At 41.5% G+C, this 56,111-nt stretch carries 60 protein-coding genes, 1 tRNA gene and 1 pseudogene (2 of these 62 running past the window's edge); 21 read left to right on the top strand and 41 right to left on the bottom strand.

All coding sequences use genetic code 11. From position 1 onward, the window contains the following. The 11 genes from ACQ93I_RS07110 to ACQ93I_RS07060 all read right to left on the bottom strand — a co-directional run. A protein-coding gene (locus ACQ93I_RS07110) for a formate/nitrite transporter family protein (RefSeq protein ID WP_265164177.1) crosses the window boundary here: on the bottom strand, nt 1-35 show its 5' portion. The gene continues 775 nt to the left of window position 1, outside the view; only the first 35 of its 810 coding nucleotides appear in the window; it begins with the start codon at nt 33-35; the stop codon falls past the left edge of the window. A gap of 19 nt (nt 36-54) precedes the next feature. After that, nucleotides 55-366 carry a hypothetical protein gene (locus tag ACQ93I_RS07105; RefSeq protein ID WP_265164176.1) on the bottom strand — a complete coding sequence of 104 codons (312 nt, stop codon included), beginning with the start codon at nt 364-366 and terminating at the stop codon, nt 55-57. 72 nt (nt 367-438) lie between these two features. Further along, nucleotides 439-690: a transmembrane 220 family protein gene (locus tag ACQ93I_RS07100; RefSeq protein ID WP_265165394.1), complete on the bottom strand. Its 252-nt coding sequence runs from the start codon at nt 688-690 to the stop codon at nt 439-441. Nucleotides 691-735: 45 nt separating this feature from the next. Continuing rightward, nucleotides 736-1,113 (bottom strand): c-type cytochrome, encoded by a 378-nt coding sequence (locus tag ACQ93I_RS07095; RefSeq protein ID WP_265164175.1) that lies wholly within the window; start codon nt 1,111-1,113, stop codon nt 736-738. Beyond that, on the bottom strand, nt 1,089-2,540 hold the full coding sequence (locus ACQ93I_RS07090) for a PQQ-dependent sugar dehydrogenase (protein WP_265164174.1): 1,452 nt from the start codon (nt 2,538-2,540) through the stop codon (nt 1,089-1,091). Before ACQ93I_RS07090 ends, ACQ93I_RS07095 begins: the two co-directional genes overlap by 25 nt. Before the next feature lie 493 nt (nt 2,541-3,033). Continuing rightward, nucleotides 3,034-3,387 carry a hypothetical protein gene (locus tag ACQ93I_RS07085; RefSeq protein WP_265164172.1) on the bottom strand — a complete coding sequence of 118 codons (354 nt, stop codon included), beginning with the start codon at nt 3,385-3,387 and terminating at the stop codon, nt 3,034-3,036. A gap of 1 nt (nt 3,388) precedes the next feature. Continuing rightward, nucleotides 3,389-4,630, bottom strand: coding sequence for a hypothetical protein (locus tag ACQ93I_RS07080; protein WP_431697855.1), 1,242 nt, complete (start codon nt 4,628-4,630; stop codon nt 3,389-3,391). Next, the gene (locus ACQ93I_RS07075) at nt 4,627-6,252 is read right to left on the bottom strand and encodes a DUF4396 domain-containing protein (RefSeq protein ID WP_265164170.1); all 1,626 of its coding nucleotides are present in this window, start codon (nt 6,250-6,252) and stop codon (nt 4,627-4,629) included. The genes ACQ93I_RS07080 and ACQ93I_RS07075 overlap by 4 nt, the downstream gene beginning before the upstream one ends. A 9-nt stretch (nt 6,253-6,261) precedes the next feature. Beyond that, on the bottom strand, nt 6,262-6,597 hold the full coding sequence (locus ACQ93I_RS07070; protein ID WP_265164169.1) for a hypothetical protein: 336 nt from the start codon (nt 6,595-6,597) through the stop codon (nt 6,262-6,264). Between the two features lie 11 nt (nt 6,598-6,608). After that, nucleotides 6,609-8,207, bottom strand: coding sequence for a hypothetical protein (locus ACQ93I_RS07065; protein ID WP_265164168.1), 1,599 nt, complete (start codon nt 8,205-8,207; stop codon nt 6,609-6,611). A gap of 2,316 nt (nt 8,208-10,523) precedes the next feature. Next, nucleotides 10,524-10,600 (bottom strand) — tRNA-Met (locus ACQ93I_RS07060). 166 nt (nt 10,601-10,766) lie between these two features. Here ACQ93I_RS07060 and ACQ93I_RS07055 point away from each other — a divergent pair. Together ACQ93I_RS07055 and ACQ93I_RS07050 are read left to right on the top strand one after the other, a co-directional pair. Continuing rightward, the gene (locus ACQ93I_RS07055; protein ID WP_266069588.1) at nt 10,767-11,153 is read left to right on the top strand and encodes an START-like domain-containing protein; all 387 of its coding nucleotides are present in this window, start codon (nt 10,767-10,769) and stop codon (nt 11,151-11,153) included. A gap of 50 nt (nt 11,154-11,203) precedes the next feature. Then, entirely contained in the window at nt 11,204-12,049 is an 846-nt protein-coding gene (locus ACQ93I_RS07050) for an aminotransferase class IV (protein WP_431697854.1), read from the top strand. Here the strand turns inward: ACQ93I_RS07050 and ACQ93I_RS07045 are convergent. From ACQ93I_RS07045 to ACQ93I_RS07025, 5 genes and pseudogenes are all read right to left on the bottom strand, one after another. Next, nucleotides 12,046-12,606, bottom strand: a complete 561-nt coding sequence (locus tag ACQ93I_RS07045) for a YqgE/AlgH family protein (RefSeq protein WP_345599028.1) — start codon at nt 12,604-12,606, stop codon at nt 12,046-12,048. The genes ACQ93I_RS07050 and ACQ93I_RS07045 overlap by 4 nt on opposite strands. Before the next feature lie 134 nt (nt 12,607-12,740). Next, nucleotides 12,741-13,022, bottom strand: a pseudogene (locus ACQ93I_RS07040) (HU family DNA-binding protein); the annotation flags it as partial. A gap of 174 nt (nt 13,023-13,196) precedes the next feature. Beyond that, on the bottom strand, nt 13,197-14,144 hold the full coding sequence (fmt, locus tag ACQ93I_RS07035; RefSeq protein ID WP_431697853.1) for a methionyl-tRNA formyltransferase: 948 nt from the start codon (nt 14,142-14,144) through the stop codon (nt 13,197-13,199). Further along, on the bottom strand, nt 14,141-16,024 hold the full coding sequence (locus ACQ93I_RS07030; protein WP_431697852.1) for a RecQ family ATP-dependent DNA helicase: 1,884 nt from the start codon (nt 16,022-16,024) through the stop codon (nt 14,141-14,143). Before ACQ93I_RS07030 ends, fmt begins: the two co-directional genes overlap by 4 nt. Nucleotides 16,025-16,037: 13 nt before the next feature. Then, nucleotides 16,038-16,574: an AAA family ATPase gene (locus ACQ93I_RS07025; protein WP_431697851.1), complete on the bottom strand. Its 537-nt coding sequence runs from the start codon at nt 16,572-16,574 to the stop codon at nt 16,038-16,040. A gap of 82 nt (nt 16,575-16,656) precedes the next feature. Between ACQ93I_RS07025 and ACQ93I_RS07020 the strand changes: the two genes are divergently transcribed. The 3 genes from ACQ93I_RS07020 to murA all read left to right on the top strand — a co-directional run bounded on the left by ACQ93I_RS07020 (nt 16,657) and on the right by murA (nt 19,025). Then, complete coding sequence (locus ACQ93I_RS07020) at nt 16,657-16,950, top strand: DUF493 family protein (RefSeq protein WP_266069581.1); 294 nt, start codon at nt 16,657-16,659, stop codon at nt 16,948-16,950. Nucleotides 16,951-17,053: 103 nt separating this feature from the next. Next, nucleotides 17,054-17,695, top strand: coding sequence for a DUF4290 domain-containing protein (locus ACQ93I_RS07015; protein ID WP_431697850.1), 642 nt, complete (start codon nt 17,054-17,056; stop codon nt 17,693-17,695). Between the two features lie 16 nt (nt 17,696-17,711). After that, a complete protein-coding gene (murA, locus tag ACQ93I_RS07010; RefSeq protein WP_431697849.1) occupies nt 17,712-19,025 on the top strand; it encodes a UDP-N-acetylglucosamine 1-carboxyvinyltransferase in 1,314 nt (437 codons plus the stop codon). A gap of 138 nt (nt 19,026-19,163) precedes the next feature. Here murA and ACQ93I_RS07005 read toward each other — a convergent pair whose 3' ends face one another. From ACQ93I_RS07005 to xerD, 4 genes are all read right to left on the bottom strand, one after another. After that, nucleotides 19,164-19,463: an HPF/RaiA family ribosome-associated protein gene (locus tag ACQ93I_RS07005; RefSeq protein ID WP_431697848.1), complete on the bottom strand. Its 300-nt coding sequence runs from the start codon at nt 19,461-19,463 to the stop codon at nt 19,164-19,166. Nucleotides 19,464-19,577: 114 nt separating this feature from the next. After that, nucleotides 19,578-20,045: a hypothetical protein gene (locus ACQ93I_RS07000; protein ID WP_431697846.1), complete on the bottom strand. Its 468-nt coding sequence runs from the start codon at nt 20,043-20,045 to the stop codon at nt 19,578-19,580. Continuing rightward, nucleotides 20,035-20,982 carry an aldo/keto reductase gene (locus ACQ93I_RS06995; RefSeq protein ID WP_431697845.1) on the bottom strand — a complete coding sequence of 316 codons (948 nt, stop codon included), beginning with the start codon at nt 20,980-20,982 and terminating at the stop codon, nt 20,035-20,037. Before ACQ93I_RS06995 ends, ACQ93I_RS07000 begins: the two co-directional genes overlap by 11 nt. 342 nt (nt 20,983-21,324) lie before the next feature. Beyond that, entirely contained in the window at nt 21,325-22,221 is an 897-nt protein-coding gene (gene xerD, locus ACQ93I_RS06990) for a site-specific tyrosine recombinase XerD (protein WP_431697844.1), read from the bottom strand. 115 nt (nt 22,222-22,336) lie between these two features. On the opposite strand from xerD, the gene ACQ93I_RS06985 reads away from it, so the two are divergent. From ACQ93I_RS06985 to ACQ93I_RS06960, 6 genes are all read left to right on the top strand, one after another. Beyond that, nucleotides 22,337-22,942: a porin family protein gene (locus tag ACQ93I_RS06985; protein ID WP_431697843.1), complete on the top strand. Its 606-nt coding sequence runs from the start codon at nt 22,337-22,339 to the stop codon at nt 22,940-22,942. 177 nt (nt 22,943-23,119) lie between these two features. Further along, entirely contained in the window at nt 23,120-23,581 is a 462-nt protein-coding gene (locus ACQ93I_RS06980) for a hypothetical protein (RefSeq protein ID WP_431697842.1), read from the top strand. 192 nt (nt 23,582-23,773) lie between these two features. Continuing rightward, entirely contained in the window at nt 23,774-24,193 is a 420-nt protein-coding gene (gene aroQ, locus ACQ93I_RS06975) for a type II 3-dehydroquinate dehydratase (protein ID WP_431697841.1), read from the top strand. Beyond that, nucleotides 24,190-24,915, top strand: a complete 726-nt coding sequence (locus ACQ93I_RS06970) for an ATP-binding protein (RefSeq protein ID WP_431697840.1) — start codon at nt 24,190-24,192, stop codon at nt 24,913-24,915. The genes aroQ and ACQ93I_RS06970 overlap by 4 nt, the downstream gene beginning before the upstream one ends. Before the next feature lie 252 nt (nt 24,916-25,167). Next, entirely contained in the window at nt 25,168-26,286 is a 1,119-nt protein-coding gene (locus ACQ93I_RS06965) for a vWA domain-containing protein (protein WP_431697839.1), read from the top strand. A 47-nt stretch (nt 26,287-26,333) separates the two neighbouring features. Beyond that, a complete protein-coding gene (locus ACQ93I_RS06960) occupies nt 26,334-27,806 on the top strand; it encodes a magnesium chelatase (protein ID WP_431697838.1) in 1,473 nt (490 codons plus the stop codon). A 285-nt stretch (nt 27,807-28,091) separates the two neighbouring features. Here the strand turns inward: ACQ93I_RS06960 and lpdA are convergent, their stop codons facing one another. The 5 genes from lpdA to ACQ93I_RS06935 form a co-directional block, all read right to left on the bottom strand. Beyond that, nucleotides 28,092-29,483, bottom strand: a complete 1,392-nt coding sequence (gene lpdA / locus ACQ93I_RS06955) for a dihydrolipoyl dehydrogenase (protein WP_423819500.1) — start codon at nt 29,481-29,483, stop codon at nt 28,092-28,094. Nucleotides 29,484-29,656: 173 nt separating this feature from the next. Beyond that, on the bottom strand, nt 29,657-30,169 hold the full coding sequence (locus tag ACQ93I_RS06950) for a hypothetical protein (protein WP_431697836.1): 513 nt from the start codon (nt 30,167-30,169) through the stop codon (nt 29,657-29,659). Between the two features lie 5 nt (nt 30,170-30,174). Next, nucleotides 30,175-30,582 (bottom strand): peptide-methionine (R)-S-oxide reductase MsrB, encoded by a 408-nt coding sequence (msrB, locus tag ACQ93I_RS06945; protein WP_431697835.1) that lies wholly within the window; start codon nt 30,580-30,582, stop codon nt 30,175-30,177. Nucleotides 30,583-30,655: 73 nt separating this feature from the next. After that, nucleotides 30,656-31,138 (bottom strand): peptide-methionine (R)-S-oxide reductase MsrB, encoded by a 483-nt coding sequence (msrB, locus tag ACQ93I_RS06940; RefSeq protein WP_431697833.1) that lies wholly within the window; start codon nt 31,136-31,138, stop codon nt 30,656-30,658. 28 nt (nt 31,139-31,166) lie between these two features. Continuing rightward, nucleotides 31,167-32,036, bottom strand: a complete 870-nt coding sequence (locus ACQ93I_RS06935; protein WP_431697832.1) for an alpha/beta hydrolase — start codon at nt 32,034-32,036, stop codon at nt 31,167-31,169. Nucleotides 32,037-32,189: 153 nt separating this feature from the next. On the opposite strand from ACQ93I_RS06935, the gene ACQ93I_RS06930 reads away from it, so the two are divergent. After that, nucleotides 32,190-33,011, top strand: a complete 822-nt coding sequence (locus tag ACQ93I_RS06930; RefSeq protein ID WP_431697831.1) for a M48 family metalloprotease — start codon at nt 32,190-32,192, stop codon at nt 33,009-33,011. A 64-nt stretch (nt 33,012-33,075) separates the two neighbouring features. Continuing rightward, nucleotides 33,076-34,416, top strand: a complete 1,341-nt coding sequence (locus tag ACQ93I_RS06925; RefSeq protein WP_431697829.1) for an MFS transporter — start codon at nt 33,076-33,078, stop codon at nt 34,414-34,416. 60 nt (nt 34,417-34,476) lie between these two features. On the opposite strand, the gene ACQ93I_RS06920 is transcribed toward ACQ93I_RS06925, so the two are convergent. From ACQ93I_RS06920 to ACQ93I_RS06905, 4 genes are read right to left on the bottom strand one after another with little or no spacing between them, the layout of a single operon-like run. Continuing rightward, the gene (locus tag ACQ93I_RS06920) at nt 34,477-35,211 is read right to left on the bottom strand and encodes a head GIN domain-containing protein (RefSeq protein WP_431697828.1); all 735 of its coding nucleotides are present in this window, start codon (nt 35,209-35,211) and stop codon (nt 34,477-34,479) included. 37 nt (nt 35,212-35,248) lie between these two features. Then, nucleotides 35,249-36,346, bottom strand: a complete 1,098-nt coding sequence (locus ACQ93I_RS06915) for a hypothetical protein (protein WP_431697827.1) — start codon at nt 36,344-36,346, stop codon at nt 35,249-35,251. Next, nucleotides 36,327-36,890, bottom strand: coding sequence for a DUF4179 domain-containing protein (locus ACQ93I_RS06910; RefSeq protein WP_431697826.1), 564 nt, complete (start codon nt 36,888-36,890; stop codon nt 36,327-36,329). The genes ACQ93I_RS06915 and ACQ93I_RS06910 overlap by 20 nt, the downstream gene beginning before the upstream one ends. After that, a complete protein-coding gene (locus tag ACQ93I_RS06905; RefSeq protein ID WP_431697825.1) occupies nt 36,880-37,440 on the bottom strand; it encodes an RNA polymerase sigma factor in 561 nt (186 codons plus the stop codon). Before ACQ93I_RS06905 ends, ACQ93I_RS06910 begins: the two co-directional genes overlap by 11 nt. A gap of 218 nt (nt 37,441-37,658) precedes the next feature. On the opposite strand from ACQ93I_RS06905, the gene lon reads away from it, so the two are divergent. The 6 genes from lon to ACQ93I_RS06875 all read left to right on the top strand — a co-directional run bounded on the left by lon (nt 37,659) and on the right by ACQ93I_RS06875 (nt 45,639). After that, the gene (lon, locus tag ACQ93I_RS06900; protein WP_431697824.1) at nt 37,659-40,109 is read left to right on the top strand and encodes an endopeptidase La; all 2,451 of its coding nucleotides are present in this window, start codon (nt 37,659-37,661) and stop codon (nt 40,107-40,109) included. A gap of 159 nt (nt 40,110-40,268) precedes the next feature. Continuing rightward, on the top strand, nt 40,269-40,961 hold the full coding sequence (cmk, locus tag ACQ93I_RS06895) for a (d)CMP kinase (RefSeq protein ID WP_431697823.1): 693 nt from the start codon (nt 40,269-40,271) through the stop codon (nt 40,959-40,961). A gap of 646 nt (nt 40,962-41,607) precedes the next feature. Further along, nucleotides 41,608-43,467, top strand: coding sequence for a 30S ribosomal protein S1 (gene rpsA, locus ACQ93I_RS06890; protein WP_266069555.1), 1,860 nt, complete (start codon nt 41,608-41,610; stop codon nt 43,465-43,467). A 178-nt stretch (nt 43,468-43,645) separates the two neighbouring features. Beyond that, complete coding sequence (locus ACQ93I_RS06885) at nt 43,646-44,386, top strand: fibronectin type III domain-containing protein (RefSeq protein WP_431697821.1); 741 nt, start codon at nt 43,646-43,648, stop codon at nt 44,384-44,386. A gap of 32 nt (nt 44,387-44,418) precedes the next feature. After that, a complete protein-coding gene (locus tag ACQ93I_RS06880; protein WP_431697820.1) occupies nt 44,419-44,556 on the top strand; it encodes a hypothetical protein in 138 nt (45 codons plus the stop codon). 87 nt (nt 44,557-44,643) lie between these two features. Continuing rightward, a complete protein-coding gene (locus tag ACQ93I_RS06875; protein WP_431697819.1) occupies nt 44,644-45,639 on the top strand; it encodes an NADP-dependent oxidoreductase in 996 nt (331 codons plus the stop codon). A gap of 130 nt (nt 45,640-45,769) precedes the next feature. Here the strand turns inward: ACQ93I_RS06875 and ACQ93I_RS06870 are convergent, their stop codons facing one another. After that, nucleotides 45,770-46,321 carry a macro domain-containing protein gene (locus ACQ93I_RS06870; protein ID WP_431697818.1) on the bottom strand — a complete coding sequence of 184 codons (552 nt, stop codon included), beginning with the start codon at nt 46,319-46,321 and terminating at the stop codon, nt 45,770-45,772. Between the two features lie 108 nt (nt 46,322-46,429). Between ACQ93I_RS06870 and ACQ93I_RS06865 the strand changes: the two genes are divergently transcribed. Continuing rightward, nucleotides 46,430-47,170, top strand: coding sequence for an SDR family NAD(P)-dependent oxidoreductase (locus ACQ93I_RS06865; RefSeq protein ID WP_431697817.1), 741 nt, complete (start codon nt 46,430-46,432; stop codon nt 47,168-47,170). A gap of 242 nt (nt 47,171-47,412) precedes the next feature. Here ACQ93I_RS06865 and ACQ93I_RS06860 read toward each other — a convergent pair whose 3' ends face one another. The 3 genes from ACQ93I_RS06860 to ACQ93I_RS06850 form a co-directional block, all read right to left on the bottom strand. Further along, entirely contained in the window at nt 47,413-48,618 is a 1,206-nt protein-coding gene (locus tag ACQ93I_RS06860; RefSeq protein WP_431697816.1) for a DEAD/DEAH box helicase, read from the bottom strand. Nucleotides 48,619-48,802: 184 nt separating this feature from the next. Next, complete coding sequence (locus ACQ93I_RS06855; protein ID WP_431697815.1) at nt 48,803-49,375, bottom strand: pentapeptide repeat-containing protein; 573 nt, start codon at nt 49,373-49,375, stop codon at nt 48,803-48,805. Nucleotides 49,376-49,380: 5 nt separating this feature from the next. Beyond that, nucleotides 49,381-49,764 (bottom strand): hypothetical protein, encoded by a 384-nt coding sequence (locus ACQ93I_RS06850; protein WP_266070613.1) that lies wholly within the window; start codon nt 49,762-49,764, stop codon nt 49,381-49,383. Nucleotides 49,765-50,029: 265 nt separating this feature from the next. Here ACQ93I_RS06850 and ACQ93I_RS06845 point away from each other — a divergent pair, with 265 nt between their 5' ends. Continuing rightward, nucleotides 50,030-50,995: a L,D-transpeptidase gene (locus ACQ93I_RS06845; protein ID WP_431697814.1), complete on the top strand. Its 966-nt coding sequence runs from the start codon at nt 50,030-50,032 to the stop codon at nt 50,993-50,995. A gap of 72 nt (nt 50,996-51,067) precedes the next feature. Here ACQ93I_RS06845 and ACQ93I_RS06840 read toward each other — a convergent pair whose 3' ends face one another. From ACQ93I_RS06840 to ACQ93I_RS06805, 8 genes are all read right to left on the bottom strand, one after another. Next, the gene (locus tag ACQ93I_RS06840; protein WP_431697812.1) at nt 51,068-51,973 is read right to left on the bottom strand and encodes an alpha/beta fold hydrolase; all 906 of its coding nucleotides are present in this window, start codon (nt 51,971-51,973) and stop codon (nt 51,068-51,070) included. Between the two features lie 245 nt (nt 51,974-52,218). Beyond that, complete coding sequence (locus tag ACQ93I_RS06835; protein WP_431697810.1) at nt 52,219-52,668, bottom strand: OsmC family protein; 450 nt, start codon at nt 52,666-52,668, stop codon at nt 52,219-52,221. Nucleotides 52,669-52,699: 31 nt separating this feature from the next. After that, nucleotides 52,700-52,924 carry a hypothetical protein gene (locus tag ACQ93I_RS06830; RefSeq protein WP_431697808.1) on the bottom strand — a complete coding sequence of 75 codons (225 nt, stop codon included), beginning with the start codon at nt 52,922-52,924 and terminating at the stop codon, nt 52,700-52,702. After that, the gene (locus ACQ93I_RS06825; protein ID WP_431697807.1) at nt 52,921-53,238 is read right to left on the bottom strand and encodes a rhodanese-like domain-containing protein; all 318 of its coding nucleotides are present in this window, start codon (nt 53,236-53,238) and stop codon (nt 52,921-52,923) included. The genes ACQ93I_RS06830 and ACQ93I_RS06825 overlap by 4 nt, the downstream gene beginning before the upstream one ends. 1 nt (nt 53,239) lies before the next feature. Beyond that, nucleotides 53,240-53,524 (bottom strand): rhodanese-like domain-containing protein, encoded by a 285-nt coding sequence (locus ACQ93I_RS06820; protein WP_431697806.1) that lies wholly within the window; start codon nt 53,522-53,524, stop codon nt 53,240-53,242. Nucleotides 53,525-53,661: 137 nt separating this feature from the next. Beyond that, the gene (locus tag ACQ93I_RS06815) at nt 53,662-54,051 is read right to left on the bottom strand and encodes a DUF302 domain-containing protein (RefSeq protein WP_266070620.1); all 390 of its coding nucleotides are present in this window, start codon (nt 54,049-54,051) and stop codon (nt 53,662-53,664) included. Nucleotides 54,052-54,268: 217 nt separating this feature from the next. Continuing rightward, nucleotides 54,269-55,873, bottom strand: a complete 1,605-nt coding sequence (locus tag ACQ93I_RS06810) for a GMC oxidoreductase (RefSeq protein ID WP_431697805.1) — start codon at nt 55,871-55,873, stop codon at nt 54,269-54,271. Nucleotides 55,874-55,900: 27 nt separating this feature from the next. After that, nucleotides 55,901-56,111, bottom strand: partial view of an MFS transporter gene (locus ACQ93I_RS06805; RefSeq protein WP_431697803.1) — the 3' portion only. Its footprint extends 998 nt past the window's final position; 211 of the gene's 1,209 nt are visible here — the last part of the coding sequence; the start codon falls outside the window, past its right edge; the stop codon is at nt 55,901-55,903.

Genomic DNA, 56,111 nt, shown 5'->3' with positions numbered 1-56,111 from the left:
CTGTACTCTGTCAGATTAGGCTTTTTTTCTTTCATATAGATTAACTGTTTCGGGTTAAGCAAACGAGACCTTTGTGGTCGTCATTTCTTGGTCATTTTGTTCCCGCTCCACTCGAAGGCGTACACCTTTGTCTTTGTCGGTTTGTTTTAAGAGGGCAACAATGCGAGGGGTAGCTTTGGGATCAAGCAGTTTTAGCTCGTTATTCTCCCCTATCAATCCATAACCGCTTTCTACGCAATGGTCCATCAAAGCGCAGGCGGTAGAATGCTCACTTGCTTGATTAGTATATTGCGAGGGTGAAATACGCCGAAGACAAATAATATCCACTACGTACCCGTCCAATACTTCTTTTTCATTCTTTCTCATATCTATCAATTAATTTTTATCGTTTTTCTTTAGTAGCGAGCATTTACTTTTACTTCAACTACTTTATTATTACTAGTACTGTTTTTCTGCCTTCATAGTTTGGGCAAGGTTCCCGGTACCATATTCACTGTACCAGGTAAGGACCCCATCTGAAATGAATAACAGGTAAACAGCATAACCTGTATAGAAAATCATGGCCACCCAATACAAGGCAGCAAAGCTTATTTTAAAAAACGGAAAAGCGCATAATATTGCACCAGATAAATGGATGAAAAACCATAACAGAGGGTCCGGATCATTTAACTGCAGGTTGGCAGAGAACAAAAACAAAAGAAAAAATGCAGTGTTGGTAATTTCACTTCTCAGAATTTAGTCTTTGTTCCTGTTTATACGCAAGTAGCGCAGGTATTCTGCGATATTTTCTACCTGTTCATCTGAGAGTTGTTTTTCATTAAATGCGGGCATAACACCAATTCCGTTTCTTATCTGAAATTTAATAAGAGCCTTTGGCAAAGGTTTATTTATAATAGCCAGCCCCACACCCGACATTGCTCCAGGATGACAGGAGGCACAGTAATTGTTGAATAGTATCCTCCCATTTTGAAGCTGCTCTGTTGGCAGCGTGACCACTTCAGCATAAGGTTTTGTCTTTGGGGCAGAGCAGCTAATAATGGCAATGCCTGATAGAAGCGCTATAGCTATAAACCTGTAATTTCTTCCTTTTAATCTTGTCTTGTAATTTTCCATACCACACCAGAATTGTTAACAGGGTTAGCACCTTCCTTGCTCGTTGCAAGGATTCCAAAATCTGTCACATACAATGCAGTACCATCGGGACTGAACTGCACTGACACCGGTCTTTCCAAACCTCCTTTTTCCAACCAGGAGGCAGGTCCATTCTTTTTCGCTTTATTAGTGGCGAAATCCTCAACTATTCCCGATGCTACATCTACACGTACAACCCGATATCCTACGGGCGACAACACCTTTCCTACTCCGGGTGCCATATCGCCAAACTGGGCTATAAAAGCCTGGCCTTCAAAGCCAAAGTCTTCATTTGTGGAAAAACTTATTCCGTTGGAGGAGGAGTGAACCCCCAAACTTGCCACGGGCTGTGGCGGCGTACCGGGATCATTCACCAGTATTTTTTTTGGGTCTTCTTCTCCAGGCACCTCCAGGTGGGTTATGGACATACTTCCATTGTAGTCTGGCCATCCATACCAGGCATCCTGCTCTAGTTTAAAAAGCAAATCTCCTGTTCCCCAAACGGGCCGGCTGCCCCGAACATCATAAGAGTTATTGGTAACGTAGATCTGTCCATCTGGGGCTAATGCGAGGCCGTAAGGATTTCTGAACCCCCAGGCTACCACCTCAAGATCGCCACCATTGATTGGCACCCGCATTACAGCACCCGTACAAGGAATTGCTCCCTTTATCACCTGATTTCGTTGGGCTTTTTGATTATAAGGAAGGAAGGGGCCTGTAATTGCTTTATCATCGGAATTTTCGCTCAGGACATTTTTTGTCTCACTGTTTATTACGTTTATAGTAATATCCTTACACGGAATGTCGTGAAAATCTGGAAAGCGGTGGAGCCAGCCAAAAGAGGCATTATCATTACCCACTATTCCGGAATTGGTTGCTGTGCCTTGTCCAAAATACAGATACCCATCTTTTATGACCGGGCCATTTGTATGGTGGTCCCCAAGACTTGGTAAGCCCTCTACCAATACCTGTGAAGTACCTTTTTTACTAACTTTGAGTATTTTTCCTCCCTCGACCTGCCCTCCTTCAGCTATATAAAAGTAACCCTTGCTATAGGTAATACCATTCCAGGGTCCATTTTTTTGACCCATGTATAGAGTAGTTGTGGAACCGTTAGGCTGTATTTTGAGCAATTTTGGAGCTAAAAAAACTTCTCCATAGGAGTAACCTGCTTCTATAACATAAGTATTTCCTTCCTCATCAAAGGTAACGGCGGTGGGAAAAGTTAATCCTTCTGTGACGACTTCTATTTTATACCCATCAGGTAAAAGCACATCAGTGGGCTCTATATTTCGCTTTTCGGGAACATCATTTAGCTGGCCGCCGCCTTTGGAAGGCATTATACGATAGCAACTTTGGAATCCCACCAGAATAGCGAAGAAAATTATAATTCTAAATTTTTCCTTCATCTTTTTAATTTTTACTGTAGTGGGGGCAGTTTCTTAAATTTGTTGTAGAGGGGATCATGTTAAACTATAAAATGACTGCCGGCCGGCTTATAACTATGATCATCATAATCTAAAAAAATATCTTTTTCCAGGCCTGCAGCCACTGAAGTATAAAATTGTATTGCTTTTTAGGCAGCTTCTGCCCACCACCACCATATCAGTACAATGACTATTATCGTTCCTATGATCCAGTACCACATATTCTTTCTTTTCCGTTCTCTCTCTGTTTCCATAGTTTAGAAAGTTTAATTGATTAAAATTTCAATGAATAAGAATTCCCGTACTTTTTAGGCGGCTTCTGCCCACCACCAGATCAGTGCAATGACTATTATTGTTCCTATGATCCAGTACCACATGTTCTTTCTTTTTTGTTCTCTTTCTGTTTCCATGACTCTGTGATTTTATTTTATTAATTTAAAATTTTCCTGCTTCAGTTATCTTTGTGTAGATAGGATTACTTTCTACTTTTTTCTTCTGATACTCTTCTATTTTCCCGAAGAGTAGAATGGATGCCCAAAAGACCACCAAACAGACCTCCAATCCCGCTTCCTACTACAAAGCCGAAAAAAGCTCCCGGTCCTCGATTTCCTGCCGACATTTGCCCTAAACCTACCACAGACCATGCACCATCGGCCACCATCCAGGCAATGAATCCAAGTAAAATACCACCTATAATAGCGCCTGTAATCGCCATGGAGAGCATCGATGGATGATAAAAGAGCTGTCCATGTGGATCTCTGTTTGTCCTCTCCACCATTAGATCAGGTTCTGGTTTTTTCATTTTCTGCTTCTCGTTTTGTTTTTCCATTTTAATCTTTTTTTTCCTGTAATGTTGGCGCCTCCGTTAAATAAGCCGAAGTATCGGCCGGAATGTCAAAAGGTGATAACAATCGATCCAAATTTTGCTGGGTCGCCAGGCTCACAGAGGTGGTATCCCCAATGATCCAGGCGAAGTTTAAGATGGTTTCCTGGGGGCCTGTTTTAAATGGTTTAACCATTTTTAGGTAATCTGCAGTGGCCTTAGGAACACTATCTGGTTTGACCAGTAAAATAGGGCCGTGTTTTCCCATATGGCCCAAAACTGCTGCCGGGATCATTGATAACATATCGTCCGGATTTCCAATTATATAGTTGTGGCCTGCCTGTGCAATTCCCCAGCCAAAAGATCTGGGTTCCCAGTCCCACCACCATCCCCAGTTTCTGCCAAAATCTTTATATCCAGCGTTAACTGTGTTAGTAGCGAAAACGTTTGGTCCATCAATTCTTCGGACCAGCCCATACTGTCCTAGTTCCTGTGCAACTTTATTTGAGATTACATCTGGCCCACCGGTGAGGTACATAAATGAGCCATGATCTCCATATCTCCTTTTGAGAATATCCCGGGTCGCCTGGGGAATGGAATCCTGATAAACCCAGGCGAATCCTTTGCCCATATGGGCATTCCACCCCATAGGACCTATACCGTGTTTTACGCCATCGGGATGATCTACTGCCGAGATGATGACTTCATCGGGATGATCTGCTTTCATAGCCGCTTGCCACATATCCAGCACTGAGGCTAACTTTACCGGATCTTCTTCGTAAAATGTTCGAACACGATATCCCAACACCTCTCGAATTTTGTTTACCTGGTCCTTCGGAACATTTACTGCATAAACATCAGTGCGTTTATCCTGTAGCACCCCATCTGGTCGAAGCCTTTTCATTTCCCGAAGGGTTTGTTCCGAAATCTTGTTGTCTCTTGTCAGGTAAAGTAAAGGTGCGTTTACCGGCATATGTGTGATGCGATTCATAGCAGTAAAAGCAATCTTCTCATCCTGTGGAACAAGAATGATAGCGCCAACTGCGTTGTCCTCCCTTGTGGCGGGATAAACTGTCTGGGTTAAGAGGATTGCCTGTTCTTCAGGGTTTCTTCCAGGCAGCCTCACAGTATAAGCTGTAGCCAAAGCCTCCTGTTGAAGGGGATGACTTCCTCCTCCTGGCCCTCCTTCAGTTTTGCCACAAGCGGTAAGAAGTAAACCTAATGCTATAGTATAAAAATATCTAATCATACGTTTCCGGGTTTTAAATGTTTACGGATGAAAATCCAGTTTAAAGGCCAGGCGACCAAAAAACCTATAAAAGAGGCCAGCCACATACTCGCAAACCATAAAATATCGTCTTCCTTTGGCATCATAGGTATTTTGTCCATAAGCATATACCAGGAAACCGACATCATTCCAAGGCTTACTGCCAGCATACTTAGTGCTGTGGTGATAAATGCCATTTTAGAAATCTTTTTATCAGACATTCCCGGCATCATTGATTTTTTCATAGGGTATTGGACCATTGCCCAGGCAATGAGCACTGCCAAAATATACATGGCAATCATCATAACAGGCATACCCGCCCCCAGCCAAAAGAAAGGCCCTTCCATTCCTTCCCCAAAGAAAATGGGAAATCCGAACCAGACTAAAATGAAACCAACCACTATCATTAAAGGAGCACCATATCCAAAGCCCATAATAGTAGCGGTAGCACTTTGCTGGTTATGGGAGCGTATCCATCTCCAGTCACCATCATCAACTTCTTTTGCAGGCCTTCTATAGGAATTTATATACAGCACAGGTCCCAGTACCGGCAGCAAAAGCGAAGCCAGCGTCCAGCCGATTTTTATGGGCATCTTTACCATAGGCAGGAAATAAAGGGAATGGATCCACACGAACAGGGCAGAAGCAATTCCCCAAATCAGGAAAATGGACATTAAGGCTTCCATATCACCCAAAGCAATTGGTCCCATACTGGCGTACTCTGCTTTTTCCAAAGCAAAATCGAGGCGCGCCTGGGCTGCATAGCTTATCCTGTTACTCACGACCCAGAAATGCCTGAAAGGACCTTCTGAAGGAGTTACAAACCAGTCTGCGCGTTGAGCAAATGCATATCGATCTAATTCCCCTGAAATTCCACCATCCTCTTCTGCATACAATAAGGTGGCGTTATTACTTTTGGCGTAGGGTAGGGCAGCTAAACCTAAAAGCACATCGTCTGGTGTAGTAAGCACATAATGAAAATATCCATTGTCTCGATCCACTTCACGACCCCATCCAAATTCGGTCTGTTCGTCCCTGTATTCAGCAAGTTTCAAGGCCAGTTGCTGGGGTGACTTTGCGGAAATTCTTTCTACATCCTTAAAGTCACTCAAAATTTCGTCAGGAATCATCTGTTCTGTTCCCAGTACATAGGCTTGCATTGCAGTGGTGACATTTTCCCTACCTGTAAGTTCCCCGTTGTTATAAAAAATCACCGGAGAACCATAAAAGTAGGCGTAGTAGAGTCCAGGTAAAGACCAGGCTAAAGCTTTTTTGTCACCTCCGGACAAAATGATAACGTGCCTGGCTTCAGGATTGACTTTCAGGGAATTCAGAAAAAATTCTTGCCAGTTTTCTTCTGAAGGAGCCATATTTGTAGTTTGTGCTTCTTCATACGGAATGGCAGTCTTTAAATAAGAATGTAGATCCGCAGGTCCTGCATTCACCAGTCGGGTAACGTTTTTTGTATGAGATATAAGGCGGCCTTCTTCAGCAGTTGATCCAGCCCAAGGGGCTACTTCAAGGTCTTCTTTTAAAAGGTTTACAAGACCAAAACCAAGAACAAAGAATACAATAAAAGCCACTATTGGATACGTCCACTTCATAATTTTTATTTAAGGTAATACATAAGTAATTAACCAGAAAAGACCAAAAAATCCAGTGAGACCATAAACAATGGCCAATGCTTTCCTGGTGTTGATGTCCTTTTTTGCAAACATCGTTAGTGCGGGAATAAGTGCAATTACGAAAATCACCATCAAATTATAATGTTTTTCCATACTGTCAGTTGTAAAAGCATTAATGATTAAAGCTAATAGACCTAATGCTACCAGAACAACGTGGCTTAACCAGATCATTTTAGGCACCGACATATTCATGCTTAAGTGGGTAAAGGCCATAAAACCTAAAACCGCTCCTGCAAAAAGTAAAACTGTAGCTGTAATTTCCATTCCCGGTATTTTTATTGTTTGCTAATTTTCCAGATTACACCTGTAAAAGGATGGGCGTTCATTCCCGTATCGTCAAATTCGACTACTCCAAAATCCACGATATACAAATTTCCCTGAGAGTCCCACTCTAACTGAATAGGACGCTCCAAACCACCCCCCTGGTCAGCCGAGGCTGGAAGTCCGGATTTGTTGTAAATGAAATCTGTAGCTTTTCCTGAATTCAAATTTACCTGCTGTACCTTAAAACCCGGCCAATTATACTTTACACCTTCGGGAGCTTCAGATTCTGGCGGCACACCAGGCGGGCGGTGGGGATGATACTTCTCTCCTTTAAAAACCGGTACAATAGCTCCAAATTCAGCGACCAAAATTTCATTTTCGGGTACATCCATTGTTCCATGACCGAATACCATACCCTGAGTTGCTGCATGAGACGACAATTTTGCAAGAGGTTGTATAGGTCTGTTTTTACCTTTTAAAAGTTTGCGGTGAGTTTCAGGAGTAAGGACAAAATTCCGTTCTTCTTTTTTGACCCCAAAACGTTCTTCTGTAATTGGGAGCCCACTATAGAAATCAGGCCAACCATACCATTCCCCTTCTATCACTTCGTAAATAGGTTCCCAGTCAAACATTAATCCGCGTGGGGGCATTGGATTTGCACTGTTCATTGTAGTTATAAGTCTTCCGTCGGGACTAAAGCGATAGCCAAAGCTACTTCGGAATCCCCAGGCAATCCTTTTAATATTGGAGCCGTCTAAATCGCTTACATAAAAGGCTCCGTTTGCAATCTTTTCCCCAGGAATTACCTGCCCCGCGGTAGTGGTCTCCCCTAAAGCGGCATAGGCCCCTGTTTTTACAGAGTCTGCTTCTGTCATAGTAATTTTTGAAGTTGGAACCCAAAAATTTTGTCCGGTAAGCGTAATATCTTCACCTGGGATTTCTCTGGCATCAGGTTTGTTAAATTGGTCTATGACCATTACAAAATGTTCTTCAATTACCCCGCTGTTCCCCTGAGTGGAAAGGAACCAGTACATTTTTTCATCCTTAAAAATTGGTTTTGCATTTAGAAATTCACCCCAGGAAGGAAGCCCATTGATGATGGTTTCAAACTCTTTCGTTTCAAGATTGTAAACAGAATACCGGCTGCGGTGGGAGATATAGAGGTTGCCTTTGTAATAAGTTACTCCTGTTACAGGAGGAATTAGCCCTTCTTCCATATCCTCGGAAGATGCTGATTCCATTATTTCAGTCATTGGAACCACTTTATCGTAAAGTACTTCTACCTGCCCATTGGGGAATACTTTTAGAATACGTGCCTCCGGTGCTCGCGGAGGTTTAGTGCCGTAGGTATGGCCTCCTGCTTCAGCAATATAATAATTTCCTTCCTCGTCAAAGGTGACATCTACAGGGTAAGAGAGGCCGATATTGACAGCTTCTATAGTGAAGCCATCAGGGACAACAATGTCTGCTACCTCAATTACTCGCTGCGAAGGTTGGTTTACAACCTCTTCAGGAATGGCATTGTCTTCGTCTCCCCGGGTTTTTTCAGCATCTTTACACGAGATAACCGTAAAAAAAATAAAGAAATAGTAGAAGTATAAATTTTTCATTTCAAAGGAAATTTCTGATTGATATTTGATTCTAGTGAAGCTCCTGCTTCTTAATGCACAGGTCTTTTGGTGAGTTATTTCTATTTAGTTATGTTTATTGTTTATAATTTGATCAGTTTCCAGACCAAAAAAAAGTCCTTATAGAGAGTTCCCATCTTATTTTTCGTTCGAGTTACCAGATAACACACAATTTTATGTAATACAGTTTTATATTACTCTTGTATTTACATTTCATTGGCAGCTGTTGGGGCGTGCTGAATACAACAAAGGGCAGAGTTATCGGATTAATTCCAAATTAAAATTACAATAACATACAGTTAGGGAGACTTAAAATTTATGTGTAAAACGTTAGTTTTTATGGGTTTAATAATTTTTTAGTAAAAATTATTATCATTTGTTAAATAATTCTCATGTCAAAGTGTAAATCTTGAAGAGGTAAATTAACCGATAAAGCGGAGGTGATTCAGATTTATTTTTGAAAGGAGAGTGAAATTAAAATACTTAAAAATGGTTAAATCAAAATTTTTGAACCCTTAATAAGTAAGATATTTAATTTAAAGGCAACGATGAGGAAATAGTAAAGGTTTAAATCATTTCTAGTATCACATGTGCATCTTAAGCCGGTTATGCTAAAGTTTTAATGTAGCTCCTGTTAAAATATAAGAAGTATTATGTTAATTTATGACGTAATTATCCATTCAATACTGTGGCCCCTGGTAGAAATCCCAAGATCCTATGGAATTAGCCGCTAGTTGAAAGGTGATGCGTTACTCAGGTTGAGGTTTAAAGCTACTTGACATGCTGTAGACTGCTTCTGTGGACAGTTTCAGGACAATCCTAACTGATACCGAATCCTGAAAATGGTAATAGAAGGGTTAAATTGCTGTTCGAAACGGACACGATGCCACCACCCAATCCAAACATTACTGTTTTCACTACAATACTGTTGTAAAATTCTGGCAAAATTTTCCTGGTCCGAGTCAAAAGATTCCCTGAATCGATAGCGTATTCCAATGCTGACATTCGAATCTTCTCCGGTAGAATATTTGACCCATCAGTTTACTTATAAATGTTCAGTTACGTCTTCAGAAAAATTATTGGCATCAATTTCATCGATAAGAATTCCCTATTTGCCAGGCCTAATGAATAAAACCATTTTGTTTCAGTGGAGAAATTCACCGTAAAAGTTGGCTCCAACATTAGTGCCTCTGTCTTCTGAGAAAAGGTTTTGGGAGTGGTTAATAAGGAAAGAGCAATGAAAATCACATTTGCAGAAAAGAATTTCCTCATTGCAGCGAATTCGGAACATCCTAAAATAAAATTGTTGCTGTTTTTAATATCAAACATAACTTTGAAATTTTTGAGGTTGTCGGGGGCGGGAAAAAATCTTTGATTAAAATTAATAGGTAGAAAAGGAAGGCTGCTTTTTTGCAGCCTTTCAATAGTCTCATTTTACAAGTATTAAGCTGTGAAATTCCGGAGATTATTAGCACATTCTCTACAAGCCTGTGCACAGTCCCTACAGTGCTTTAAATCAAATTTTTCACACTCTTCCGGACATTTTCACACATTTCAAGACAATAGTCCACCAATTTTTGGATATCCTTGTATTCTGTAACAAGAATGTCGTTCGATGCCCTGCATACTGCTGCAAAAGCTTTGTCCAGTCTTATGCATTCAATCATATCCTTTAGGTTTTCTTCATTTAAACAAGCGTCGGCACACCAGTTGCAGTGATTTACCTTTTACTAGCTCTTCATTTCTCATAGTTAAATTTTTAAGTTGATTTCGAAATTACAGCTTAACGACGTAATAAACCTTTTGACTTTAAAAGCAAAGCATTAGTTATTATGGTTTTATAGCATTTTTAGCATAGTTTAACTTTCTGTTTAATTCACAACCTGTTAAGCAATTTCGTATGAATGTTTAGGGGAAAAGATCTTTAGGTACTTGAGAGTAGCTTTAAAGAATTTCCGATTTATGACTTATTGGAAAATTGCCTTTAACTGATGTAGTTCTCACATTTCCAATGTTCATAGAATTCTGAGTAACCCAATTTCAGAACTGCTTGTCTATAAAGTGGTGGCAAACCACAGTTTTTCCCTGAATCTTATGAAAACTTTAAAACATACAATTTTTCAAAAAAATTGAATTCTATAGATGCCGTTTTTTCCTTGAAAAATTAAAATCTGCCTACAAAAGAGATCAATAAAGAACAATTTAAATGTGAATCTTGAAAATTTTAATATTCTGTACTTATTCTGTACTAGAGCAAAATAAAAAAGGCTCCCGATTTCTCGAAAGCCTTGTGTTTACTGGTAGCGAGAACGAGATTTGAACTCGTGACCTCCGGGTTATGAATCCGACGCTCTAACCAACTGAGCTACCTCGCCATGTTTCTAAAAGAGACTACCTGTAAGGGCTGTGCTATCTTTTAGCGGGTGCAAATATAAAAACATTTTATCTTGCCGCAAACTATCTTTTAGTAATTATTTAAATTGATTTCTTTTTATGTTTCTAATTAATATTTATATTGCCCGAAACTAACAAAACCGCAGCATGGACGATAAAATAAAGTTTGAAATGGAATTTCCAATCCAGGCTTCCCCTTCTTTACTCTACAACTATATCGCAACCCCGTCAGGCTTAAGTGAATGGTATGCAGATAATGTAAATTCGCGCGGAGAATTATTTACCTTTATTTGGAACGGAAGCGAAGAAAAAGCAAAATTACTGAGCAAGAAATCTGGAGAAAGAGTGAAGTTTCGCTGGTTAGCCGATGATGATACACAATATTTTTTTGAATTGCGTATCCAGGTAGACGAGATCACCAAAGATGTTTCCATTATGATTACCGACTTTGCTGAAGAAGATGAAATAGATGAAGGGAAAATGTTGTGGGAAAATATGATTTCAGATCTTAAACAAGTACTGGGTTCAGTTTAGAAATCCCTTATTTAATACTACCTTTGCCCGTTTTAAAAACGGGTTTTTTTATGGTTAATATCAACGGACAGTTGTTTGAAGAAAAGGAGGCCTCTCTTTCTATTGCTAACCGTGGCTTTGCTTATGGAGATGCGGTGTTTGAGACTATTCGCGTAATTAATGGCAGAATTATTTTCTGGGAAGATCACTACTTTAGGTTAATGGCATCTATGCGTATTATGAGAATGGAAATTCCCGCTACTTTCTCTCCCGAATTTCTTGAAGCTGAAATTTTACAAATAGTACGTGAAAATGACCTTTTTGACACTCAGGCACGGGTGAAGCTCAATGTGTCCCGCCAAGCAGGTGGTTTCTATACACCTCAAACTAACGAAATAGATTATCTCGTTACTGCTGAAGCTTTCCCTGATGCTTTCTACCTTTTAAATGAAGACTTCTACGAAGTCGAACTTTTTAAAGATCACTATGTAGCTAAGGGGTTACTCTCTACGTTAAAGACTAATAACAGGGCGGTGAATGTTTTGGCAGGTATTTATGCCATGGAAAATGATTACCACAACTGTTTGCTGCTCAACGAACAAAAAAATGTTGTTGAGGCACTCAATGGTAATATCTTTTTGGTAGTTGGGAATGTTATTAAAACGCCTCCAATAACCGATGGTTGTTTAAAGGGTATCACCCGCGGAAAGATCCTGGAAATCATAAAGAAACTGCCCGATTACACTCTTGAGGAGGCTTCTATCTCTCCCTTTGAATTGCAAAAGGCAGATGAGATGTTTATATCAAACGTAGTTGTGGGAATACAGCCGGTCAAAAAATACCGGAAGAAAGAGTATAGCAGTGAAGTGGCTAAAGTATTGCTTGGCCGTCTAAATACGCTGGCCAGGTTAAGCTAGTTGTACGAAGGATTTTCTGGAGCGTTAGACCAGATTATATAGTTGCCACCTAACTGGATCATTTTATCTTTCCAGAAAGTGCGTGGTTTACGGTTTAAAATGTCTTTATGATCGTTGTTTTCGGCAACTATCCAGGAATTTGCATTGAGCTCCTGGTTTAATTGGTCAAATTCCCACCCGGAGTAACCCAAAAAGAACTTAATTTCTTTATCACTAATGAGATCTTCATTGATAAGGCCTTTAACCGCTTCAAAATTTCCGCCCCAGTAAATTCCGCTGGCAATCTCAACGCTATCGGGAATAAGATCTGGAACTTTGTGGATAAAGTAAAGATTGTCCTGCTCCACAGGTCCGCCATTGTACACCTTAAAATTTCCGGTAATATCTGGCAGAAGGTCTTTGAGTGTAAAATCGAGTTCCTTGTTCAGGATAAAACCCACAGAGCCGCTCTCGGTATGATCGGCAATGAGCACCACAGATCTATTGAAGGAGAGGTCTCCTGTAATGGCAGGCTCGGCAATAAGAAGTAATCCTTTGGCAGGTTTTAGTGTAGTCATTTCTTCAATAGTTTCTGCAATCTTTTACCTAAATCTAAAAAAATATTGTACAGCGTCAAATGAGAATATACAATATTTAACAAAAAAACTCCCCCGTTTGGGAGAGTTTAATATTTTCTTAGCTTTTGTGAATATTAGTTCACAGCTTTTTGTAGATCTGCACCTGCTTTGAATTTTACTACATTCTTAGCACCAATCTTAATTGTTTTTCCTGTTTGAGGGTTTCTTCCTTCTCTTGCAGCTCTTTTAGAAACTGACCAGGAACCAAATCCTACTAATGAAACGCGATCTCCTTTTTTTAGAGATTTCTCAACATTCTCAAGAAAAGATTCTAGCGCTTTTTTTGCAGCTGCTTTAGAAATCCCGGCATTTTCAGCCATTGCATCAATTAAATCTGTTTTGTTCATAATCTGAGTTTTTAATAGTTGTTGGTTGAACTTTTAATAATTTGCTTTACAAATTTATATGGAAAACTTTCCCATGCAAGTAATATCAAGGGAAAAGCCGGATATTGTTAATAACTTCGGCAAATTGTTGATAACCTTAGTTGATTTTTTCGGAAATACGCTAATATCAGCATTTATAAGGCCTCACAGAACTTTGGCGTTCGTATAAAATTCATAGCCGTTCAAAAGATCCTTAATCGGCATCTTTTTCTTTCCCGGAAGCTGAACCTCTGTAAGTACCAGGAAGCCTTCTTTTACTGCCACTTTTACTGTTTTTCCTTCCTGTACAATTTTCCCGGTAACATGGTCGTGTTCGGTTTTTTCGATTTCGCTGGCGTAGATCTTCATGATCTCCTCTTTGTTGCCATTGCTCAACATGGTCCAGGCGGTAGGATAGGGGCTTAGTCCGCGAATAAGGTTGTACGTGTTTTCTAAAGGTGCTTCCCAGTTCACCCTGGTATTTTCCCTGTCGAGCTTATAGGCGGTCTTTAAATCGCCGCTTTCAGGTTGGGCAGTCGTTTTAACCTCTCCTTTCTTAATGGCCTCTAAAGTCTCTAAAATAAGGTGAGATCCTGTCTGCATAAGCTTGTCGTGCAATTCTCCGGCACTTTCAGTAGCGGTGATGGCTATTTTTTCCTGCATGATCATTTCCCCGGTGTCAATCTTTTCGTCTATAAAAAAGGTGGACACGCCGGTTTCTTTTTCCCCGTTAATTATAGCCCAGTTGATAGGGGCTGCCCCGCGATATTGCGGCAACAAAGACGCATGAAGATTAAAAGTTCCAAATTCCGGCATTTTCCACACTACTTCGGGCAGCATTCTAAAAGCCACTACTACCTGTAGATTTGCGTTGAGCTCCTTTAGTTCGGCTAAAAAATCATCCGACTTTAAATTTACCGGTTGCAGTACTTTCAGGTTTTGCTGAATTGCAAATTGCTTTACTGCCGATGCCTGGAGTTTTCTTCCTCTACCTGCAGGCCTGTCGGGTGCTGTGATAACTCCCACAACATTATATCCTGCTTCCACTATGGCTTTGAGTGAATAAACAGCAAATTCGGGCGTACCCATAAAGACAATTCTCAAATCTCTCATAAATGTTTTAATTTGTATTTATTAGATGCGGTGATAGCCAAGGCTCCTTTCTCAACCAGTAACTGTAAGACTTTGATGATATGATCTTCCGGAAAATTAAGTCTTTCAACCATCTCGCGTGAAGTGTATTCTTGAGCTTCCAGGAGGCCAATAATTGCAAAGTAAATTCTTTTCATCTCCTCACGGGCTAGTTTGGTCTTAAAAGGCCGGCAAACAGAGCAAATTCCGCAGGGCTCAGTTTCCTTTTCCCCAAAATACTGCAACAGTTGTTCACTTTTACACTGCCTGTCGTTCTCAACATATGCAAGCACCTGCTCAACTTTTTCCTGTTTTGTCTTCCCCTGAAGTTTGATGTAAGGTATTAAAGGATTAATAGTGATATCATCTTCCCGGGGCACCAAAAAGGTGATTTTCGTATCGTGTTGATCGTGTTCAAAATTAACTATATCTTCTTTTTGCAGCTGTTGGAGCAGCTTTGCCGCTTCCTGCACTGTAGTTCCTGCTTTCCCGGCTATTACCTGTATATTTAGTTCGATCATACTGTCAAAAGCCCCGCCATAAGTGCGCAAAATGGATTTTACAACAGGATCAAACTGCGGATTTGCTTCCAGGTACCAGTTGATCTGTTTTCCTGTAACCAAAAACTGAATACGTGTTTTCTTCTGAAATTGCTCGGCCATCGTCAGGATGCTCATCCTGTCCAGTAACTGCATCGTGTTATAGGCGAGTAAAGTGTTAAGCTCGTACTTCTGGCAAAACTGGTAAAAGTTGAAATAATGTTCTGTGCCTTCACCTTCGCCGTAGGCTATCCTAAAATAAGAATTCAGTTTTTTGTAAACCAGTTTTACCATCTCAACTCCCGGGAGCGTTGCCAAAAACTGATTTTTAAGCAGGGGAATATCACTTTTGTTGGTAAGAACAACTGCTTTGGCAGGTTTTCTATCCCTTCCGGCCCTTCCGGCTTCCTGAAAATAGCTTTCAAGGCTCTCGGGCAGGTTCAAATGTATCACTGTACGCACATTTGCCTTGTCTATACCCATCCCAAAGGCACTGGTGGCTACCATTACCCTTTTATCTTCCTTAAGCCATTGCTGCAGGCGTAAAGACTTTTCAGATTTTGGAAGTCCGCCGTGGAAAGAGGTGGCAGAAATGCCCTTTTTGAGCAGGTATTGCTCCAGTTCAATAGTGGCCTTGCGAGACCTTACATAGATAATTCCTGCTGCGTCGTGCTCCCGGAGCAATTGCTCCATATAGTAATTTTTGTCCTGGGCCTCTTTTACAATATATGCCAGGTTTTCTCTTCGGAAGGATTTCTGAAGCAGTTTTACATCCTTCAATTCCAGTTGCTGCGCGATATCCTTTACTACCGGAAGTGTTGCCGTGGCAGTCAAAGCCACTACATTAACATCAGGTTTTAGTTGGCGCAGCAAAGAAATATTTCGGTAAGCAGGTCTAAAGTCATGGCCCCATTGTGAAATACAGTGCGCTTCATCTACAGCAATGAGGTTTACCTGCATTTGTTTTATGCGTTCCTGCACCAACTCTTGCTGCAATCTTTCGGGGGAGAGGTAGAGGAACTTGTAATTTCCGTAGATGCAATTATCCAGCATAGTATCCACTTCCCTGAAATGTATGCCGCCGGTGAGTGCCATGGCTTTGATGTTTTTTGCCTGCAGGGCCTTTACCTGGTCTTCCATGAGGGCGACCAGGGGCGAGATCACGATGCAAATTCCGGGTTGTATGATGGCGGGGACCTGAAAACAAAGGGATTTTCCGCCGCCGGTGGGCAGCAGGGCAATGACGTCCTGCTTCCGAAGTAATTGTTCAATAATGTCTTTTTGCAGCGGTCTAAAGCTGTCAAAGCCCCAGTATTGCTTCAATATGTCTTCGGGGCTATTCAAGGTGGTTAAGAATAAACAGGGTCCGTTCGGCAATGGTGCCTTCGGGGACTTCTATAGCTTCATAACCGTGAAAGGCATAGCTGCGGGCCAGCTCATCATGAATCTCTACAGCCTGCTCATAACTTTCATAGCGTTCGTTGTCTTCAGTATATATCTGCTTCCACGGAGGCAAAATAAACACCCTGTCATACACATATTCTTTGCACACGCGATTAAATACGGGAGGATATTCATTTCCGAAGTAATTCATGTAAGCCACAACATCGGGCACCCCACGATCTAGAAAGACCATGTTGGTCTTCTTCTCATGAGCCTCCTTAAACTGCCTAATTCTTCCTTCGAGCAAGAGTTCACTAAAGAGCAGAGGTTCTTTAAGAAACAATTGATCAATTCCTTTTTTTTGAGACTCTCTTATGATATCCCGCGATACTTCATGAAAACAAAAATGTCCGTGTTTTTCAAGGGCTTCAATGACAGATGTCTTTCCTGTACCGGGACCGCCGGTTATTACAATCTTTCTGGTATTCACCCGGCAAATTTCGCGATTTGCATCCAATTTAAAAAATAGATTCTAAAATGTATCTTTGCAGGAATCATGAAGCAAGATCATTATGAGCGAAGCTAAAGACCCGGAAGAATTTTATCGCAAGCTAAAGTCGCAATTGCTGGACACTGCGAGCTGGCCGTCTATTTATTTATATAAATTTATAGTACCCACAAAACCTGAGAAAATACAGGGGGTTGAAGAGATTTTCAACAATATGGGCGCCGTTATTAATACAAAGCAATCCAAAAAGGGGAACTACACCAGTGTTTCTGTAAATGTAAAAATGCAGGACCCCGATGCGGTCATAGCCAAATACAAGGAAGTAGGACAAAAAATTGAAGGAGTGATCTCTCTCTAAATAATTGCAGGATAATTTAGTAGAGCTGCTTTTTTCCTGAATAATTTATTTAATTTGCAGTCGATGAACTTCTGCAGTATATTATCACCTAATATTATTCATTTTGACAAACGAATTAGAATATAACTCCGAAAGGAGTAAACTCATCATTCCTGAGTATGGAAGACATATTCAAAAGATGGTTGAACACGCCGTAGAGATCGCAGATGATGAAGAGCGCAATAAAGTGGCGAAGGCTATAATTTCAGTGATGGGGAATCTCAATCCTCACCTTCGGGATGTACCCGATTTTCAGCATAAACTTTGGGACCAGTTGTTCATTATAAGTGATTTTAAACTTGATGTAGAAAGTCCTTACCCAAAACCTTCCAGGGAAATACTGGAAGAGAGACCTGAGCGTATGCCTTACCCGCAAAACTTTCCGAAGTATCGTTTCTACGGAAATAACATCAAGCGGATGATCGATGAGGCAAATAAATTTGAAGACGGGCCCGAAAAAGAAGGTCTTGTTTTCACGATTGCCAATCACATGAAGAAGTCTTACCTAAGCTGGAATAAAGATTCTGTTGACGACAAAGTGATCTTTGAGCATTTAAGGGAACTAAGTGACGGTAAGATCAATCTAAAAAACACCGAAGAGGACCTGAGCGAAGCTTCAGAACTTTTGAGGAGCAACAAGAAATTCGCCTCTAAAAAGCCGGTTAAAAAGACAAATAACAGAACACGCAGCCGTAAACGATACTAAAAATCACGAATTTTCTATGGGATCTTTTCAAATTGAAGGAGGGCATGCTTTAAAAGGGGAAATTCAACCCCAGGGAGCAAAGAACGAAGCTCTGCAAATTCTTTGTGCCGTATTGCTCACTTCCGAAAAAGTTACAATAAATAATATTCCAGACATCCTGGATGTCAATAAGCTTATTCACCTGCTAAAGCAGCTTGGTGTGAAGGTAGAAAAAATTGGAAAGGGATCTTATACTTTCCAGTCCGATGAGCTTGACCTTGATTACCTTAAGAGTGAAAAATTCAAGGAAGAAGGAAGTGGACTTCGGGGTTCAATAATGATCGTGGGGCCAATGCTGGCAAGATTTGGTCAGGGTTATATCCCAAGGCCCGGTGGCGATAAGATTGGTCGCAGAAGACTTGATACGCATTTTGAAGGCTTTATAAAACTTGGAGCCGACTTTCGTTATAATAAAGAGGAACGTTTTTACGGAGTGGAAGCGCCAAATGGCTTGAAGGGTACTTACATGTTGCTCGAAGAAGCCTCGGTAACCGGAACTGCCAATATTGTGATGGCAGCTGTACTCGCAAAAGGCAAGACTACTATTTATAATGCCGCTTGTGAACCGTACCTGCAACAACTTTGCAATATGCTTAACAGAATGGGCGCAAAGATAAGCGGGGTAGGTTCAAATTTACTTGAAATTGAAGGAGTGGAATCTTTAGGAGGTTGTACTCATACCGTACTTCCCGACATGATCGAGATTGGCTCCTGGATTGGCCTTGCCGCCATGACCAAAAGTGAGATCACTATAAAGAATGTGGGCTGGGAACATTTAGGTTTGATCCCGGCGACTTTTAGAAAGTTAGGAATTCAAATGGAGCGAAAAGGGGATGATATTTACATTCCTGCCCATACCAACGGTTATGAAGTGCAAAGTTTTATTGATGGCTCAATTATGAGTATCAGCGATGCACCATGGCCCGGCTTCACACCCGATCTTTTGAGTATCATGCTGGTGGTGGCTACACAGGCAAAAGGAGATGTGCTAATTCATCAAAAGATGTTTGAGAGCCGACTCTTTTTCGTGGATAAATTAATAGACATGGGCGCCAAGATCATTCTTTGCGATCCACACAGGGCTACCGTAATAGGTCACGACTTTAAGTCTCAGCTCAAAGCAACTACAATGGTTTCTCCCGATATTAGAGCAGGGATCTCCCTTTTAATTGCAGCACTTTCTGCAAAAGGAACTTCGGTGATCCATAATATCGAACAAATTGACCGCGGTTACGAAAATATTGATGAACGCCTGCAGGCAATAGGTGCTAAGATCAAGCGAGTAGCTTAGTTAGATTAGAGTCGGGAGTTAATAGTCAAGAGACAATAGTCAAGACTAATTTCATATAAAAAAGGCTGCCGGAAAATGTCATTTTCCGGCAGCCTTTTTTACATCATTTACATTATTCACTATACAATATACATTTGCCTAGTGGCTTTGCATTTCGGCTTTTCTTTTCTGAAGCTGTTTTTCAAGGTCTTTTACCGTTTCGGCAGCAGCGGCTTCAAAGCTGTCAGAATTTGAGGAGGCATGGATCTTTGGGCCCGGAAGGCTCAATTCTATAGCACAGGTTTTCCCGTTGCCGTTGGTTGACTTTTCTTCCCTAAACATTACATCTGCAGAGATGATCCAGTCATATTTATTTTCAAGTTTATCAAGTTTTCTCTGAACAAGTTGTTCTGCCGAAAGTTTTGTGTCTGCGTGTACAAATTGAATGTTTGTCTTCATATTCTTCGTTTTTTGCTTAAAATAATCTTCTTCAAGATAGCAAAATTGCTTCGGAAAGTGGTTAGTTTATAAAAATTATAACGTTCCAAAAATGGCATTTTACTCAGTCTTTTCCTACTGCTGAAGCCTGGAAGCAACTTCTTTAAAAGTTATCTTATTATTTTCCTGAAGTTCATATTCAAAAATTGACTTTCCCTGTACATGGCCGTCGTCATAAACTGCCAGCACCCAGTTTTCAGTGATTACTTGTACCTGCCTGAATTCCATAGTGCCACCCAGCACAGGGTCTAACGGAATGAGTTCTTTTTGCTGTTTTAAAGCCTCAGTAATATGTTTTTTGGGATCCTGAATGTCTTCAAATTCCTTTCCGAAGTAAACCGGGATAATCTCCTGATCTTCAGTTATAACCGGACGGTTTTGTAGGGAATCTATGAGCTGCCTCTTCTGGGTAAGTTCCTGCGAAAGGGAATCAATTTCCTGATTTTTGGACTCTAGCTCCCTATTCTGATTGTTGCAGCTGCTTAAGGCTCCAAAAAAGAGGAGCCAAAGTGCCATTTTTGGAAGGTATGATCTATAAGTCATAGATGTTGTTGTATGAATTGCCTGGAGTGACAAAGAACTCGCCGGTCACGTATCTAAAATGGCGTTCTATACCCGCGATTTTCTTAAGGTCTTCTTCATCCAATTTTACATTGATGCTTTCCAGGTTGGAAATGATGTGTTTCCCGGTAGTAGATTTCGGGATAACTGCTGTGCCACGAGAGACCGCCCACTTGATGAGTACCTGCGCCGGGGAAACATTGTGTTTCTCAGCAATTTCAACAATTGCAGGTTCTTCTAAAAGAGAAGGTTCATCTTCAGCTTTCATTTGCGCACTGCGATCGCCACTTCCTAGCGGAGAGTATGCTGTATTGTGAATATTGTTTTCACGGCAAAATTGTATAAGTTCAGACTGTGGTAAAAATGGGTGGAGTTCTACCTGGTTCATTTCAGGGGTTTCTGTAGTTTGAGACATAAGGTCGTCCAGCTTTTTACTGCTGAAGTTTGATACCCCAATGTGCTTGACCAGACCTTGCTTTTTTGCTTCGATCATGGCATTCCAGGTTTCAATAATAGGGACTTCTTCAAGAGAAAGATAGTCGTCATCGTTAGACGGGAAACCAACCCCGTGTTTAAAAGCTACCGGCCAGTGCATAAGATAGAGGTCGAGATAATCTAATTGTAGATCGTCTAAAGTCTTTTTAAGGGCAGGAATTACGTGCTCTTTTTTGTGTGAATCGTTCCATAATTTAGAGGTTACCCAAACATCTTCCCTTTTTATCTTGCCCTGAGAAAATATGTCTTTAAAAGCACTTCCAATTTCGGCTTCGTTGCCATAAGTGGAGGCGCAATCTATATGGCGATAACCGTTATTAAGTGCAATTTTTACTGCTTCTTCAACTTTTCCCTTACCCGATTTCCAGGTGCCCAGGCCTATAGCCGGCATGGTATCTCCGTTTTTAAATTTTAGTGTTTCCATAATATTGTTTTATAAGCTTAAATTAATGAGGAAAAGGCTGCTGCCAAAGGAATTTCTATGGTTTAGCAGAAATTTAATACACAGTTTGCGGGTTGCTTGTTACCTGTTGCAGGTTGTGGGTTGCAGGTTGAATCTTGTACGTCCCTGATATAGATTGCCTTTTTTCAGTCTTGATCAAAATGAAACCTCACAGGTTTCTAAAACCTGTGAGGTTTGTGTAAACAAACCTTAAACCTTAAACCTTAAACCTTAAACCTTAAACCTTAAACCTTAAACCTTAAACCTTGAACCTTAAACCTTGAACCTTGAACCTTGAACCTTGAACCTTGAACCTTGAACCCATCATCGTCTTGGATGAAACTCTTCCATCACCTTGCGCAGGTGAGAACGGTCAAGGTGAACGTAGATTTCGGTAGTGGTGATGCTCTCGTGCCCCAGCATTTGCTGAATGGCCCGTAAATCGGCTCCGTTTTCCAGTAAATGTGTTGCAAAGGAATGTCTAAAGGTGTGCGGACTAATATTTTTGTGTAGTCCGGTTAGGGTGGCCAGTCTCTTTATTATAGTGAAGATCATGGCGCGGGTGAGCTGCTTACCACGACGATTCAAAAATAAAGTGTCTTCATGGCCTTTTTGGATATCCTGGTGGGCTCTTATATGGTGTATATAAATCTCAATGTATTTGCAGGTAGTTTCGGCTATGGGTACAAATCGCGATTTACTTCCTTTTCCTGTTACCTTAATAAAACCTTCCTCAAAAAATAGGTCGCTAAGGCGTAGATTGGTTAATTCAGAAACCCGTAGTCCGCAGCCGTAAAGGGTTTCCAAAATGGCACGGTTCCTTTCTCCTTCAGGTTTGCTAAGGTCAATGGCCGCAATAAGTGCATCGATTTCTTCAGTAGAAAGCGTATGGGGCAGCTTGCGTCCGGTTTTTGGAGATTCAATTAATTCGAGGGGGTTGGTCTGTCGGTAATCTTCAAAGACCAGATAGCTAAAGAATCCGCGGAGGCCCGAAATTATCCTGGCTTGTGAACGGGCGTTCATAGTCTTGGCAAGCGTGTAAATGAACTGTTGCACTTCTTCTTCAGAAATAGACAGGGGCGATACCTTGACGTTATTTAGTTGTAGCCAGTTTGAAAGTTTCTCCACATCCAGACTGTAATTCTCGATGGTATTCGCGGCCAGACCTCTTTCAATTTTGAGGTAATGGCGGTAATCATTCAAGGCGTTTTCCCAGTTCACAGGCTAAATATTGGGGCTAAAAGTACGGATTTACGAGTACTTTAATATAAAGTGAGTTTTTCTTAACACTATGCCTCCTACATTTGTCCCTGAACTTTTAAAAAACATGAAAATTATGAAAAAGTCAATTTTAGTTTTAGTATTAATTGTATTTAGTACTTCCATTACGACAGCACAAGAATTTGTACAATTTGGAGCGAAAGGTGGAGTTAACTTTGCTAATATCACCGGAGATGATTTTGATACCGAATCCAGGACAGGTTTTAATGTAGGACTTGTTGCTGAAATTCCGGTGGCAGACAGATTCTCTATTCAGCCAGAGGTTTTTTATTCCGCACAGGGATTTGATCTTGCTGAAATAGATCAGGAAAATGTATTTGATATCGATGATAACATCGAATATCAATTAGATTACATTAATGTGCCAATTCTGGCCAAAATTTACTTTACAGATGGTCTAAGTATTCAGGCGGGTCCTTCTTTTAACTTCAAGGTGAATGAAGAGGTTGATACTATGCCAACAGAAGATGGTGGAGATACCGACCTGGCAGATTATAGCGAAGTCAAAGATTTTGAGTTTGGAGGAGCTGTAGGTTTAGAATATAAGTTCGATGGTGGTTTCTTTGTTCAGGGACGCTACAGTCATGGATTTACTAAATTAATTGATGATGTAGATGCTCACAACTCTGTGATACAGGCCGGTATTGGATTTATGTTCTAAGAAAGACCTGAAAAATTTATAAAGGGAGGCTGTCTTAGTTAAGGCAGCCTCTTTTTTTATGCTCTTTTGTAACTAATGTGAATGTGAGGTTTTCCTTTCAAAGGAATTTTACATAGTCGACAAGAGTAATATGTAAATTACTAATTTAGTGATAGATAACCTTTAAAACTTTGAGTTATGAAGAAATTTTTATGTTCTCTTATTTTTATTGCCGTAGGTTTTACATCAACCTACGCTCAGCGCGATATTAGGTTAGGAGTTAATGCAGGAATTCCGGTAGGGGATATTTCAGATGCATCAGACTTTAATGTCGGCGCAGACATTGCTTATCTCATGGGATTTGAGAATTTCCAGTTAGGGCCAATGGTAGGTTACAACCACTTTTTTGTAGATGAATTTGATGATATTTCTTTTCTGCCTCTTGCCGCCACTGCGAGGTTTAGTCTTGCAAATTTAGAACTTGGAGCCGATTTAGGATATGCTCTTGGGCTAACCGATGGTATTGATGGGGGCTTTTACTACAAACCCAAAATAGGATTCAATCTCTTTGGGGTGGGGCTCATTGGTTCCTACACCGGTATTAGCATAGATGGGGGCACGGCATCTTCTGTAAATCTCGGAGTAGAATTTAGGCTCTAATATAAATTCGCTTAAAAAATACCTTTTTTGAGACCTGTTAAAGCGGAAGCTGCGGTTTCCGTTTTTTTATTCATAGGGGGGTAAATACCCCGAGGCTTGCCTCGTTAGTAAATGTTGTAAAGTTTGAAAACGTGTTCCACTAAAATGCTCCGTGGGCTTGCCCCGGAGAAATTTACTTTCTACTTTTACTTTATGAAAATATTGATCATTAACGGGCCCAACCTAAACTTACTCGGCAGCCGTGAACCAGGTACCTACGGAAGCCAAACATTTGAAGACTACTTTCTAAGCCTGAAAGAGAAATTGCCACAAGTGGAATTAGCCTCTTATCAATCTAATATTGAAGGGGAAATTATTGACAGGCTTCATGCGGCCGATAAGGAATTTGATGGCATCATTCTCAACGCTGCAGCCTATACGCACACTTCCGTCGGGATTGGAGACGCTGTAAAAGCAATTTCAAAGCCGGTGGTAGAAGTGCACATTTCCAATACTTCGGCGAGAGAAGAGTTTCGTCATAGATCTTTCATTGCGCCCAATGCCAAAGGCGTGATCCTGGGGTTTGGGTTGCAGAGTTATGAACTCGCGGTACTGAGTTTTACAGAAGTATGAAAAAAGCCTTTATAAACTGGAGTTCGGGGAAAGATGCTGCCTTCGCACTTTATCTCACCCAGCAGGAGAAAGAATATTCCGTAGAAAAGTTGCTTACCACAGTTAATTCTGAAGTTGACAGGATCTCTATGCACGGCCTTCGAAGCGATTTATTGCTGAAGCAGGTTCAAAGTATAGGTATTCCCCTGGAGGTTCTTCCGCTTGCAGGCAATGTATCCATGAAAACCTACAATCAAATCATGGAAGAGGAAATGATGAAGCTGAAGAATGCCGGATTCAATTATAGTATTTTTGGCGATATTTTCCTGGAAGATTTAAAACAGTACCGGGAACAGCAGCTTCAAAAAGTGGACATTGAAGGGGTATTTCCGCTGTGGAAAAAAGATACTTCAGCCCTTATGAAGGAAATACTCGCCGCCGGATTTAAAGCTATAACCGTGAGCGTAAATGCAAAGGTTTTGGATAGATCTTTCTGCGGAAGGATCGTAGATGAAAGTTTTCTTGCCGATTTACCTTCAGGCGTAGATCCTGCCGGGGAGAATGGGGAATTTCACACTTTCGTTTTTGACGGACCCATATTTTCAAAACCAGTTACCTTCCAAAAAGGGCAAATTGTAGAGAAATTTTTTACTTCCGCCGGAGATGAAGAAGATGATTGCTTTAAAGAAAAGAAGGAAACCTGGGACACCAAATTTTATTATTGCGACCTGATTTCGATTTGAAAATTTGAATTTTTCAATTTGAAGATTTGCTAATTTGAAGATTTGAAGATTTGAAAGTTAGGAATTAGATTTTGGTATTTGGTGCTTGGATATGAGATCTTTTGTTTCTTTTCTCACTACTCACTACTCACTACTCACTACTCACTACTCACTACTCACTACTAATATCTCATATCTAAAATCTCCCATCTAATTAACACAAATTTATCCTCCACTTTTATGAGATATTCGTGCTAACAATTAAATTAGGGCATGGAAAGGAATATTGTGAAAAAAGGATTTGTCTTCAAAAGGTTTGAAGCCGAAAATATTCCTCCTTTTGACAAGCTGTTTGAGATTTTCAAGGAGCTTATTACCCACACTTCCGGTGATTTTGATGAGGCAATAGAATGGCTCAGGCAGCTGGATGTCGAGTACAAACTCACCGATAAGCAGTACACTATAGATGATTTTATAGAAGACCTTAAGAAAAAAGGTTACATCCGTGAGGAGATTGAGGGTAGTGGAGGAATGGCTATTACAGCCAAGACAGAAAGAGCTATAAGGCAGCAGGCGCTCAATCAAATCTTCGGAAAGCTGCGCAAAAGTAGGTCGGGAAACCATAGCACCAAGCAGTTGGGGCTGGGCGATGAGCACACGGGAGAATTCAGAAATTATAATTTTGGAGATTCACTCGATAAGATCTCCATGACAGAATCTTTGCGAAATGCCCAGATTCAGCATGGCGCCGATGATTTCCGGATGACCGAAGACGATCTTGTAGTCGAAGAAACCCATCATAAGAGTCAGATGAGTACCGTGCTTATGATAGACATAAGTCACAGTATGATACTTTATGGCGAAGACAGGATCACCCCGGCGAAGAAAGTCGCCATGGCCCTGGCCGAGCTCATCACTACCAGGTATCCTAAAGATACACTTGATATTCTCGTTTTTGGGAATGACGCCTGGCGCATTTCTATAGGAGACCTGCCTTACTTGCAGGTGGGCCCATATCATACCAATACAGTAGCCGGGCTTGAACTGGCTATGGATTTGCTTAGGCGCAAGCGTAACACCAACAAACAGATCTTTATGATCACAGATGGTAAGCCCAGCTGTTTGAAAGAGCGGGATGGTGGATATTATCAAAACAGTGTGGGGCTCGATCCATACATTGTCGAGAAATGCTACAATGCCGCGAGCCAGGCGCGTAAACTGCATATTCCCATTACCACTTTTATGATAGCGCAAGATCCTTACCTGGAGCGTTTTGTAAGGGAATTTACACAGGCAAATCAAGGGAAGGCATTCTTCACCGGACTTAAAGGTCTCGGCGAAATGATCTTTGAAGATTACGAGACCAACCGCAAGAAAAGAATTAAAGGTTAAAATATTAAAGGCCTAAAAATGGCCTTTTTCAAACAAATTTTCAGGACATGGATATACAGAAGCTCAGCACCTTTGGAGCATTAAAGGACTATGGCTATAAAAGCAAAAGCATAAAAGAGGAACTCAGGCAAAATCTGCTGAATAAAATAAAGAACAACGAACCGGCTTTTGAAGGGATTCACGGGTATGAACACACGGTAATTCCTGAGGTAGAGCGTGCAATCCTCTCAAAGCACAACATCAATTTTCTCGGGTTAAGAGGTCAGGCCAAGACGCGCCTTGCAAGAATGATGGTGAACCTATTGGATGAGTATATTCCTGTAGTTGAAGGTTCAGAAATTAATGATGATCCTTTCAGGCCTATTTCGCGCTACGCCCGCGAACTTTTGGAAGAGCAGGGAGATGATACGCCAATTTCCTGGATTCACAGGAATGACAGGTTTTTCGAGAAACTTGCCACGCCCGATGTGACCGTAGCCGATATTATTGGAGATGTAGACCCTATTAAAGCTGCCAATCTAAAACTGAATTATGCCGATGACCGCGTAATTCACTACGGAATGATTCCGCGTGCCAACCGCAGTATTTTTGTGATCAATGAGCTGCCCGATCTACAGGCGAGAATACAGGTGGCCCTATTCAATATTCTTCAGGAAGGAGATATTCAAATTCGCGGATTTAAGCTGAGGTTGCCTTTAGACATGCAATTTGTATTCACTGCAAACCCTGAAGATTATACCAACCGCGGAAGTATTGTAACGCCCCTAAAAGACAGAATAGGATCGCAAATTCTCACTCATTATCCTATGGATGTCAAAACAGCGAAAAAGATCACACAACAGGAAGCAAGGCTGGAGCCCGGGCAAATGGAAATGGTTCACGTGCCTGAACTTGCCAAAGATCTCCTTGAACAAATAAGCTTTGAGGCGCGAGAACATGAATATGTAGATTCCCGAAGCGGGATAAGTGCACGACTTAGCATAACGGCTTTTGAGAATCTGGTGAGCACAGCCGAGCACAGAGGTGTCAAAAATGGCGAAAATAAGACCCTTCTCCGGTTGGGAGATTTTCTTGGGATTATCCCGGCTATAACCGGAAAGATTGAATTGGTATATGAAGGAGAGCAGGAGGGAAGTACAGTAGTTGCCCAGGAGCTTATTGGGGAAGCTGTAAAATCGCTGTTTTCAACACTGTTCCCAAAGATCGAAAAGCTGCAGAAGCCCGATGCTGAAGATCCTTATTCCGAAATTGTGGAATGGTTCTTCTCCGAAAGCGGATTTGAGCTTCTTGATGAAACCCCCGATGATGAATACAAAAAGGCGCTGGATTCTATACCGGCACTGGAAGAGCTGGTAAATAAATATCAGCCCAATGTATCAAAAGAAGATAGGTACTTCTTAAAGGAATTTGTGCTTTGGGGACTGGTAGAATACAAAAAACTGAATAAATTCCGTTTTGCACGGGGAGTACAGTTTAAAGATATTTATGGAAGCTATATTGAAGGACTTAGGAATGAATAAGGAATAAGGAGTAATGATTTATTATTTTAGATTGAATATTTGATATTGAAATTTTAAGCACCAAGCACCAAATTCCAAATTCCAAAAAAGAAAAAACCTCCGGAAATTTTTCCGGAGGTTTTTTTATTCATAGGAGGGTAAATACCCCGAGGCTTGCCTCGTTAGTAAATGTTGTAAAGTTTGAAAACGTGTTCCACTAAAATGCTCCGTGGGCTTGCCCCGGAGAAATTTACTCAGTGGAACTGAATTACCCGCCCCACATTATACATTATCCAATATACCTTCTTAAAGGTGTATCACTTCCCCATAAGCATCAGCCACAGCTTCCATAACTGCTTCGCTCATAGTTGGGTGAGGGTGAATAGCTTTTAGCACCTCGTGACCTGTGGTCTCAAGTTTTCTTCCAAGAACAGCTTCAGCGATCATATCGGTAACGCCGGCACCAATCATATGGCAGCCTAACCATTCGCCGTATTTGGCATCAAAGATCACTTTTACAAATCCATCAGGAGTTCCTGCAGCTTTTGCTTTTCCGGAAGCAGAGAATGGGAATTTCCCAACCTTCAGCTCATAACCGGCCTCTTTAGCTTGCTTTTCGGTCATACCTACTGAAGCTATTTCAGGGGTAGCATAAGTACATCCGGGAATATTTCCGTAGTCAATAGGCTCAACATGCATTCCCTTGATCTTCTCAACACAGGTAATTCCTTCCGCAGAAGCCACGTGAGCTAGTGCAGGGCCTGCAACTACATCTCCAATAGCATAGATTCCCTTCACGTTGGTCTCGTAGAAATCGTTAACAAGGATCTTATCCCTGTCAGTTTTGATACCTAATTCTTCAAGCCCGATGTTTTCAAGGTTAGATTTGATACCCACGGCTGAAAGTACAACTTCGGCCTCAAGGGTTTCCATACCTTTTTTAGTTTTAACCTGTGCTTTTACAAGGTCTCCCGAGGTATCAACACTCTCTACAGAAGAGCTGGTCATTACTTTTATTCCGGCTTTTTTGAAGCTGCGCTCAAATTGTTTTGAGATTTCCTCATCTTCAAGCGGCACCAGGTTAGGAAGGAACTCAACAATAGTAACTTCTGTACCCATAGTTTTGTAGAAGTGCGCGAACTCCACTCCAATAGCGCCCGATCCTACCACGATCATAGATTTTGGCTGCTTCTCAAGGCTCATTGCCTGGCGGTAACCAATCACTTTCTTACCATCTTGCGGAAGGTTTGGCAGTTCTCTTGAACGTGCTCCTGTAGCGATGATAATATGATCTGCAGAATATTCGGTTTTCTTATCGTTCTTATCGGTAACTTCGATCTTTTTGCCAGATTTCAATTTTCCGAATCCGTCAATAACATCGATTTTATTTTTCTTCATCAGGAACTGCACTCCTTTGCTCATTCCATCGGCCACATTTCGGCTACGTTTGATAACAGCACCAAAATCTTTTTCGGCTTTTTCTACTTTTAATCCGTAGTCTCCTGCATGGTTGAGATATTCAAAGACCTGGGCACTTTTAAGAAGTGCTTTGGTAGGAATACACCCCCAGTTAAGACAAACGCCTCCAAGATTTTCTTTTTCTATAACAGCCGTCTTGAATCCTAATTGTGATGCACGAATGGCAGTCACGTAGCCTCCAGGACCACTTCCTAAAACTATAACGTCGTATTTACTCATATTCGGAATTTTATGTAACTGAATTTAAGACAGCGAATTTACGGAAATTAACCTTAAACCGAAAGTATATGATTTCCGGAAATCCTTCCAAAAATGCCTTTTTTAGACCCTAACCAAAAAATCCTTCTTCCCCTGAAGGAAAAAGGATTTTTTATCTATCTATCAATTATTTATTATCTGATGTCCAGCGCCTGCATTACCGCATCGTGATTTGATATATCAATGCTCATTTCATCAATAAATTCTGATGGCACAACCACAAACTTGAAATATTGATTTTGAAGGTAATCTACGCTTAAAGTTTCGAGATCAAAATTTCCGGTGATCAATACCTCCACATCTTCGTCTGTGTGGTTAAAGGAGTACTGGATAATCCTTCCGTCTTCCAGAAAATATGTTTTTGGAAGCAAGCTCCATGTCTCCACGTTGTCTATAACTTCAAGCCTGTAAGCTAAAATAGCATCAGACTCATAAATCTCGACATCGGCGGGAATCTGGAAGAAGTGGTTGTATAAATTGAAGTCACTGTCAAAAGTGAAATTTCTGGCAGTCAGGTCTCCAAAAGTCTGTCCCATGATATTGACTCCCGGTTCTCCCGGAGGGCCTTGTGGTCCAACTTCTCCGTCGTCGGAGCAGGAGGTAAGACTAAAGGTGGCAAATGCGAATAAAAGGAATATTTTTTTCATGATTATTAGGATTTAGATTGAGATTCAAATTCTATACTGGCCGAATTTACGCAGTAGCGCTGGCCGGTGTCGGTGGGACCATCGTCAAAAACGTGGCCCAGGTGGCTGCCGCAGTTAGAACAAAGGATCTCTGTTCTAATCATGCCAAAGCTCCTGTCCTGCACATATTCTATGGCGCCATCTATAGCTTCATCAAAACTTGGCCAGCCACAATTGCTTTCAAATTTTTGACCGCTCTTAAAAAGTTTGGCGTCACAGGCAGCACAGCAATAAGCTCCTTCCTGAAAGTGCATGTTATATTTTCCTGAATGAGGCGCTTCTGTGCCTTTTTCTCGCAGTACTCTATATTGTTCTTCTGAAAGTTGCTTTCGCCATTCGGCTTCTGAGCGTTCTATGGGATATTTCTTGATCATATAATTTTGTTTTGTCTAAATATAAAAATTAGGGGGTGTTGGCATTCTTAAACAATTGGTAAACTTATTCCTGCTATTTTTTCTTCGGAATAAAATCCATGGCTACCCCATTAATACAATGTCTTTTTCCGGTAGTATTTCTGGGGCCGTCATTGAAGACGTGGCCCAGGTGTCCGCCGCAATTGGCGCACAGTACTTCTAAAGCGCTGAAGCCTCCCGTCCTGTCGGGCCTGTAGTCTACATTTGTTTCATCTACAGGGCGGTCAAAACTTGGCCATCCGGTTCCGCTTTCAAATTTGTGGCGGGTTTTATACAATTCGTTACCACAGGCGGCACAAACGAAGGTTCCGGGTTCTTCGATACGGTTGAGTTTGCTGGAAAAGGCCCTTTCGGTTCCTTTTTTCCGAAGCACCTGAAATTCTGCTGCAGTTAATTCCGATTTCCACTGAGCTTCAGTTTTGGAAACAGGATAGGTTTTTTTGTTTTTGACCTCTTGCGCATTTGAGTTACAGCCAAGGCTAAAAACTAAAATTATAATAGAGATTGTAAGCTTCATAGTTTATTTACTACTGAAGATACAAGAACTATACCGAAAGAAAATCAACAATTTTCTTAATTACATCTGAATTACCTAATATGCGACGGTGGCCCAGTCCTTTGGTGGTCATGAGCTCACTGTTTTCGAGCTTTTCATGAATATCATAAGCCGAACTGATGTTCACATCCACATCGTCTTCATCGTGAATAACCAGGGTGGGGATTTTGACTCCTTCCGCAGAAACTGCACCCGAGAGTTTATCCATATCCTCATCAAACTTCCTGTCAAAATAGCTTTTCATTTTGTCTGCTACTTTGTTATTCATCTTCATGTTACGGGCGAACTCGCGGGTGATGTGCGTAATGCTGTTCGCTGTACCTATAATGACCAGTTTTTTAACAGGTAAGCCATTTGAAACTGCCTTTAGAGACGCCATACCACCCAGGGAATGTCCAATAACCGCTTCAAAAGGTCCGTATTTTTTTTCAAGGACTTCAATAGCCTCTATAAAGTGAGGCATCATGCTCATTTTTCCCGATGCTTTCCCGTGTGCCGGGGCATCAAAACTCACCACTGCAAAGCCTGCTTTTAAAAGTGCTTCGGCCATTACAGCGAGTTGGGTGCCGCGGCCGCTCCAGCCGTGAGAAAGCAGTATTTTGCGGGAAGATTCGCCGTATTGGTAAACTACAATTTCCCGTTGAAAATGAGGAAGGACTAACTTTTCCTGCTTACTTTCTCTGTCCATTTTCTTTTCCCGTTCCGGAAGTTTGTACCTGAAAGGGGTTAGAAAAAGCCGGGCCGCAAACCTACTGGCCAAAAAAGGAGAAAGGGTGGTAAGTATTTTTCCTGTGGCCAAAATATAGGAGGGAACCAGGAGCCTCTGCACAGGAGTTTGATCTTTTTTTTGTTGTGTCATAAAAGGGAGAAAGTGTGCAAGGTACGAATATGAATCTTTACGGGGCAAGCTGTACAGCGCCTTTTCAAGATTGGCAGGTATTTTGTTAAACCTAATTTAAAGCTTCAAGTGGAGCCGGTTCGATTTATTAACTTTAACAAAAATAAAACTATCATGAAATTGAGACAAATAACTATAGTGGCTAGTTTTTTACTCCTGTTGGCAGGATGTAAAACGAACCCTTTTACCGGTGAAAGAAACCTGAATTTTGTTTCTAACTCGCAGATCTTCCCGGCTTCTTTCCAGCAGTATAACGAAGTCCTGGCGCAGAGTGAGGTGGTTAAAAATACTTCGGAAGCAAGAATGATCGAAAATGTAGGAAGAAAAATTGCTGTTGCAGCCGAGAGATATCTTAATGCCAACGGCTATCAGGGGTATCTTGAGGGTTACGATTGGGAATATTCCTTAATTAAAGATGACCAGGTAAATGCCTGGGCCATGCCTGGTGGTAAGATCGCCTTTTATACTGGTATCATGCCTATTGCCAAAAACGAAACCGGAGTTGCAGCTATTATGGCGCACGAGGTGGCTCACGCCGTGGCAAATCACGGGGCACAACGAATGAGTGCAGCCCAGTTGCAACAGGTGGGAGGCGCAGTTGTAGGAGCTGCAGTTGGAGGTAAGAGTGAAAGTACCCAACAAATTATTGCGCAGGCTTATGGTCTTGGTACCAACCTTGGCGGAATGTTGCCTTTTAGCCGAAGCCATGAAAGTGAAGCAGACAGGATTGGTTTAACGCTTATGGCTATTGCAGGTTACGATCCGGCTGAGGCTGCTAACCTGTGGAGAAGAATGGCGCAGGAAAGTGGAGGGCAGTCACAGCCAGAGTTTCTTAGTACACACCCTAATCCTCAAACCCGGATTAACAACATAGAACAATGGGCTCCCCAGGCTAAAGCTGAGGCCCAAAAATACGGAGTAACTTCTTTTAAATAGAGGTCTTAAAAAAACAGTATTTTAGGAGCTGCCAAAATTGGCAGCTCTTTTAATTTGTTACTCCATGAAAAAACTCCCCAAGGGAAGTAAAAAATTGCTCAATGCCTGGGCTTTTTACGACTGGGCAAATTCGGTCTACAGCCTTGTAATAGCTTCTACCATTTTCCCTATTTTCTATGCTGCTCTCACTATCGTGAAAGATGAAGACGGCAGGGTGATACAGGATACCGTGCAACTTTTTGGTTTAAATTTCAATAACGATTCCCTCATTAGTTACGTGACCGCCATGGCATTTATGCTGGTGGCTGTGATAAGTCCGTTCCTCTCGGGGATTGCAGACTATGTGGGGAATAAAAAAAACTTTCTGAAATTCTTCTGCTACCTTGGCGCCCTGTCCTGCATCGGGTTATTCTGGTTTAGTCTCGAAAACCTCATTTTTGGACTGGTCTGTTATTTTCTTGCGCTGGTGGGATTCTGGGCCAGCCTTGTCTTCTACAATTCCTACCTGCCCGATATTGCCTTTCCTAACCAACAGGATAAGGTAAGTGCAAAAGGATTTTCTTTGGGGTATGTTGGGAGTGTAATTCTTCTGCTCATGTGCCTTATGCTGGTACTTAACTACGAGTGGTTCGGGTTTGAAAGTGAAGCCATGCCCACCCGTATTTCCTTCGTGCTTACCGGGATCTGGTGGATTGGGTTTAGCCAGATCACTTATTATTATCTTCCAAAAGGCAACAAGAAAGAAAAACTCACGCGAGATGTACTTTTTAACGGGTACAAAGAAATTAGAATGATCTGGAGGTCTTTTGAAAATAATCTGCAGTTAAAGAAGTATCTGCGGGCCTTTTTTGTGTACAGTATGGCGGTACAAACCGTGATGTTGATCGCCACTTATTTTGGCATAGAAGAAGTGAACTGGACAGGGCAGGATGCAACAACAGGATTGATTGTAAGTATACTGTTAATTCAGCTGGTGGCTGTGGCAGGAGCAACTATAACTTCCCGGCTCTCTTCAAAAATGGGAAATATTGAGACTCTTATCCTGGTAAATGTACTGTGGATTGGCATTTGCATTTACGCATTTTTTGTAAAAACACCTATGCAGTTCTATATCGCTGCAGGGCTTGTAGGGCTGGTAATGGGCGGTATACAAACCCTTTCACGCTCTACTTATTCCAAAATGCTGCCTCAAGACACGCCGGACACTACCAGTTACTTCAGTTTTTATGATGTTTCAGAAAAAATTGGCATTGTGATAGGGATGTCGCTTTATGGTTTGGTAACCCAGGTCTTTGGGAGCATCAGGTATTCAATTCTTTTTCTTACTGCCTTCTTTTTGATCGGAGTATTTTTACTGCTGAAGGTGCCTCGTACGGGAAAACTTTCAAAAAAAGACGCGGCTTAAAACCCCCTTTTTGACACCCTTCCGGGATGAGGTCTTTAAGCCGCAGTTACTTCTGAAGTCTTAGTTTTTGCTGATAGATCCAGAACCCATAGTCCTGAAATCCTCTTTTTTAGGATTTCCCCTGTATTCGATATCTCCCGAACCCGGAGTGCTGGCTTTTAAAGATTCTGATGCATAAACCTGAATATCTCCCGATCCTGTTACCATTGCAGAAACGTTTTTACACCTAAAATCGAAAGCACTTATATCTCCAGATCCTGTTACCTTGCAATCAAAATCTTCGGCCTTGCCAGAGAGGTCAATATCCCCAGATCCTGTAATACTTGCTGAAGCATTCCTGGTTTCAACCGGAAGTTTTACATTACCCGAACCGGTGATGTTGATAGAGAAATTGCTGGATTTCACCAGGTCATTGGAGCGTATGTCGCCAGACCCTGTTAAGCTCACCTCTTCAATATCTGTAAAAGGAACGGTAATGGTAATGCCCTTATTTCGGGAAGGATTTAAAGAATAGCCTTTCTCAACTGAAATTTTGAGCCTTCCGCCACTAACTTCGGTTTCAATATGCTGTTGCAGGTTTTCTTCGGCCTCAATTTTTAAACTTCCTTCCCTGCCTTTTACCAGGATCACATCCATAGAGCCGGTAAGAGATACTGCATCATAACTTGGTACTGTCCTGGTTTTTGAAACCATATTCCCGTTGCCGTCTATTTTTTTGGTTCCCTGCCACCATTGTGCCTGGGTTGCGGTGATACAAAAGAGGGCTACAAAAAGTGTTGATAATAATTTTTTCATGATTATTGTTTTTTGGGTGATTGATGTTCTTTAAATATTAATCGGTAAAGGAAACACTGCCATAGCTGGAATCTACATAGATTTTTCCTCCTGTATTTTCGGTGCGGTGGTATCCCTGGTAATAATTATCACTGCCGCTTTGGTTGCGTTTATTTACAGTGAAGTTACTGTTATTTACTCCATTAACACCTCCATAAGCCGTTTTTATCTCAAAGCTAAAAGGGGCTTCCCTGTCATATCCCAGCTTCACTCCGGTGTAATCGCTGTTGATATTGATGTCTTTAAAGCTGGGCATGATCTTTTGAATTACCAGTGAACCGTAATCCATATTGAGATTGAGGCTGCCGTACAAAAGTCCCAGTTTTATTCCCAGGTAATCGCCTTCTCCTTTCATGTTCTTTAATTTTTCCACTTTTAGGGAGCCGTAGTCGTTGTTGAAAGATAGATGTTCTACTTTTAGAATGTTGGAATCTGTATAATCGGCACTCAGGTCCAGGGTTCCGGCTTCATCTATGGTGAACTCAGAGTAATCGGCGTTGATCCTAGCACGTTTTACATAGCCAATGCTGCTGTTTCGGGTGTAGTCAAAATCCAGCTGGTTGTTATTCCCGTGAAGTTCGCCTATCATGATCTTTCCGTAGTCACAGGAGATTTGAGCATCACCTTTAAGCTTGTCGAGGTTAATGCTTCCGTAGTCATTAGAAAGATCTACACGGTTGGTTACCGGGGCTTTCACCCTGTAGTTGATCTCTATGTTAACATTGCTGCTGCTACCGCCAAAAAGACTTCCCCAAAAGGAATTATTATTGTTTTTTTCCAGAATGGTTCTTGCTGTTACCTGCCCACTGGTTTGGTTAAAAGCAACATCAATTTCCCTTAGGCGTTGTTCAACCTTTTCTTCGTCATTCCCGTTTGTTCGAACAATGACATCAATTTCTACGCGGTTTTGGTTCCAGGTTACAACGTCGATGTTGCCGTAGCTATTGGAGATCTTCAGCATGTCATTGGCCGACACTTTGAATTCTTTTTGTACTCGTTTTTGTTTGGTATACTTTCCTCTAAGATCTCCTTCTGCACAGGCTACTGCCGGGATAAGGAAGAGGACGATCAAAGCCTTATATAGTTTTGTTTTCATGATTTGTGTTTTTTAGGGTGTTTATGTCATTTACTTTTTCAAGTACCATTTTTAACAGGTCAATTCTTTTTTGAAAATTTGTTATCATAGCGTAGATCACTCTTTGATCGTGGCCACTTTTTCCCAGGTCTTTTTTTAAGGTTTCATAATCCTTTTCAAGGATGTCCAGTTGAGTTAGAGCATCATTGATCACTGCTTCATTTTCGGGTGTTTTTTGCTCCTTTAATGCGGCTAGTTCAGTTCTTATTACCGAAGAATAGAATTCCTGGGTTTGCTTCATCTCTGGTGAAACATTTGCCAGTTCCTGTTCTCCTGTAAAGGGGTTGTTAAATACCCCCTGAAAGATGAGTACTGCTACAAGAAAACTTGCTGCTATTGCCATCACAGGAAGCCACAGGCTAATTAATCCGTTGTGCCTGGGTTTCTTTATTTGAGGGCGTTGCCGTAGTTTTTCCCTGAAGCGATCTTCATGCCGTGGTGTAGGTTCGGCAATATCGAAATCCAGCCCCTCAAAAAGGTCCTTTAAATCGTTATCATTTTTCATAGCTCAGTAATTTGGTGCGAAGGCTTTCTTTAGCCCGTGAAATTGTTGTTCTGCAATTGGCGTAGGTAATGTTTAAAATTTCACATATCTCCTCGTAATCATAACCTTCAATTAAATGGAGGATTAAGGCTACCCGGTAATTTTCTTTTAAAGATTCCATGGTCTTTAAGATCATCTTTACTTTTGGATTCTGCTCTTCTTCTTCGGAAGCTATCCCTGCCGATTCATCGGCTGCATGCTTGAATTGGTCGTGGTATTCCACTTCAGTATACCGGGTGTTTTTATTGTACACTCCTATGCTGTGGTTTACCACTATCCTTTTAAGCCATGCGCCAAATGTTGATGTCCCTTCAAAAGTGTCAAGTTTGTCAAAGGCTTTTAAGAAGCATTCCTGCATAATGTCTTCAGCTTCCGCAGAGTCTTTTACAATGCGCAGCGCCACGTTGTACATCGCTTTGCTGTACTTTTTATACACTTTCATTTGGGCACGCTCGTCTCCCCGGCGGCATTTCTCCAAAAGCTCATCAATATGTGTGGTGGTTAGTGTCAAAATCTAAAAGCTTTACTATAAAGATGAGATAGAACAGAGATTGTTACAGTTTCGAAGATTTTTCTTTTAATTGATTTTCTGTACGTTGGCATAAGAATTGAAATAATGTGTCTAAAATGTACTTTAATCGCCTGTAACACAGTATGAGTAAAGGTAGTAAAGTAACTTAACAGATAATGATATAATAACTGCAGTGACAGTTTGACTTAAAAACAGATATGGGCAGAACAAAATTTAAAAATCTTGACAGTCTGTCATTACAGGGAATAGATGAAGATGCAGAATTGATTCCCCTAATGACGCCTGAAGATGAAGAAGAAATAAATAAGGAAGACCTTCCTGAAGTATTACCTATTTTACCTTTGAGAAATACAGTGCTTTTTCCCGGGGTGGTAATACCTATCACGGCAGGTCGGGATGCTTCTATAAAACTTATTAATGAAGCCAACAACGATACTAAGGTTATTGGGGTGGTTTCTCAAAAGGATGAGAAGGTAGAAAATCCCACTGCGCAGGATATTAATAAGATTGGTGTAGTTGCAAGGATTCTTAGAGTTCTTAAAATGCCCGATGGAAACACTACTGTGATCATCCAGGGTAAAAAGCGTTTTGAAGTAGATGAAGTGATTGCCGATAAGCCATTTTTGAAGGCCAGGATCATTGAAGTGCCCGAGGCACGTCCTGCAGAAGAAAATGAGGAATTTAAAGCTATTATCGAGTCAATAAAAGAGCTGGCTTTACAAATCATTAAGAACAGCCCTAATATACCTTCGGAAGCTTCTTTCGCCATTCAAAATATTGAAAGTCCTTCGTTCCTGATCAATTTTGTCTCTTCAAACATGAATCTTTCTGTAGAGGAGAAACAGAAGCTGCTTGAAACCAATGATCTTAAAGAACGTGCACTTTCCACGCTTAAGTTCATGAATGTGGAGTATCACAAGCTGGAACTTCGCAATGACATTCAGAGCAAAGTGCAAAGTGACATGAGCCAGCAGCAGCGGGAATACTTTCTTCACCAGCAAATGAAAACCATCCAGGAAGAACTGGGTGGCGTTTCTCATGAAGGGGAAGTGGAAGAAATGCGTGCCCGCGCTAAGAAGAAGAAATGGTCTGAAAATGTAAAAGAGCACTTCACTAAAGAATTGTCCAAAATGCAGCGGATGAATCCGCAGGTGGCCGAATATTCCATTCAGCGGAATTACCTGGACCTGTTCCTGGAACTGCCGTGGAATGACTTCAGTAAAGACAAATTCGACCTTAAGCGTGCCCAGCGTATTCTTGACCGCGATCACTACGGTCTTGAAGACGTGAAGGAAAGGATCATAGAATACCTTGCGGTGCTTAAGCTTAGAAATGACATGAAATCTCCTATTTTATGTCTCTACGGGCCTCCAGGAGTTGGTAAGACCAGCCTGGGCCGTTCTGTTGCCGAAGCTTTAGGCAGAGAATATGTGCGGGTTTCCCTTGGCGGACTTAGAGATGAGGCCGAAATAAGGGGGCATAGAAAAACTTATATCGGTGCTATGCCGGGTAGGATTATTCAGTCTCTCAAAAAGGCAGGAACCAGCAACCCTGTTTTTGTTCTTGACGAGATTGATAAACTGAGTATAGGTCATAGTGGAGACCCTTCTTCAGCTTTACTGGAGGTGTTGGATCCCGAACAAAACAGTGAATTTCACGACAATTTCCTGGAAATGCCTTTTGACCTTTCCAAGGTGATGTTCATTGCTACTGCAAATAATTTGGGTAACATTCAGCCGGCGTTACGTGACAGGATGGAGATCATCAACGTGACCGGATATACCATTGAAGAGAAAGTTGAGATTGCGAAACAGCATTTACTTCCGAAGCAATTAAAAGAACACGGCCTTACCAAAGACAACCTGAAAATTGGCAAAAAACAGCTGGAGAAGATAGTTGAGGGTTACACCAGGGAATCTGGTGTGCGTAGCCTTGAAAAGCAGATTGCCAAAATGGTGCGATATGCTGCCAAGAATATGGCGATGGAAGAGGAATACAATATCAAAATAAAAGATTCAGATGTACTTGATGTTTTAGGCAGCCCCAAACTCGAGCGCAACAAATATGAAGATAACGAGACTGCCGGGGTGGTTACAGGCCTGGCCTGGACGCAGGTAGGAGGAGATATCCTGTTTATTGAATCTATTCTTTCTAAAGGAAAAGGCTCCCTCAATATTACCGGGAACCTGGGGAAAGTGATGAAAGAATCGGCTACCATTGCTTTGGAATATATTAAAGGAAATGCTGAAGCCCTTGGGATAGACCCCGAGGTAATTGAGAAATATAATGTTCACATTCACGTGCCCGAAGGTGCTACTCCAAAAGATGGCCCCAGTGCAGGAATTACCATGCTTACTTCCCTTGTGTCGTTATTCACCCAGCGAAAAGTGAAGAAAAGCATCGCCATGACGGGAGAGATCACCTTGCGGGGTAAAGTGCTTCCGGTGGGCGGGATCAAAGAAAAGATCCTCGCTGCAAAAAGGGCCCACATTAAAGAGATCATACTTTGTGTAGAAAACCGAAGGGATATAGAAGATATTAAAGAAGAATATCTTAATGGCCTTACTTTTCATTATGTGAAGGAAATGTCTGAGGTCATTGACCTGGCTATCCTCGATGAGAAGGTTAAAAATCCTAAACAGTTATAGAAGGTAATTGAAACTAGGCCCCGCTAACAGCGGGGCTTTTTTTGTTTAAGAACGATTTCCTTTTAAACCTGTAAGAAATACCTATTTTTGCAGAGGTGCCAAAAATGGCATTTTTGAGAGTCTTTATTTCTGGCTCTTTAAGCTGAAGAACCAACATTTATGACCAGAAAGATCACCATTGCAATAGACGGGTTTTCATCAACAGGTAAAAGTACCGTGGCAAAGCAGCTAGCCAAAGAGTTAGGCTACGTATACGTAGATACTGGCGCGATGTATAGGGCAGTTACCCTTTATGCGCTGCGGAAAAAATTTATTTCTGAAAATAATTTTGATGTTGCCGGACTTATAGCCGATCTTTCCCTTATAAAACTGAAGTTTATCTTTAATCCTGAAGTGGGTTTTGGTGAAATGTACCTAAATGCTGAGAATGTGGAAAAAGAGATCCGACAAATGCAGGTTTCCCAATATGTGAGTAAGATTGCAGCGGTGCCACAGGTGCGGGAAATGCTGGTTGCGCAACAACAGGAAATGGGCAGGGAAAAAGGCATTGTAATGGACGGGCGTGATATTGGGACAGTGGTTTTTCCAAATGCCGAGCTTAAAATTTTCATGACAGCCAGTGCCCAGGAGCGTGCTCAGAGAAGGTTCAAGGAGCTTTCTGAAAGGGGAGAAGAAGTGACCTACCAGGAGGTGCTTGAAAATGTCGAAGAAAGAGACCTTTTAGACACCACACGAAAAGATTCCCCTCTTGTAAAAGCAGAAGATGCAAAAGAAATAGACAATTCCCACCTCACGCTTGAAGGACAATTTGAGAAGATCCTGGAGCTTTACAAGGAGGCAATTAGTAACTAACAAAGCACCAAATGCCAAAAATTATCGATTTGAAGATTTGTTGATTTGAAGATTTGAAGATCTGCGATAATCTGTGTGATCTGCGGGAAACAATCCTTCAGCTCCTTAATCTTCTATGTCATATCTCACATCTAATAATTAGCAATTAATAAGCACCAAATTCCAACTTTCTCAAATGTCACCTCGAGCGGAGTCGAGAGGTTCCGGTTGATTTCAAATTACAAGCATTTACCCGCCGAAGCCAAAGCGCAGGAGGGCCAAATTCCAATGGCTTAATTTGAAGATTTGAAGATTTGTTGATTTGAAGATGAATCCTTTTGGCAGCTCTCGTTTTTATCTGCGTATATCTGCGAAATCAGCGGGAAATATGAATGATTCAAAAGATTCGTGTATTCGTGGCTAAAGTCACATTTAAGATGTGATGCAAAGATCATCTTAGAATCCACATTATACAATATACATTATACAATTTCTGATTCTCATATCTAAAATATTGACAATTGTCAATATTAGTTGTATTTTTGCACTCCTTTTAGCAATAGGTCGGGAGACTAAAAGGGTTGAAAATCAATATTATAAACACTTCTGTGTTCTTTTATTGCAAATATCTTCCGGAAGAATACAGGATACAAATTAATTATCAGCAATGGCTGAAGAAACAAAAAATCAAGAAGTTCAGGGTTCTGAAAACGCTGAAATTCAACCGGTAGCAGGTATGGAGACTAAGTCTCAACCTGATGCAGAGGTACAGCAACAAGATCCTGAGCAATTCTTAAAGGAATTCAACTGGCACAACTACGAAGAAGGAATTGATCCTATCGACGATCAAAAGCTGGAAGAATTTGAAAAGCTTGTAGCAGAAAATTTCGTTGACACTTTACATGATGAAGTAGTTACCGGAAAAGTGATCAACATTACAGATCGTGATGCGATCATTGACATCAATGCAAAAAGTGAAGGTGTAATTTCTCTTAATGAGTTCCGTTACAACCCAGATCTTAAAGTTGGAGATGAAGTAGAGGTATTGATTGATGTTCGTGAAGATGCTACAGGACAGTTGATCCTTTCTCACCGTAAGGCTCGTGTTATTATGGCATGGGATCGTGTGAACAAAGCACACGACGAAAGTCTTATCGTGAACGGTTACGTGAAATGTCGCACAAAAGGTGGTATGATCGTAGACGTATTTGGTATTGAAGCTTTCCTTCCTGGTTCACAAATTGATGTGAAACCAATCAGGGATTACGATGCATACGTAGGTAAAACAATGGAATTCAAAGTTGTTAAGATCAACCACGAATTTAAGAACGTTGTTGTATCTCACAAAGCACTTATTGAAGCCGATATCGAAGAGCAGAAAAAAGAGATCATTGGGCAGCTTGAAAAAGGTCAGGTACTTGAAGGTACTGTTAAGAACATTACTTCTTACGGTGTATTCGTTGACCTTGGAGGTGTTGACGGACTTGTTCACATCACCGATCTTAGCTGGTCACGTATCAACCATCCAAATGAGATCGTTGAACTTGATCAAAAACTGAACGTTGTTATCCTTGACTTTGATGAGGCTAAAACAAGAATCCAGTTAGGTCTTAAACAACTTAGCAAACACCCATGGGAAGCTCTTGACGAGAACCTTAAAGTAGGTGACAAAGTAAAAGGTAAAGTAGTTGTGATCGCAGATTACGGTGCATTTATCGAAGTTGCTGAAGGTGTTGAAGGTCTTATCCACGTTTCTGAAATGTCATGGAGTACTCACCTGCGCTCAGCTCAGGACTTCGTGAACGTTGGAGATGAGGTTGAAGCTCAAATCCTTACTTTAGATCGTGAAGACAGAAAAATGTCTCTTGGTATCAAGCAATTGACTCCAGATCCATGGACTGACATCACTTCTAAGTACCCTGTAGGTTCAAGACACACTGGTATCGTTCGTAACTTCACTAACTTCGGAGTGTTCGTAGAACTTGAAGAAGGAATTGACGGACTTATCTATATCTCTGACCTTTCATGGACTAAGAAGATCAAGCATCCAAGTGAATTCACTAATGTAGGTGATAAACTTGAGGTAGTTGTTCTTGAATTAGATGTAGAAGGACGTAAGTTAAGCCTTGGTCACAAGCAAACTGAGTCTAACCCTTGGGATAAATACGAATCTGAATTCGCTGTAGGAACTACTCACACAGCTGCAATTACAGAGATCGTTGACAAAGGTGCGACTATAGACTTTAATGAAGATATCACTGCATTCGTTCCGCAACGTCACCTTGAAAAAGAAGACGGAAGCAAACTGAAGCAGGGAGAATCTGCAGAATTCCAAATCATTGAATTCAATAAAGAATTCAAGAGAGTGGTAGCATCTCACACTGCTATCCACAAGGAAGAAGAGCAGCAAATTGTAAAGCAGGCCCAAAAGAAAGCCGCTGCACAACAAGCTCAAAGCAACACTACTATTGGTGATGTTAACGCAGAACTTCAGGCGTTGAAAGATAAAATGGAAGGAAAGAACTAATTTCCTGAAATTTTTAAATATTTAAAGCCTCTCTGGGAAACCAGAGAGGTTTTTTTTATGGATAAAACCGGTTTATTTTATATTTAAGGTGCTTTAAATCAGTAAAATACCTACAAGAGGGTATTGCCTTGAGTGGAACTTTCGGGTAACTTTCTCGTTCATTTTAAAAACAGATGTTATGAAATTTCCATTATTAAAAGGTATTTATCTTCTTATGTTCTTAAGCGTATTTTTGGGGTGCGATTCAGAAGATGAAGACCGCGAGCCGCAATTACCCGAAGTAGTCACAGTAAGTGATGAATCTGAAGCTGTCATCACCTATACTTCTGTCCAGATTTCAGGAACCGTCATGGAAACTGATAGTGAAATTCAGTCTTATGGGGTTGTTTGGGGCCCCAATCCCAATCCCACTCTTGAAGATAATGTTGCATTGCCCGAAGGGCAAAGTGCTACCACCTCCATATCAAAAAGTACTCAAAAACAATCTGAAAGCTCTTTTGTTGTAAAGATTGAGGGTCTTGTTCCGGGAAACAGCTACTACTTTAGAATCTTTGCTACAAATGAGGCGGGTACGGCTTATGGAGAAGAGTTGAGTATTGAAACAAAAGGCCTGGAAGGATCTAAATGGGGAATTACTTACCATCATGACGAAGATACTTCCTGGATTGGCCATGCAGTTTTTCATGAAGATGGTACAGCATTCTATAGTGAACCTACAGATCCTGATGGGATGTTCGATCTATGGGGAGAGTGGAGTATGGAAGGCAATGTTTTAACCTATGATATGATCCCTGATGATGAAGGCGAGAGCTATATTCTTACAGGTGAGCTCCATGAGAATGAAATGAGCGGAACATACACTTTTCTTACTTCCGACGGAATTACACACCGGCCCTGGACTGCCACGCTCATAGAATAATTATAAATTATCAGGCGACTATTTTGCAGTTAATGCCTGGAAACTGCCATGGGAATGTACTGCGGAACGTACTGCGGAATGTACTGCGGAATGTACTGCGGAATGTACTGCGGAATGTACTGCGGAATGTGGATTTTAGAACAATTTTTGGATTTGGTTTAAAACGATAAATTGATCTTCTTAAAATTTGGAATTACCCGAATCTCAGCTTGTGAAAATGCTGGAGAAGCCTTATCTTCAATTAAAACCAACCAATCATGTCCAAAACCATAATATTCAGGAATCGTCCTGCAGGGAAGCCTTCCACTTCAGATTTTGAAACTGTTGAAGAGAACGACCCAAAGCCAGGAGAAGGAGAGATTCTGCTCAAAGCATTATATATTTCGGTAGATCCATATCTGCGTGGAAGAATGAGAAATGAAGAATCTTATATTCCTCCTTTTCAGCTCAATGAGCCGCTGGAATCTATGGTGGTGGCCGAGGTTGTGGAAAGCAAGAATCAAAATTTTCAAAAAGGAGAGTATGTCTCAGGGATGCTAAAATGGAAGGAGCTGCAGGTTTCTGCCGGTACCGGCTTGAACAGGGTAGATCCCGAACTCGCACCTTTACCAGCCTTTCTCGGCGTGCTGGGATTAACCGGGCTAACTGCTTACCTGGCGCTTGATAAAATTGGACGACTTAAACCTGGAGAGACCCTTGTAGTTTCAGGTGCAGCCGGCGCCGTGGGAAGCATAGCCGGGCAAATTGGAAAGATCAAAGGCTGCATGGTAGTGGGAATTGCCGGTAGCGATGAAAAAGTAAAACATCTGGAAGAAAAATTTGGCCTTGACAAAGGACTAAACTACAATAAAGAGGAGGACATGGCCGATGCCATTAGAAGGATTTGTACCGATGGGGTTGATGTTTACTTTGACAATGTAGGAGGTGAAATTCTGGATGCTGTGTTGCAAACCATCAATAAAGACGCCCGAATCATTAATTGTGGTGCGATATCTCTTTACAATGAAACCGATGTGCCAACAGGGCCACGTCCCGAAAATATTCTCATCAAAAAAACGGCTTTGATGCAGGGCTTTTTGATTCGTGATCACGCAAAAGACTTCGGAAGAGCGCTGCGGCAGTTAAGCAGCTGGTTAAAGGATGGAAGCCTCGACTATGATGAAACTACCGTAGAAGGCTTTGATAAACTTCCTGAAGCGTTTATAGGTCTGTTTGAGGGACGTAACATGGGTAAGATGGTCGTGAAAGTTTAACGTTCAAAGTTCAAAGTTCAAAGTTCAAGGTTTAAGGTTTAAGGTAGTAAAAATCAAATTCGGTAATGAAAAAATTTATCGGCAACTAACCCGCAACCTTACAACCAGCAACTTACAAGGCGTGAAAGGCTCAGCCTAAATATTCTTTCCCCTGCATAATTTGCTCAAGCACTCTTTTGTGTACGTTCAAATCTTTTTCACTATACAGTACAAAAATGATGTTTTTGAGATGTTTAAGAGAAGAAATGCTTTCTATGATTTTTGTGAAAGCCACTTTTGCAGCGTCTTCTACAGGATATCCAAAAATGCCGGTTGAGATAGCCGGAAAAGCAATAGAAGAAATTTGCTTTTCTTCAGCCAGTTCCAGGGCATTTGTATAACAGTTAGCCAACAATTTGTCCTCAGGTTTGTCCTGCCCGTAAACCGGCCCCAGGCAATGAATAACGTATTGGTTTGGGAGATCATACGCTTTTGTTATTACAGTTTCTCCCGGTTTTATAGGTGCCATTGTCCGGGCTTCATTAGCAAGCTCCGGGCCTGCGGCTGTGTGAATAGCTCCCGCGACTCCGCCGCCAGTTTCCAGCTGTGCATTGGCTGCATTGACCACTGCCTCACAATCTCCCTGATTCGCAATATCACCCTGCCGCAGCACTATTGTTACTCCCGATATAGATTTTTTCATACCTCTCTAAAATAGCAAATTTTTATCCCTCTTCAAACGCTTCCTGATTTTAATCATGCTTTTCAATTGCTGTATTTTTTAATTTACAATAAATTAAATCAGAGTGTTATGAAAGATAAAGTTGTAATTATCACAGGTGCGGCCTCGGGAATAGGAGAGGCTACAGCTCTTCTTTTTGGCCGTGAAGGTGCTAAAGTTGTAGTTTCTGACATTAATTCTGAAGCAGGGGAGGAAGTAGTGAAACGCATTAAGAAATCTGGTGGTACAGCCAGTTTCTTTAAAACAGATGTAGCCTCAGCGGCCGAAAATAAGGCCCTGGTAGATTATGCTGTCAAAACCTACGGAAAGCTTGATATTGCTGTGAATAATGCAGGTATTGGCGGCGAGGCTAACAAAATTGGCGATATGAGCCTGGAGGGTTGGCACAGGGTGATAGATATCAACCTGCACAGCATTTTCTACGGAATGAAGTACCAAATCGCAGCTATGCTGAAAAATGGGCATGGGAGCATCATTAATATCTCTTCTATTTTAGGTAGTGTGGGCTTTGAAGGATCTGCCGGGTATGTGGCTGCAAAACACGCTGCTGTTGGTTTAACTCGTAATGCGGCTATAGAATATTCTTCTCAGAATATTAGGATCAATGCTGTGGGGCCGGCATTTATTGACACTCCTTTGTTAGACCAGCTTGATGAGGATATAAAAAAGCATTTAATTTCTTTACACCCCATAGGACGATTGGGCAGGAGCAATGAAGTAGCCGAATTGATCTTTTGGCTCGGCAGCGACAAAGCTTCATTTGCCACCGGAGCATATTATCCTATAGACGGCGGCTACCTGGCAAGATGATTTAGAAGTACGAGGTTAGAAGTTCAAAATACGATTTCCGGCCGGAATCAAAACAGAAATCATAAAAAGAGTCTTCGTTTCGCAAAAGCTGCGCTCTTAATAATAGATGAATCCGGGGTTGTCATTCCGACGAAGGAGGAATCTCAATGGAGATGTACCAATTAAAAAAGACTCTATTCCGGTGGAATAGAGTCTTCATTTTTATAATATTTTCCTGCCAACTGATCACTGATCACTTGAAATCACCGTCTTCTGTTACTCTGCCTGTTATTGCGGCCGCGGTTTTGGTTAGCGGCTACAGGCGCAGGCGCTGCGTTTAAATCCATAGGGTAGGGGTGTTCCTCTACCACCGGGATCTTAATAGATGCCAGTTTTTCTATATCTTTTAATTCCTTGCGCTCATCGGCTGCACAAAACGAGATGGCAATACCTTCGTTTCCGGCACGGCCGGTACGTCCAATTCGGTGTACGTAAGTTTCGGGAACGTTAGGGAGATCGAAGTTAAATACATGTCCTAACTCATCAATGTCGATTCCACGGGCGGCAATATCGGTTGCTACCAGTACATTCAGTTTTCCGCTTTTGAAGTTCTTCAATGCGTTTTGCCTCGCATTCTGACTTTTATTCCCGTGAATAGCTGCCGAATTGATTTTTGCTTTATCCAGGAATCTGGCAACTTTATCTGCACCGTGCTTTGTACGGGTAAAGACGAGGGCACTTTCAATGCCGTTGCTTTCCAGGAGATGAAGAAGTAATTTTCTCTTATCAGGTTTGTTGGTAAAATAAACCCTTTGATCAATTTTATCTACTGTTGAAGACGGCGGAGTAACTTCTACTTTCACCGGATTTTTCAGCATCATTTTAGCCAGATTCTGTATTTCATCGGGCATGGTGGCCGAAAAGAAAAGGGTCTGCCTTTTTTCTGGCAGGCTCTTAATAACCTTTTTTACATCGTGAATAAAACCCATATCCAACATCCTGTCGGCTTCATCAAGAACAAAGATCTCGAGAGTTTTAAGGTTGATAAAGCCCTGGTTCATAAGATCCAGTAAGCGGCCTGGGGTGGCGACAAGAATATCTACCCCTCGTTTAAGCTTTTCAACCTGCGAATGTTGAGAAACACCTCCAAAAATAACCGAATGTTTAAGCCTGGTATGCTTGCCGTATGCTGCAAGGCTCTCGTCTATTTGTATGGCGAGCTCCCTTGTTGGGGTAAGGATCAGGGATCTTACTCCTTTTCCTGAGAATTTTTTCTCATTTAGTAACTGGAGGATAGGAAGGCCAAAAGCGGCTGTTTTTCCTGTTCCGGTCTGGGCTACTCCTAAAAGATCTTTTCCTGAAAGAACTACTGGAATGGCCTGTTTTTGTATTGGGGTGGGCATATCATAACCCTGAGTTTCGAGCGCCTTAAGTAAGGCCTCATCTAAATTTAATTTTTTAAACGACATTAAATTGTTTTATGTGAAATGCTGGAAAAGACGTTGCATTTTCTTGAAACAGCTGCTGTTTTTTATTCTGAACCGGCTTACAACCTGCCGTGTATCTTGTAAAGAAGATGGCAAAGATAAGCTTTTTATCTGCCGGTTTTACAAGCAGCAAGAATCGGGCCGCTTATTGCAGAGGTAGAAGGGGTTATGAGATCTTGATTTGATACTTCTCCAGAAGGCCCCGAATATTTTCTGAAGAGAAATGAGCTCCCTTGATGTTGTTATTTTCAGGATCTATGCTGAAGTTCCTGGAAGTGCTAAAATCGGCTTTTTCCAGCCTGGTGTCTATAAAGGTGGCACCGCTAAAATCACAATTCTGGAAAGTGGCTGAAGTTAAATCGGCTTCAGAAAAATCTACCTGAATCAGCTTGCAATCATCAAAAGAAATATTCTTCAGTTTTAATCTGGAGAAAGAAGAAAAGTTTAAAAGACAATTTTGAAAGGAAAATGAGAGCAAAAAAGGATCAAGCTCATGAAAATTTAGCCCCATCAATTTACAATCTATAAACTCTGTATCCCTGATGCAGGTTCCTCTGGTAATGCAGTTGCTAAGGTCACAGGCTTCAAAAAGGCATTCCGAAAATGTCATTTTTGACAGGTGAGCGCCGGAAAAATTAATGGCTTTAAAGGTGCAGTTGTCGTATTCACCTTCGGGAAGGTTGCCGTGGCGAAGATTTTCTGAGGTGAAATCTTCGTCTCTAAAATATGCTTCGTTCATAAATCTTAGCAGCCTTTGCCTTTCCCGCCTTTACAGTTTGTAGATTCGGCTACCAGGTATGCAATGCTGCCACCAAGATCTATCTTAAGGGTTGTAGAACCTAAATCTGAAGCCAGGCGCTTTTTTCCATTTAGCATAAGCTCATTGAAGCCGCTAATTGTAAAAGTTTTGGTGTTCTTATCGTAAACTATTTTTTCGGCTTTTTCAATCTCTACTATAGAGGTAGTGAAATGTACATTGCCGGTAAGCTCTACAATTTGTTTATTCTCGCGTGTTACACTTTGATCTCCAGAGAAGGTAATTCCCTTACTTTCAAAGGTAACAGGGCTCTCCTGCGCCATCGCTCCCGTTCCTAATAAGGTGAAGAAAAGAAGGAAAAGAAATTTCATAATCAGCATTTTTTGATGTTGACAAGGTAATTATTTATTGCTAAACATTTTAGTTTATTTTAAGGTTTTTTCAGGGAATACGGAGTATTTTCATCATTAAAAATGGATCTTTAAAATGCCATTTTTCAGAAGAATTGATTTTCGGTTCACCCAGGGAATGACCCAAAAATTGTTGAAATTAGGAGTAATATAGTTAGGGAAAGTAATCTTGTTAATGTTTGATTATTAGTATCTTATAATAGTTTTAAGCTTTGAGCAGAAGATCATGAAATGCATCCGGAAAAATATCGCTCATCTTCTTTTAATGCTTCTTGTACTTACGGGATGGACTTCCTGTGAACGATCTGAAACGGCACTTCAGTCTCAAAATTCTAATCAACCAGAAGCTACAATTGAACCAACGGTCAGCCATGAAGTTGAAAAGTTGCCCCTGTTCGTCACCTACCATCGCGACAGCCTTGAAAATACTGCCCAGGTTGATAGTTTTAAAACCAGGTTCAACGAACTGGAGCAGGAATTTATTTTTGCTATCAACCGCGTGGACGCTTACCGGCTAAGGGCAGGTGATGTTTTGGTGATACCCGATACCCTCACCAAAAACTTTTTAGATTATTCTCCTTTTCCCCAAAGACTGGAAATGCTTGATTCCATACCCAAGACCGTGCTTATCTCGAGAAGAATACAGGGATTTGCATTGTACGAGAATGGAAAACTTCTAAAATGGGGACCCGTGAGTTCGGGAAAAAAGTCTACGCAAACTCCCGCCGGACTCTTCTACGGAAACTATAAAGCCCGCAGCAAAATTAGCACGGTAGATGATTCCTGGCTTATGCCTTATTACTTCAATTTTATGAACTTTGAAGGAGTCGGCGTACATCAATATTCCATGCCCGGCTACCCCGCGAGTCACGCTTGTGTAAGATTGCGAAAAGATGATGCCATTACAATTTACAACTGGGCGAACCAGTGGAAACTGGATGCTACAGGCCAGCTAGTAGAACACAACGGGACTCCTTTTATGGTTTTTGGAGATTACGACTTTGCAGGGCCGGTGCCCTGGCTACAACTGGCGGAGAAGCCTAATTCCAACTACCTGAATGCCCAGGAACTGGAAACCCTGAGCCAATATGTTGCGGAATATAAAAAGGATAAAAGAAACTTTGATCTTCCCGAACCTGATCTCGAGGAACTTGCTGTAACGCCACCCGAAGGGCTGGAGACGATCCGCTAAAAACCGCCAGAAAATAAGAAAGGTTGCCAAAAAACGATTTTTTGACAACCTGTTCTCCTCAAACAATTATTTTTAAACCCTGTACTTTTCTTTGTATGCCAGCACGGCCTTTTCGAGATCGTTGCTGTCTTCTATGAACGGCACATGCCCACCATTATTTTCCCACAAAAGTAGATTCGAAAATTGAAGATCCTGATAATGTCGCGGCCCCACCATATAATCATGGGTGCCGTAGAAGTAGAGCACCGGCATCTTCATACTACCACTAAGCAGTTTAAAGTTCTGCCAGTATTCGCTTCTCTTCATAACATTGTTACTAAGATCATAATTGAAATTTTCTATTTCTCCAGACATTTGGTCGAGTTTTGGAAAAGTTTCAGGATCTCTGGAGCCCATTTTCCAGAAGAGGCCTTTTTCCTGCAGCTTTCTGCCGTAGTCATTCATTCTTTGGGGCAGGGCAACTGTGTCTCCCGCACAGCTATAGGTTTCCCCAACATATTCAGCTGCCTTTGGAAGCCAGCTTTCGCAAGCCGATTCCGTAAGGTTTAGCGTGCAATTTATCATGAGCATTCCTTTTTGGGAGGAAGGATACCTTTGTGCATAACCCATTTGTAAGATGCCTCCAAAGGAGTGACCCAGGGTAAGCCAGTCTTTAAAACCCAATGCTGCTCTTACTTCTTCAAAGTCGAGCGCCATACGGTCAAGGGAATAATCCTGGGTAGGTGAACTTTGGGATCTTCCAACGCCACGCTGGTCGAGGTAAACCACCGTAAAATGTTCTTCCAAAAATTCTCCCGTTAGTTTCTCAAACCAATAGCTACCCGATCCCGGCCCGCCGTGAATGTAAAGCAGTGGAGTGCCCTTGCCTTCTACTTTCACGTAAAGGTCAACCCCGTCTGAAGTAGTAATGGTCTTTTCACCCGCCAAAACATTCTGGCTTAAGAGCAACATGACGATAATCAGGAATAATCTATCCATTTTTGAAAGATTTACCTGCCTTAGAAAAGTGAGCAGGTTTTGATTTGAAAAACCTGCTCTTAATATTTTTTCTTCAGCAATTTCTCCTATAGACTTTTCTGGAGATCATTTGTTACAGTCAAAATTGTTGTAAATAAATTTTTTTCTGATTTGCCTATAAAATGGCTGAAACTGCGCAAAAAAAAAGATCCCGAAGAAGACAAAAAATCTTCAGACGGGATCTCCAGTGTAGGGGGACTGTAACTTTATGATACCAAAGATTCTGCCAGATTTATCTTCGGGATTAAAATAACTTCAGCTTTTATAGAATTTGTGATGAGACAGGCTTTTTCGGCTTTAAAAAGGATCTTTTCGGCCTTCTCTTTGTCCTCTTCATGATAGATTGTGAGTACAGGTTCAAGGATGATCTGTGACATTATAAATTTTCCATCCTGTTTGCTCAGCTTTCCTTTTGCAGGGCAACTTAAACTTTCAAATTCCAGTTTTGAATTTTCGGCAATCGCCAAAAAAGTAGTCATAAAACAGCTGTTTACTGCAGCCGTGTAAAGATGTTCCGGAGACCAGATCCCGGCAATTCCCTTCGGAAATTCGGGAGGTGTGGCCACTTCGATTTTCTCATCGAGTTCAGGAGAAGATATTTCTCCTTTGCGATCTGTTTTCCAGTGTAAATCGACGTTATAGATATGTTCTTCCATAAAAGTAATTATGTGGTAAATATAATGTTGCTTATTTTCTTAATTCCTGATCTCGATCAGGTTCCAGCGCACAATTTGGCCCCGTACAATTTCCTGCAGCACATCCAAAGCTAAAAAGCCCCATAGCAGCAACGTAAATACCTAAAGCAAGCCCCCACCACTGTGCTGCGCTGGCAGCCTGAAAAACTATAAGTAATCCAATGATGAGGTAGGCAGCACGTACCCATGTCCAGTTCTTTAAAAACCTGTTTTTCATCCTATTTTATTCTGAAGGTTTCTCCAGCCGCCGCCGTTATGTACTTCTGTGAATCCTGCCGATATCAATATGTTTTTTGCTGAAGCACTTCTCATGCCCGAAGCACAACAGGTAATAACTGGCTTACTTTTATCTCCAACTTTCTTCAGGTTTTGGCCCAGGCTGTTCAACGGAATGTTTTTTGAACCATTGATGTGTCCGCCGCTAAATTCTCCTTTGGTACGCACGTCAACAATAGTGGCGCCTTGTTCAAGTAATTGGGCATAATTTGTTTTTGGACCAAGTCCCAGAATTCGTTTTAAACTTTCTATCATTTTAAGATGCTTTATGTTGTAGGTAATTTACTTCGAGCCAGGAACCTCCGTTCACACAATTAATTCCGGCACGGGTGAGATATTGTTCTGCTTGCGAACTTCTTATGCCCGATGCGCAACAAAGAATGATTGGGGCTTCCCATGATCTCAAATTCTCAATTTCATCGGGTAATTCTGTAAGGGGTATATTTTTGGAACCTGCTACATGGCCACCACTAAATTCTGCTCTTGTTCTAACGTCCAGTATGGTTCCTTTTCCGGCTTGTATGATCTTTTCCGTTTTCATAAGTGTTATCATTTAAAAACAGGATAAAAGTACTTCCTAAGGTGCGCCGGTACAGTTACTTTTGTTACACAGGTTACAGTAAAAAAAATCCGGAGAATTTTGAAGTCCCCCGGATTTTATTAAAAACTAATTTCAATCTAGTTGATACTATCAATTACCTTTTTCAGCTTTTCCCGTACCTGAGTGGCAACATCCCCTAAAGTGTCATTTTTAACAGCTTGCATGGAAGCCACAGGATCAACGGCTGATACTTCAATCGTGCCGTCGCCGGTTTCCTGCACTATCACATTGCAGGGCAACATGGTTCCAATCTTGCTCTCGGCTGAAATAGCCTGGTGCGCCATTTGCGGATTGCAGGCACCAAGGATTCTATACTTTCTGAAATCTACATCCAATTTCTTTTTAAAGGTTTCCTTCACATCGATCTCTGTTAGAATACCGAAACCTTCTTTTTTGAGTTCTTCGGTAACTTTTTGAATGGCTGTGTCAAAATCCTGTTTTAAAGTAGTGGTAAAATAGTAGCTCATGACTGTAGTTTTATCTGATTATCAATATACTACAAAAAAAACTCTTTTGGAAAGAATAAACAGTGACAATTGTTACAGAAGGAGAAATGAAAAACCTGAAGGGAAAGGCGTGTAGGGGACATCCTAACCCTAAAGGTTCTCGATGTAAAAGTACTGCAGCCTATTCTATTGAATATTAAACTTCTATAGATTTATCTTATTTAACTAACGGCGTATTTTAGCTTTGGATCTCTTCTGAATGAGGTGTCAAAAATGCCATTTTTGACACCTCATTTTTCTGCGGAATAAAAGACATGGCCCTTTCGGCTATTGCAGTGATGGAAAGGCTGGGATTCACACCCGGGTTTGCCGAGATCATGGATCCGTCAATGACCAATAAATTCTGATATCCAAAAACTTCATTCCTCGAATTGATCACGCCTTCTGAAGCATCTTTGCCCATCACCGCACCGCCTAAAATGTGAGCTGTAGTGGGAATTCCGGCAATGCTTTCCAGAACAAAAGAAGTGGCTTTGCCGTTGATGGCTTTGCTGTACCTTTTTGTGAGATCTTTTGAAGCAGGAATATCTGAAGTAGGTTTTTCCCCCGAACTTATCCCGCTGGACATGCTTCCGAAGAAATTTCTCTTCAGTTTTATGGTACTGTCAATGCTTTGCATAAAAAGCAGTACCGCAGTACTTCTCGACCAGCCATTGATAAAGTATGTTTTGAACCAGGCAACCGGGGAACTTATTAGCTGAGAAATAACATTCAGAATGCGTTGTGGCGGAGTCTTTCCTGTGGCCATTGGCAGGTGTAGCAGTTTCCAGAACCCCGAGCCACGCGAATACCGCACCACCTCGAGATGGCTGCTGTCATCTGTGTGCAGCAGGCTTCCTATGGCGACCCCTGTTGAAAGATCTTTGTCTTTATCGGCCGTAGAAACGCTGATGAGGGTTTCGTTATTCGTGCGGATTTCGTCTCCCACTTTATCGGATAACTTCGGAAGGCTTTTCTGCTTCAGCTTAAGCAACAGTTTTACCGTACCTAAAACTCCCCCGGAAAAGATCACTCCCTTGCTCCGCAGTTTTGTGGTCTTTCCGAAGTAGGAGGTACTCGATTTGAGTGTCACTTCATAAGCTTCCGAAGAAAGCTTTTTTACATCTGTGACTTCATTTTCTGCCAGTATTTTTGCCCCCAGCTTTTGTGCCAGCCAAAGGTAATTCTTGTCAAGGGTGTTCTTCGCATTGTACCTACAACCGGTCATGCAGCCGCCACAAAAATTACAGCCGGTTCTATCGGGCCCTTTGCCGCCAAAGTAGGGATCCTCTTTGGTTTCTCCCTCTTTTCCGAAGTAAACGGCTACATGAGGGTGTTCAAAATGCTCTTTTCTGCCCATTTCTTCAGCCATTTTCTCAAGGGCATTGTCGGCATCAAATAACCTCGGATTTGGCACTGCGCCCAGCATGTTTAAAGCAGTCTGGTAATGAGGTTTGAGTGCCTCTTCCCAGTCTTCCAGCTGCCCCCAGGAACCAGAGGTGTAAAATGCCTTTTTTGGAACCGGGAGCGTATTGGCGTAGACCAGCGAACCGCCACCCACACCCGTGCCCGAAATTACGGCCACATGTTTGAAGATGCTTAGTTTCATGATGCCGAAAAATTTCAATGCCGGCATCCAGAGCCATTTTCTCAGGTTCCAGTTGGTTTTAGGAAAATCTTTGGCCTTAAACCATTTTCCTTTTTCGACTACGAGTACTTTATAACCTTTTTCTGAAAGTCGCAGCGCACTCACTGAGCCTCCAAAACCGCTGCCAATAATAATATAGTCGTAGTCGTATTCCATTTAATAAGAGATGCTGCCTGTCTAAATTTAAACTTTTTCGGGGGAAATTGTAGGCAATTGATTTCTTCTTTTTCTGAAAAGGACCAGCAGGCCCAGAAGAGGCCCGGGAGCTAAAAATAACAGCAGATAAACCGGATCGAGCACTTCAAGCAAAAAACTTATCAGTTCAATGCTTACAATGGTAATGGCAAAACCGATGCAATTCACCACTGTCAATGCCGTGCCCCGTCCTTTGGAA

It is taken from the genome of Salinimicrobium sp. WS361, from assembly GCF_050750585.1.
Taxonomy (GTDB): domain Bacteria; phylum Bacteroidota; class Bacteroidia; order Flavobacteriales; family Flavobacteriaceae; genus Salinimicrobium.
Note: the sequence above shows the minus strand (reverse complement) of the source record. Positions and strands in the feature narration are given on the sequence as shown.

What these genes read in the sequence shown, in the direction of transcription:
- ACQ93I_RS07045 (WP_345599028.1), bottom strand. Translation starts at nt 12,606, where the DNA reads ATGACTACACTAAAACCTGCCAAAGGATTACTTCTTATTGCCGAGCCT.
- ACQ93I_RS06845 (WP_431697814.1), top strand. Translation starts at nt 50,030, where the DNA reads ATGAAATGCATCCGGAAAAATATCGCTCATCTTCTTTTAATGCTTCTT.
- ACQ93I_RS06925 (WP_431697829.1), top strand. Translation starts at nt 33,076, where the DNA reads ATGAAAAAACTCCCCAAGGGAAGTAAAAAATTGCTCAATGCCTGGGCT.
- msrB (WP_431697833.1), bottom strand. Translation starts at nt 31,138, where the DNA reads ATGAAGCTTACAATCTCTATTATAATTTTAGTTTTTAGCCTTGGCTGT.
- ACQ93I_RS07005 (WP_431697848.1), bottom strand. Translation starts at nt 19,463, where the DNA reads ATGAAGACAAACATTCAATTTGTACACGCAGACACAAAACTTTCGGCA.
- ACQ93I_RS06850 (WP_266070613.1), bottom strand. Translation starts at nt 49,764, where the DNA reads ATGAAATTTCTTTTCCTTCTTTTCTTCACCTTATTAGGAACGGGAGCG.
- ACQ93I_RS06860 (WP_431697816.1), bottom strand. Translation starts at nt 48,618, where the DNA reads ATGTCGTTTAAAAAATTAAATTTAGATGAGGCCTTACTTAAGGCGCTC.
- ACQ93I_RS06830 (WP_431697808.1), bottom strand. Translation starts at nt 52,924, where the DNA reads ATGAAAAACAGGTTTTTAAAGAACTGGACATGGGTACGTGCTGCCTAC.
- ACQ93I_RS07085 (WP_265164172.1), bottom strand. Translation starts at nt 3,387, where the DNA reads ATGGAAAAACAAAACGAGAAGCAGAAAATGAAAAAACCAGAACCTGAT.
- ACQ93I_RS06950 (WP_431697836.1), bottom strand. Translation starts at nt 30,169, where the DNA reads ATGAAAAAAATATTCCTTTTATTCGCATTTGCCACCTTTAGTCTTACC.
- ACQ93I_RS07020 (WP_266069581.1), top strand. Translation starts at nt 16,657, where the DNA reads ATGAGCGAAGCTAAAGACCCGGAAGAATTTTATCGCAAGCTAAAGTCG.
- lon (WP_431697824.1), top strand. Translation starts at nt 37,659, where the DNA reads ATGGGCAGAACAAAATTTAAAAATCTTGACAGTCTGTCATTACAGGGA.
- ACQ93I_RS07000 (WP_431697846.1), bottom strand. Translation starts at nt 20,045, where the DNA reads ATGACTTATAGATCATACCTTCCAAAAATGGCACTTTGGCTCCTCTTT.
- ACQ93I_RS07080 (WP_431697855.1), bottom strand. Translation starts at nt 4,630, where the DNA reads ATGATTAGATATTTTTATACTATAGCATTAGGTTTACTTCTTACCGCT.
- ACQ93I_RS06825 (WP_431697807.1), bottom strand. Translation starts at nt 53,238, where the DNA reads ATGATAGAAAGTTTAAAACGAATTCTGGGACTTGGTCCAAAAACAAAT.
- ACQ93I_RS07065 (WP_265164168.1), bottom strand. Translation starts at nt 8,207, where the DNA reads ATGAAAAATTTATACTTCTACTATTTCTTTATTTTTTTTACGGTTATC.
- murA (WP_431697849.1), top strand. Translation starts at nt 17,712, where the DNA reads ATGGGATCTTTTCAAATTGAAGGAGGGCATGCTTTAAAAGGGGAAATT.
- ACQ93I_RS06880 (WP_431697820.1), top strand. Translation starts at nt 44,419, where the DNA reads ATGCCTGGAAACTGCCATGGGAATGTACTGCGGAACGTACTGCGGAAT.
- ACQ93I_RS06855 (WP_431697815.1), bottom strand. Translation starts at nt 49,375, where the DNA reads ATGAACGAAGCATATTTTAGAGACGAAGATTTCACCTCAGAAAATCTT.
- ACQ93I_RS06865 (WP_431697817.1), top strand. Translation starts at nt 46,430, where the DNA reads ATGAAAGATAAAGTTGTAATTATCACAGGTGCGGCCTCGGGAATAGGA.
- ACQ93I_RS06835 (WP_431697810.1), bottom strand. Translation starts at nt 52,668, where the DNA reads ATGGAAGAACATATCTATAACGTCGATTTACACTGGAAAACAGATCGC.
- ACQ93I_RS06885 (WP_431697821.1), top strand. Translation starts at nt 43,646, where the DNA reads ATGAAATTTCCATTATTAAAAGGTATTTATCTTCTTATGTTCTTAAGC.
- ACQ93I_RS06915 (WP_431697827.1), bottom strand. Translation starts at nt 36,346, where the DNA reads ATGAAAACAAAACTATATAAGGCTTTGATCGTCCTCTTCCTTATCCCG.
- lpdA (WP_423819500.1), bottom strand. Translation starts at nt 29,483, where the DNA reads ATGAGTAAATACGACGTTATAGTTTTAGGAAGTGGTCCTGGAGGCTAC.
- ACQ93I_RS06960 (WP_431697838.1), top strand. Translation starts at nt 26,334, where the DNA reads ATGGATATACAGAAGCTCAGCACCTTTGGAGCATTAAAGGACTATGGC.
- ACQ93I_RS07050 (WP_431697854.1), top strand. Translation starts at nt 11,204, where the DNA reads ATGGTTAATATCAACGGACAGTTGTTTGAAGAAAAGGAGGCCTCTCTT.
- ACQ93I_RS07070 (WP_265164169.1), bottom strand. Translation starts at nt 6,597, where the DNA reads ATGGAAATTACAGCTACAGTTTTACTTTTTGCAGGAGCGGTTTTAGGT.
- cmk (WP_431697823.1), top strand. Translation starts at nt 40,269, where the DNA reads ATGACCAGAAAGATCACCATTGCAATAGACGGGTTTTCATCAACAGGT.
- ACQ93I_RS06875 (WP_431697819.1), top strand. Translation starts at nt 44,644, where the DNA reads ATGTCCAAAACCATAATATTCAGGAATCGTCCTGCAGGGAAGCCTTCC.
- ACQ93I_RS07090 (WP_265164174.1), bottom strand. Translation starts at nt 2,540, where the DNA reads ATGAAGGAAAAATTTAGAATTATAATTTTCTTCGCTATTCTGGTGGGA.
- ACQ93I_RS06965 (WP_431697839.1), top strand. Translation starts at nt 25,168, where the DNA reads ATGGAAAGGAATATTGTGAAAAAAGGATTTGTCTTCAAAAGGTTTGAA.
- ACQ93I_RS06810 (WP_431697805.1), bottom strand. Translation starts at nt 55,873, where the DNA reads ATGGAATACGACTACGACTATATTATTATTGGCAGCGGTTTTGGAGGC.
- ACQ93I_RS06970 (WP_431697840.1), top strand. Translation starts at nt 24,190, where the DNA reads ATGAAAAAAGCCTTTATAAACTGGAGTTCGGGGAAAGATGCTGCCTTC.
- ACQ93I_RS06820 (WP_431697806.1), bottom strand. Translation starts at nt 53,524, where the DNA reads ATGAAAACGGAAAAGATCATACAAGCCGGAAAAGGAACCATACTGGAC.
- ACQ93I_RS06980 (WP_431697842.1), top strand. Translation starts at nt 23,120, where the DNA reads ATGAAGAAATTTTTATGTTCTCTTATTTTTATTGCCGTAGGTTTTACA.
- ACQ93I_RS06920 (WP_431697828.1), bottom strand. Translation starts at nt 35,211, where the DNA reads ATGAAAAAATTATTATCAACACTTTTTGTAGCCCTCTTTTGTATCACC.
- ACQ93I_RS06870 (WP_431697818.1), bottom strand. Translation starts at nt 46,321, where the DNA reads ATGAAAAAATCTATATCGGGAGTAACAATAGTGCTGCGGCAGGGTGAT.
- ACQ93I_RS06985 (WP_431697843.1), top strand. Translation starts at nt 22,337, where the DNA reads ATGAAAAAGTCAATTTTAGTTTTAGTATTAATTGTATTTAGTACTTCC.
- ACQ93I_RS06935 (WP_431697832.1), bottom strand. Translation starts at nt 32,036, where the DNA reads ATGACACAACAAAAAAAAGATCAAACTCCTGTGCAGAGGCTCCTGGTT.
- ACQ93I_RS07055 (WP_266069588.1), top strand. Translation starts at nt 10,767, where the DNA reads ATGGACGATAAAATAAAGTTTGAAATGGAATTTCCAATCCAGGCTTCC.
- aroQ (WP_431697841.1), top strand. Translation starts at nt 23,774, where the DNA reads ATGAAAATATTGATCATTAACGGGCCCAACCTAAACTTACTCGGCAGC.
- ACQ93I_RS07105 (WP_265164176.1), bottom strand. Translation starts at nt 366, where the DNA reads ATGAGAAAGAATGAAAAAGAAGTATTGGACGGGTACGTAGTGGATATT.
- ACQ93I_RS06815 (WP_266070620.1), bottom strand. Translation starts at nt 54,051, where the DNA reads ATGAGCTACTATTTTACCACTACTTTAAAACAGGATTTTGACACAGCC.
- ACQ93I_RS06840 (WP_431697812.1), bottom strand. Translation starts at nt 51,973, where the DNA reads ATGGATAGATTATTCCTGATTATCGTCATGTTGCTCTTAAGCCAGAAT.
- ACQ93I_RS07075 (WP_265164170.1), bottom strand. Translation starts at nt 6,252, where the DNA reads ATGAAGTGGACGTATCCAATAGTGGCTTTTATTGTATTCTTTGTTCTT.
- msrB (WP_431697835.1), bottom strand. Translation starts at nt 30,582, where the DNA reads ATGATCAAGAAATATCCCATAGAACGCTCAGAAGCCGAATGGCGAAAG.
- ACQ93I_RS06995 (WP_431697845.1), bottom strand. Translation starts at nt 20,982, where the DNA reads ATGGAAACACTAAAATTTAAAAACGGAGATACCATGCCGGCTATAGGC.
- rpsA (WP_266069555.1), top strand. Translation starts at nt 41,608, where the DNA reads ATGGCTGAAGAAACAAAAAATCAAGAAGTTCAGGGTTCTGAAAACGCT.
- ACQ93I_RS06910 (WP_431697826.1), bottom strand. Translation starts at nt 36,890, where the DNA reads ATGAAAAATGATAACGATTTAAAGGACCTTTTTGAGGGGCTGGATTTC.
- ACQ93I_RS06930 (WP_431697831.1), top strand. Translation starts at nt 32,190, where the DNA reads ATGAAATTGAGACAAATAACTATAGTGGCTAGTTTTTTACTCCTGTTG.
- ACQ93I_RS07095 (WP_265164175.1), bottom strand. Translation starts at nt 1,113, where the DNA reads ATGGAAAATTACAAGACAAGATTAAAAGGAAGAAATTACAGGTTTATA.
- fmt (WP_431697853.1), bottom strand. Translation starts at nt 14,144, where the DNA reads ATGAGAGATTTGAGAATTGTCTTTATGGGTACGCCCGAATTTGCTGTT.